At 47.5% G+C, this 57,671-nt stretch carries 54 protein-coding genes and 1 riboswitch (1 of these 55 running past the window's edge); of the genes, 35 read left to right on the forward strand and 19 right to left on the reverse strand.

Annotation, left to right across the window (positions count from 1 at the left end):
* Nucleotides 1-264 precede the first annotated feature (264 nt).
* From hemG to C9I89_RS19810, 3 genes are read right to left on the reverse strand one after another with little or no spacing between them, the layout of a single operon-like run.
* Nucleotides 265-789: a menaquinone-dependent protoporphyrinogen IX dehydrogenase gene (hemG, locus tag C9I89_RS19800; protein WP_107285050.1), complete on the reverse strand. Its 525-nt coding sequence runs from the start codon at nucleotides 787-789 to the stop codon at nucleotides 265-267.
* Nucleotides 790-798: 9 nt separating this feature from the next.
* A complete protein-coding gene (locus C9I89_RS19805) occupies nucleotides 799-2,256 on the reverse strand; it encodes a TrkH family potassium uptake protein (RefSeq protein WP_107285051.1) in 1,458 nt (485 codons plus the stop codon).
* 43 nt (nucleotides 2,257-2,299) lie between these two features.
* Nucleotides 2,300-2,923 carry a YigZ family protein gene (locus C9I89_RS19810; RefSeq protein ID WP_211315282.1) on the reverse strand — a complete coding sequence of 208 codons (624 nt, stop codon included), beginning with the start codon at nucleotides 2,921-2,923 and terminating at the stop codon, nucleotides 2,300-2,302.
* A gap of 646 nt (nucleotides 2,924-3,569) precedes the next feature.
* On the opposite strand from C9I89_RS19810, the gene fadB reads away from it, so the two are divergent.
* The 3 genes from fadB (at nucleotide 3,570) to acuI (ending at nucleotide 8,087) form a co-directional block, all read left to right on the forward strand.
* Nucleotides 3,570-5,744, forward strand: a complete 2,175-nt coding sequence (gene fadB, locus C9I89_RS19815; protein ID WP_107285053.1) for a fatty acid oxidation complex subunit alpha FadB — start codon at nucleotides 3,570-3,572, stop codon at nucleotides 5,742-5,744.
* A gap of 16 nt (nucleotides 5,745-5,760) precedes the next feature.
* Nucleotides 5,761-6,927, forward strand: coding sequence for an acetyl-CoA C-acyltransferase FadA (gene fadA / locus C9I89_RS19820; protein WP_107285054.1), 1,167 nt, complete (start codon nucleotides 5,761-5,763; stop codon nucleotides 6,925-6,927).
* A 179-nt stretch (nucleotides 6,928-7,106) separates the two neighbouring features.
* Complete coding sequence (acuI, locus tag C9I89_RS19825; RefSeq protein ID WP_107285055.1) at nucleotides 7,107-8,087, forward strand: acrylyl-CoA reductase (NADPH); 981 nt, start codon at nucleotides 7,107-7,109, stop codon at nucleotides 8,085-8,087.
* Between the two features lie 104 nt (nucleotides 8,088-8,191).
* Here the strand turns inward: acuI and C9I89_RS19830 are convergent, their stop codons facing one another.
* Nucleotides 8,192-9,133, reverse strand: a complete 942-nt coding sequence (locus C9I89_RS19830) for a LysR family transcriptional regulator (RefSeq protein WP_107285120.1) — start codon at nucleotides 9,131-9,133, stop codon at nucleotides 8,192-8,194.
* Nucleotides 9,134-9,284: 151 nt separating this feature from the next.
* Nucleotides 9,285-9,467, reverse strand: a complete 183-nt coding sequence (locus tag C9I89_RS19835; RefSeq protein ID WP_107285056.1) for a hypothetical protein — start codon at nucleotides 9,465-9,467, stop codon at nucleotides 9,285-9,287.
* 140 nt (nucleotides 9,468-9,607) lie between these two features.
* Between C9I89_RS19835 and tusA the strand changes: the two genes are divergently transcribed.
* Entirely contained in the window at nucleotides 9,608-9,859 is a 252-nt protein-coding gene (gene tusA / locus C9I89_RS19840) for a sulfurtransferase TusA (protein WP_107285057.1), read from the forward strand.
* 72 nt (nucleotides 9,860-9,931) lie between these two features.
* Here tusA and C9I89_RS19845 read toward each other — a convergent pair whose 3' ends face one another.
* The 3 genes from C9I89_RS19845 to C9I89_RS19855 all read right to left on the reverse strand — a co-directional run bounded on the left by C9I89_RS19845 (nucleotide 9,932) and on the right by C9I89_RS19855 (nucleotide 11,935).
* Nucleotides 9,932-10,183 (reverse strand): hypothetical protein, encoded by a 252-nt coding sequence (locus C9I89_RS19845; RefSeq protein ID WP_107285058.1) that lies wholly within the window; start codon nucleotides 10,181-10,183, stop codon nucleotides 9,932-9,934.
* Between the two features lie 201 nt (nucleotides 10,184-10,384).
* Nucleotides 10,385-10,942 (reverse strand): TMEM165/GDT1 family protein, encoded by a 558-nt coding sequence (locus C9I89_RS19850; protein ID WP_170107747.1) that lies wholly within the window; start codon nucleotides 10,940-10,942, stop codon nucleotides 10,385-10,387.
* Between the two features lie 92 nt (nucleotides 10,943-11,034).
* Nucleotides 11,035-11,143, reverse strand: a riboswitch (yybP-ykoY riboswitch).
* Nucleotides 11,144-11,242: 99 nt separating this feature from the next.
* A complete protein-coding gene (locus C9I89_RS19855; protein WP_170107746.1) occupies nucleotides 11,243-11,935 on the reverse strand; it encodes a YiaD family glycine zipper/OmpA-like lipoprotein in 693 nt (230 codons plus the stop codon).
* A 300-nt stretch (nucleotides 11,936-12,235) separates the two neighbouring features.
* Here C9I89_RS19855 and glyQ point away from each other — a divergent pair, with 300 nt between their 5' ends.
* From glyQ to C9I89_RS19870, 3 genes are all read left to right on the forward strand, one after another.
* Entirely contained in the window at nucleotides 12,236-13,147 is a 912-nt protein-coding gene (gene glyQ / locus C9I89_RS19860) for a glycine--tRNA ligase subunit alpha (protein WP_107285061.1), read from the forward strand.
* 9 nt (nucleotides 13,148-13,156) lie between these two features.
* Nucleotides 13,157-15,229, forward strand: coding sequence for a glycine--tRNA ligase subunit beta (gene glyS / locus C9I89_RS19865; protein ID WP_107285062.1), 2,073 nt, complete (start codon nucleotides 13,157-13,159; stop codon nucleotides 15,227-15,229).
* A gap of 344 nt (nucleotides 15,230-15,573) precedes the next feature.
* Nucleotides 15,574-16,824 carry a valine--pyruvate transaminase gene (locus C9I89_RS19870; RefSeq protein WP_107285063.1) on the forward strand — a complete coding sequence of 417 codons (1,251 nt, stop codon included), beginning with the start codon at nucleotides 15,574-15,576 and terminating at the stop codon, nucleotides 16,822-16,824.
* A 265-nt stretch (nucleotides 16,825-17,089) separates the two neighbouring features.
* Here C9I89_RS19870 and ibpA read toward each other — a convergent pair whose 3' ends face one another.
* The 5 genes from ibpA to dnaA all read right to left on the reverse strand — a co-directional run bounded on the left by ibpA (nucleotide 17,090) and on the right by dnaA (nucleotide 23,802).
* The gene (ibpA, locus tag C9I89_RS19875; RefSeq protein WP_107285064.1) at nucleotides 17,090-17,530 is read right to left on the reverse strand and encodes a small heat shock chaperone IbpA; all 441 of its coding nucleotides are present in this window, start codon (nucleotides 17,528-17,530) and stop codon (nucleotides 17,090-17,092) included.
* A gap of 249 nt (nucleotides 17,531-17,779) precedes the next feature.
* Nucleotides 17,780-20,197 carry a DNA topoisomerase (ATP-hydrolyzing) subunit B gene (gene gyrB / locus C9I89_RS19880; RefSeq protein ID WP_107285065.1) on the reverse strand — a complete coding sequence of 806 codons (2,418 nt, stop codon included), beginning with the start codon at nucleotides 20,195-20,197 and terminating at the stop codon, nucleotides 17,780-17,782.
* Between the two features lie 19 nt (nucleotides 20,198-20,216).
* Complete coding sequence (gene recF / locus C9I89_RS19885) at nucleotides 20,217-21,296, reverse strand: DNA replication/repair protein RecF (RefSeq protein WP_107285066.1); 1,080 nt, start codon at nucleotides 21,294-21,296, stop codon at nucleotides 20,217-20,219.
* Between the two features lie 3 nt (nucleotides 21,297-21,299).
* A complete protein-coding gene (dnaN, locus tag C9I89_RS19890) occupies nucleotides 21,300-22,400 on the reverse strand; it encodes a DNA polymerase III subunit beta (protein ID WP_107285067.1) in 1,101 nt (366 codons plus the stop codon).
* Between the two features lies 1 nt (nucleotide 22,401).
* The gene (gene dnaA, locus C9I89_RS19895; RefSeq protein ID WP_107285068.1) at nucleotides 22,402-23,802 is read right to left on the reverse strand and encodes a chromosomal replication initiator protein DnaA; all 1,401 of its coding nucleotides are present in this window, start codon (nucleotides 23,800-23,802) and stop codon (nucleotides 22,402-22,404) included.
* A gap of 510 nt (nucleotides 23,803-24,312) precedes the next feature.
* Between dnaA and C9I89_RS19900 the strand changes: the two genes are divergently transcribed.
* The 27 genes from C9I89_RS19900 (at nucleotide 24,313) to C9I89_RS20030 (ending at nucleotide 48,895) form a co-directional block, all read left to right on the forward strand.
* Entirely contained in the window at nucleotides 24,313-25,068 is a 756-nt protein-coding gene (locus C9I89_RS19900) for an amino acid ABC transporter substrate-binding protein (protein ID WP_107285069.1), read from the forward strand.
* 121 nt (nucleotides 25,069-25,189) lie between these two features.
* Nucleotides 25,190-25,861 (forward strand): amino acid ABC transporter permease, encoded by a 672-nt coding sequence (locus C9I89_RS19905; RefSeq protein WP_107285070.1) that lies wholly within the window; start codon nucleotides 25,190-25,192, stop codon nucleotides 25,859-25,861.
* A complete protein-coding gene (locus C9I89_RS19910; RefSeq protein ID WP_107285071.1) occupies nucleotides 25,858-26,628 on the forward strand; it encodes an amino acid ABC transporter ATP-binding protein in 771 nt (256 codons plus the stop codon). The genes C9I89_RS19905 and C9I89_RS19910 overlap by 4 nt, the downstream gene beginning before the upstream one ends.
* Before the next feature lie 151 nt (nucleotides 26,629-26,779).
* Complete coding sequence (rpmH, locus tag C9I89_RS19915; RefSeq protein WP_045037224.1) at nucleotides 26,780-26,914, forward strand: 50S ribosomal protein L34; 135 nt, start codon at nucleotides 26,780-26,782, stop codon at nucleotides 26,912-26,914.
* Nucleotides 26,915-26,926: 12 nt separating this feature from the next.
* Complete coding sequence (gene rnpA / locus C9I89_RS19920; protein ID WP_107285072.1) at nucleotides 26,927-27,283, forward strand: ribonuclease P protein component; 357 nt, start codon at nucleotides 26,927-26,929, stop codon at nucleotides 27,281-27,283.
* Nucleotides 27,250-27,507 carry a membrane protein insertion efficiency factor YidD gene (yidD, locus tag C9I89_RS19925; protein WP_107285073.1) on the forward strand — a complete coding sequence of 86 codons (258 nt, stop codon included), beginning with the start codon at nucleotides 27,250-27,252 and terminating at the stop codon, nucleotides 27,505-27,507. Before rnpA ends, yidD begins: the two co-directional genes overlap by 34 nt.
* Before the next feature lie 2 nt (nucleotides 27,508-27,509).
* On the forward strand, nucleotides 27,510-29,126 hold the full coding sequence (gene yidC, locus C9I89_RS19930) for a membrane protein insertase YidC (RefSeq protein ID WP_107285074.1): 1,617 nt from the start codon (nucleotides 27,510-27,512) through the stop codon (nucleotides 29,124-29,126).
* Between the two features lie 244 nt (nucleotides 29,127-29,370).
* Nucleotides 29,371-30,738 carry a tRNA uridine-5-carboxymethylaminomethyl(34) synthesis GTPase MnmE gene (gene mnmE / locus C9I89_RS19935; RefSeq protein WP_107285075.1) on the forward strand — a complete coding sequence of 456 codons (1,368 nt, stop codon included), beginning with the start codon at nucleotides 29,371-29,373 and terminating at the stop codon, nucleotides 30,736-30,738.
* Between the two features lie 155 nt (nucleotides 30,739-30,893).
* Complete coding sequence (mioC, locus tag C9I89_RS19940; protein ID WP_107285076.1) at nucleotides 30,894-31,340, forward strand: FMN-binding protein MioC; 447 nt, start codon at nucleotides 30,894-30,896, stop codon at nucleotides 31,338-31,340.
* 427 nt (nucleotides 31,341-31,767) lie between these two features.
* Entirely contained in the window at nucleotides 31,768-33,657 is a 1,890-nt protein-coding gene (gene mnmG / locus C9I89_RS19945; protein ID WP_107285077.1) for a tRNA uridine-5-carboxymethylaminomethyl(34) synthesis enzyme MnmG, read from the forward strand.
* A 9-nt stretch (nucleotides 33,658-33,666) separates the two neighbouring features.
* Complete coding sequence (rsmG, locus tag C9I89_RS19950; protein ID WP_107285078.1) at nucleotides 33,667-34,287, forward strand: 16S rRNA (guanine(527)-N(7))-methyltransferase RsmG; 621 nt, start codon at nucleotides 33,667-33,669, stop codon at nucleotides 34,285-34,287.
* Nucleotides 34,288-34,303: 16 nt separating this feature from the next.
* Nucleotides 34,304-35,098 (forward strand): ParA family protein, encoded by a 795-nt coding sequence (locus tag C9I89_RS19955; RefSeq protein ID WP_107285079.1) that lies wholly within the window; start codon nucleotides 34,304-34,306, stop codon nucleotides 35,096-35,098.
* A gap of 15 nt (nucleotides 35,099-35,113) precedes the next feature.
* Nucleotides 35,114-36,001 carry a ParB/RepB/Spo0J family partition protein gene (locus C9I89_RS19960; RefSeq protein WP_211315283.1) on the forward strand — a complete coding sequence of 296 codons (888 nt, stop codon included), beginning with the start codon at nucleotides 35,114-35,116 and terminating at the stop codon, nucleotides 35,999-36,001.
* 178 nt (nucleotides 36,002-36,179) lie between these two features.
* A complete protein-coding gene (locus C9I89_RS19965; protein WP_107285081.1) occupies nucleotides 36,180-36,569 on the forward strand; it encodes a F0F1 ATP synthase subunit I in 390 nt (129 codons plus the stop codon).
* A gap of 8 nt (nucleotides 36,570-36,577) precedes the next feature.
* Nucleotides 36,578-37,366 (forward strand): F0F1 ATP synthase subunit A, encoded by a 789-nt coding sequence (atpB, locus tag C9I89_RS19970; RefSeq protein ID WP_107285082.1) that lies wholly within the window; start codon nucleotides 36,578-36,580, stop codon nucleotides 37,364-37,366.
* 88 nt (nucleotides 37,367-37,454) lie between these two features.
* Nucleotides 37,455-37,712, forward strand: coding sequence for a F0F1 ATP synthase subunit C (atpE, locus tag C9I89_RS19975; protein WP_107285083.1), 258 nt, complete (start codon nucleotides 37,455-37,457; stop codon nucleotides 37,710-37,712).
* 67 nt (nucleotides 37,713-37,779) lie between these two features.
* The gene (gene atpF / locus C9I89_RS19980) at nucleotides 37,780-38,250 is read left to right on the forward strand and encodes a F0F1 ATP synthase subunit B (protein WP_107285084.1); all 471 of its coding nucleotides are present in this window, start codon (nucleotides 37,780-37,782) and stop codon (nucleotides 38,248-38,250) included.
* Nucleotides 38,251-38,266: 16 nt separating this feature from the next.
* Nucleotides 38,267-38,800: a F0F1 ATP synthase subunit delta gene (gene atpH, locus C9I89_RS19985; RefSeq protein WP_107285085.1), complete on the forward strand. Its 534-nt coding sequence runs from the start codon at nucleotides 38,267-38,269 to the stop codon at nucleotides 38,798-38,800.
* Between the two features lie 16 nt (nucleotides 38,801-38,816).
* Nucleotides 38,817-40,358 carry a F0F1 ATP synthase subunit alpha gene (atpA, locus tag C9I89_RS19990; RefSeq protein ID WP_107285086.1) on the forward strand — a complete coding sequence of 514 codons (1,542 nt, stop codon included), beginning with the start codon at nucleotides 38,817-38,819 and terminating at the stop codon, nucleotides 40,356-40,358.
* Nucleotides 40,359-40,402: 44 nt separating this feature from the next.
* Nucleotides 40,403-41,269: a F0F1 ATP synthase subunit gamma gene (gene atpG / locus C9I89_RS19995; RefSeq protein ID WP_107285087.1), complete on the forward strand. Its 867-nt coding sequence runs from the start codon at nucleotides 40,403-40,405 to the stop codon at nucleotides 41,267-41,269.
* Nucleotides 41,270-41,301: 32 nt separating this feature from the next.
* On the forward strand, nucleotides 41,302-42,708 hold the full coding sequence (atpD, locus tag C9I89_RS20000; RefSeq protein ID WP_107285088.1) for a F0F1 ATP synthase subunit beta: 1,407 nt from the start codon (nucleotides 41,302-41,304) through the stop codon (nucleotides 42,706-42,708).
* Nucleotides 42,709-42,725: 17 nt separating this feature from the next.
* A complete protein-coding gene (locus C9I89_RS20005) occupies nucleotides 42,726-43,148 on the forward strand; it encodes a F0F1 ATP synthase subunit epsilon (RefSeq protein WP_107285089.1) in 423 nt (140 codons plus the stop codon).
* A 193-nt stretch (nucleotides 43,149-43,341) separates the two neighbouring features.
* Nucleotides 43,342-44,703: a bifunctional UDP-N-acetylglucosamine diphosphorylase/glucosamine-1-phosphate N-acetyltransferase GlmU gene (glmU, locus tag C9I89_RS20010; RefSeq protein WP_107285090.1), complete on the forward strand. Its 1,362-nt coding sequence runs from the start codon at nucleotides 43,342-43,344 to the stop codon at nucleotides 44,701-44,703.
* Nucleotides 44,704-44,972: 269 nt separating this feature from the next.
* A complete protein-coding gene (locus C9I89_RS20015; RefSeq protein WP_107285091.1) occupies nucleotides 44,973-45,743 on the forward strand; it encodes a DeoR/GlpR family DNA-binding transcription regulator in 771 nt (256 codons plus the stop codon).
* 17 nt (nucleotides 45,744-45,760) lie between these two features.
* Nucleotides 45,761-47,596, forward strand: coding sequence for a glutamine--fructose-6-phosphate transaminase (isomerizing) (glmS, locus tag C9I89_RS20020; RefSeq protein ID WP_107285092.1), 1,836 nt, complete (start codon nucleotides 45,761-45,763; stop codon nucleotides 47,594-47,596).
* Nucleotides 47,597-47,901: 305 nt separating this feature from the next.
* Nucleotides 47,902-48,279, forward strand: coding sequence for a helix-turn-helix transcriptional regulator (locus C9I89_RS20025; RefSeq protein ID WP_107285093.1), 378 nt, complete (start codon nucleotides 47,902-47,904; stop codon nucleotides 48,277-48,279).
* Between the two features lie 250 nt (nucleotides 48,280-48,529).
* Nucleotides 48,530-48,895 carry a helix-turn-helix domain-containing protein gene (locus tag C9I89_RS20030; protein WP_107285094.1) on the forward strand — a complete coding sequence of 122 codons (366 nt, stop codon included), beginning with the start codon at nucleotides 48,530-48,532 and terminating at the stop codon, nucleotides 48,893-48,895.
* A 45-nt stretch (nucleotides 48,896-48,940) separates the two neighbouring features.
* On the opposite strand, the gene ilvA is transcribed toward C9I89_RS20030, so the two are convergent.
* From ilvA to ilvG, 5 genes are read right to left on the reverse strand one after another with little or no spacing between them, the layout of a single operon-like run.
* Complete coding sequence (gene ilvA / locus C9I89_RS20035; protein ID WP_107285121.1) at nucleotides 48,941-50,494, reverse strand: threonine ammonia-lyase, biosynthetic; 1,554 nt, start codon at nucleotides 50,492-50,494, stop codon at nucleotides 48,941-48,943.
* A gap of 5 nt (nucleotides 50,495-50,499) precedes the next feature.
* Entirely contained in the window at nucleotides 50,500-52,341 is a 1,842-nt protein-coding gene (ilvD, locus tag C9I89_RS20040; protein WP_107285095.1) for a dihydroxy-acid dehydratase, read from the reverse strand.
* A gap of 11 nt (nucleotides 52,342-52,352) precedes the next feature.
* Nucleotides 52,353-53,300 (reverse strand): branched-chain-amino-acid transaminase, encoded by a 948-nt coding sequence (ilvE, locus tag C9I89_RS20045; protein WP_107285096.1) that lies wholly within the window; start codon nucleotides 53,298-53,300, stop codon nucleotides 52,353-52,355.
* A 21-nt stretch (nucleotides 53,301-53,321) separates the two neighbouring features.
* Nucleotides 53,322-53,570: an acetolactate synthase 2 small subunit gene (ilvM, locus tag C9I89_RS20050; protein WP_107285097.1), complete on the reverse strand. Its 249-nt coding sequence runs from the start codon at nucleotides 53,568-53,570 to the stop codon at nucleotides 53,322-53,324.
* On the reverse strand, nucleotides 53,570-55,216 hold the full coding sequence (ilvG, locus tag C9I89_RS20055; RefSeq protein ID WP_107285098.1) for an acetolactate synthase 2 catalytic subunit: 1,647 nt from the start codon (nucleotides 55,214-55,216) through the stop codon (nucleotides 53,570-53,572). Before ilvG ends, ilvM begins: the two co-directional genes overlap by 1 nt.
* 416 nt (nucleotides 55,217-55,632) lie before the next feature.
* Between ilvG and C9I89_RS20060 the strand changes: the two genes are divergently transcribed.
* Entirely contained in the window at nucleotides 55,633-57,165 is a 1,533-nt protein-coding gene (locus C9I89_RS20060; protein WP_107285099.1) for a YifB family Mg chelatase-like AAA ATPase, read from the forward strand.
* 46 nt (nucleotides 57,166-57,211) lie between these two features.
* Here the strand turns inward: C9I89_RS20060 and C9I89_RS20065 are convergent, their stop codons facing one another.
* Nucleotides 57,212-57,671: the 3' portion of a thiol:disulfide interchange protein DsbA/DsbL gene (locus C9I89_RS20065; RefSeq protein WP_211315284.1), read on the reverse strand. It continues 143 nt past the right edge of the window; the window shows 460 of its 603 coding nt (coding positions 144-603); its start codon lies off the right edge, out of view — the gene reads right to left on this strand; its stop codon occupies nucleotides 57,212-57,214.

Consider the following 57,671-nt stretch of genomic DNA (forward strand, 5'->3'; position numbering starts at 1 on the left):
CATTCCTCTGCAGGAACCATATCGTTCGGTCACTCAGTTCATTGATAAATCTTTTTGACTAATCATTTCACGAGTGCCCACACAGATTGCATGGTCAAATTGTTAAAGAACATACTGAGTGGTTACCGGCTTAAGTTGCCGTGCTCCGTGTCAGTGAGGTCGCATTATAGAGAGTTCGATCACATTGGCAAGGGGTGTTTTGAAATAAACTCAGGAAAACTGACAGTTCGAACAAAAAACACACTAAACAGTCGAAATGTACTCTTAGAACCGCTTAAACTGGGCTGCAAAGAGAGATACTTTGTCCCAATCTGTATATTCCACCTCTTTTGCTGTATCAGTCTCTCCTCCGGTCATCTTCATTATGAATCTAATCATGGTGCGATCAAACCAGTTATAACGTGGATAACGTAGTGCACCAGCAAACACAGCCAGTATTTTAGGTTGCCATAATGATTTCTGTAAAAACTTCCGCATATATACGCTAGTTTCAGGCGTATTCTTACCTTCTTTACGAGCAGTAAGATTCACACAGAAGAAACCTACTTTATGCAGCTCTAATTGTTGCTGATTTTGGGTAATAAACTGATACAATTTTTTGTTTAAATGACCATAACGAACGGATGCACCAATCAGCACACGATCGTATTGAGAAAAATCAACAGCAGGCAATGAGTGAAGGTCCTGCAATTCGCACTCACAACTATCACGTAATTCCTCCTTTATATAATGAAGAATTTTAATTGTTTGCCCTTCTGTACTTGAGTGAAGTAGTAAAACTTTTTCCACAACCTCTCCTTAATTACGCCAAAATGTCGGCGTAAACAAAACAAGTAAAGTAAATACTTCTAAACGGCCAAATAGCATTGAGATAATGAGTACCCACTTAGCTGATGAGTTAATTTCACCAAAATGCACCGCCACTTCCCCCAAACCAGGCCCCAGGTTATTTAAAGTCGCGGCAACAGCAGAGAATGCCGTAAGTTCATCCAGCCCTGTCGCAATTAATGCCAGCATACAAATAACAAATACGAGAGCATAAGCTGAGAAAAAGCCCCAGACCGCATCAACCACTCGCTGTGGCAAAGCTTTACTGCCAAGCTTGATGGTATACACCGCACGTGGGTGTACCAGACGTTTAAGCTCTCGAACACCTTGCAATAGCAGCAACAGCATCCGAATCACTTTCATACCGCCACCCGTTGAGCCCGCACAGCCACCAACAAAAGATGAAAACAATAAAAGTACAGGTAAGAACAACGGCCAATCTGAGAATCCAGTGGTAGTAAAACCCGCGGTCGTCGAGATTGAAACTGTCTGGAATAAAGCCTGATCAAACGCATCATAATAAGAATCGTATGAATGGTGCTGCAATAGCATACCAAAGCATATTAAGAACAGTATCAATTGAGCAGCCAAAAAGGCTCTGAATTCAGGATCTCGCCAGTAGGTACGAAGATGGATCCCACCATTAGCAAATGCGGCAAAGTGCAGTGAAAAGTTACAGCCGGATATAAGTAAGAAGACCACTGTAATAAGGTTAATAGTGGAGCTATTAAAGTACCCCATACTGGCATCGTGAGTTGAAAAGCCACCAATGGCGACAGTTGAAAAACTATGGGAGATAGCATCAAACATAGTCATGCCAGCCATCCAAAATGCACCAGCACAACTGACAGTCAACGCTAAGTAGATATACCAAAGTGCTTTCGCTGTTTCTGCGATCCGCGGTGTCATTTTACTGTCTTTGACCGGACCCGGAATTTCTGCCCGATATAACTGCATTCCACCGATCCCCAGCACCGGTAAAATAGCAACCGCCAATACAATGATCCCCATCCCACCGAACCATTGCAGTAACTGGCGATAAAACAGAACGGCCTTAGGTAAATAATCCAGCCCGACGATCACCGTAGCCCCTGTCGTCGTTAAGGCAGAAAAGGATTCAAAAAATGAATCGGTGAGGGACAAATCGGGGGTTTTAGCCAATATAAAAGGAACGGCACCGGCACTACCGATTACAGTCCAGAATAAAACAACAATTAAGAAACCATCTCGCGCTTTCAGCTCATGACGATGACGCCGGTTGGGAAGCCATAACAAAGCTCCACCAGCAAACAGTAGGAAGAACGTGACAACAAATGGAAAGCCAGCACCATCCCGGTAGATCAAGGCGACCAAAGCAGGTGCAAGCATGGTGACACTAAATAACGCGAGCAATAGCCCCACGATTCTGATGATAGATCGAAACTGCATGGCCTAGTCGGCTCTCATCCTTAAAAACGATTATAGAGTGCGATTAATTATCGGAACCGGTGGTTAGTATGATTCGGCCACCACTGCGATTAGTGAGTTTCGCTGAAAACTCTTTCACCAAACGGCTACCAAGTTCAATTGTCATGTCGACCTGGTTGCCATAATCAGCACGAAGCTGAATCCCTGCATATTCTGCCAGCAACGACTCGACCAATGAAACCTGATTATACTCACAGCTCAGGCTGAGTTCCGAAGTTATTACCTTTTCTTTGGTTTGCAGCACAGTTAAGGCTTGCTGGACGCCACCACCATAGGCTTTGACGAGCCCACCAGTTCCTAATTTAATCCCACCGGAATAACGGGTAACCACAGCAGTGATCTCGCCGACGCCGGACCCCGCTAACTGGGCAAGAATGGGTTTACCCGCCGTTCCAGATGGTTCACCATCATCACTGAACCCCCATTTCATCGAATCCGTTGGCCGTCCAGCTACAAAGGCCCAGCAGTGATGCCGAGCACCACTGTGCTTAACTTTGATACCTCTAACAAAAGCTTTCGCAGTATCGACTGTTGAAGTGTGCGCCAAATAGGTGATGAAACGACTTTTCTTTATTTCTTCTTCAAAGCTTGCTTCAGCCGCTGGCACTAAATAAGGTTCACATTCCATCATTGGGTGACTACCAGTAAAATCCAGATGAAAATAATCGCGCAGGATACCACAACACAAGCCGCAACAAATTCAATATGGTTGTAAAAAAATATACATAAAGAAAAACAATCAGCCAGATACAACAATTAGCCGGCTCGCTCACCAAGCCGTTTCCATTCCAATCAGCGTAATACACAAGAACAGCCGCTGGCTTACCTATAGTTATGACTAGGCGAATATAATATGTGCAGCAGGAAAATCACTGAAGTCAAACGGTAACCTGTACGCAAAATCGTCTTTTGAGCTTAAATTGATATTAACCGGACTGTCGACTTTATTCACACCCGCCTTCGCCATAAATAAATACACGCAACAAACGCTCGCACCCAAACACTTCGACTTCAGGATACGCAATAAAATTAACAGAAAGCCAACAGTTGCTCACTCTTTAACCAAGCTCAACATAAATATAAAGCATTTTATTTCAATCACATGCGTAGCTCAACAAGCCATACCAATTATCCCCAACACGAAAAGTTAAACAATTGTTTTAAATAAGTGTTGAAATAGTTGCGTGAGGGGTTCAAACTTATCTCTAATCTGGTTACAGGTCAAACCAGTAAAATCAAATCTGGCACAGAACCGGAAATCACGGAGATAGAACATGATTTACCAAGGTGAAACCCTATCCGTTCGCTATCTGGAAGATGGTATTGCGGAACTTAACCTCAACGCTCCAGGCTCGATTAACAAATTCGATCTAAAAACCCTGGAATGCTTTAACGAAGCCTTAAATGCCCTTTATCAGCAAACAGACCTTAAAGGCCTGCTGCTTACCTCAGATAAAGATGCATTTGTTGTAGGTGCTGATATCACAGAGTTTCTTGGCTTGTTTGCCAAACCTGCGGACGAGTTGTCCCAATGGCTGACCCGAGCCAATGACATCTTTAATAAATTAGAAGATCTACCCGTACCGACCCTTTCTGCCATAAACGGCCATGCACTTGGCGGCGGCTGTGAATGTGTTCTTGCCACGGATTTCCGCCTGGCTGATACCACTGCGCGTATTGGCTTGCCAGAAACCCGACTCGGAATCATGCCAGGCTTCGGCGGTACGGTACGTCTGCCACGCCTGATCGGGGCTGATCCCGCGATGGAAATCATTACCGCAGGTAAAGATAAAAAAGCCCAAGATGCCTTAAAGCTTGGTTTAGTTGATGCCGTTGTTGCACCACAAGCGCTGAAAGAAGCAGCAGTGACAATGATGAAAGATGTCATTGCCGGGAAATTGGACTGGCAAGGCCGTCGTGAGCAGAAAAAGGCCCCGCTAACACTCAACAAAATTGAAGCAACAATGTGCTTTACCATAGCCAAAGGTATGGTGACACAGGTTGCCGGCCCGCACTATCCGGCTCCGATGGCGGCCGTTGCTACCATTGAAGAAGCAGCCAGAATGCATCGTGACGAAGCATTAGCGGTTGAAAACAAGCACTTCGTAAAACTCGCGAAAACGGAGGTCGCCCAGGCTCTGGTTGGGATTTTCCTTAATGATCAATACATCAAAGGCAAAGCGAAGAAAGCCGCCAAAGAAGGCCAGCCAACAACCAAGGGAGTCGTTCTTGGTGCAGGGATTATGGGAGGAGGCATCGCCTATCAATCTGCGCTTAAAGGCGTACCGGTGCTGATGAAAGATATTGCCGTTTCTTCTCTTGAACTGGGAATGAACGAAGCCGCAAAATTGCTGAACAAACAACTGGAACGGGGCCGGATTGATGGTATCAAAATGGCCAAAGTACTGTCAGGTATCACTCCAAGCCTGCACTATGCAGACGCAGAAGATGCCGATATCGTTGTTGAAGCCGTCGTCGAGAACCCAAAAGTTAAAGCCGCAGTCTTAGCGGAAGTCGAAGATAAAGTAACAGACAACACAGTGATCACCTCTAATACATCAACAATTCCAATTAACTTACTGGCGAAGTCTCTCAAGCGTCCTGAAAACTTCTGCGGTATGCACTTCTTCAATCCCGTTCACAGGATGCCATTAGTGGAAATCATTCGAGGTGAACACACGTCAGAAGAAACCATTTCACGTGTTGTCGCCTATGCGGCAAAGATGGGTAAATCTCCTATCGTCGTAAATGACGGCCCGGGGTTCTTCGTCAACCGTGTACTGTTTCCTTATTTTGCGGGCTTTAGTCTGCTGCTGCGTGACGGTGCTGACTTCACGGCCGTCGACAAAATCATGGAGAAACAATTCGGCTGGCCAATGGGTCCTGCTTATCTGTTAGATGTGGTTGGTATTGATACCGCTCACCATGCTCACGCGGTTATGGCGGAAGGTTTCCCGACCCGCATGAGCAAAGATTACAGAGATGCTGTTGACGTGATGTTTGAAGCACAACGCTTTGGACAGAAGAATGGTAAAGGTTTCTTCGCCTATTCTGTCGATCGCCGCGGTAAGCCGAAGATGAGCATTGATCCAGACGTGGCTGACCTGCTCGCACCAGTTTCGGGCCCAGCAACAACGTTCACCAGTGACGATATTATTGCCCGTATGATGATCCCGATGATTAACGAAGTCGTTCGTTGTCTGGAAGAAGGTATTATTGCAACCCCGGCCGAAGCCGATATGGCGCTGGTGTATGGCATAGGTTTCCCTCCTTTCCGCGGCGGGGTATTCCGCTACATCGATACTCTGGGTCTGGCTGAATATGTCGCCATGACAGATAAGTTTGCGCATCTCGGTGCCGTTTATGAAGTACCGGCCGGTCTGCGTGATAAAGCAGCCAAAGGTGAAAGCTACTATTCGATGCAAGATACAGCACAAGCAAACGCTTAAGGATGAGGGATAAAAAATGAATAACGTAGTAATTGTTGATTGCATCCGTACGCCGATGGGGCGATCTAAAGCTGGTGCCTTTCGAAATGTACGTGCTGAAGATCTGTCTGCGCACCTGATGAAAGGATTAATCAGCCGTAACCCCCAACTGGATCCGAATTCCATTGAAGATATTTACTGGGGTTGTGTACAGCAGACGCTAGAACAAGGCTTCAACGTAGCACGTAATGCATCGCTTTTAGCCGGCATTCCACACACTGTTGGTGCAACAACGGTAAACCGCCTGTGTGGATCTTCCATGCAGGCACTGCATGATGCAACCCGTGCCATTATGGTTGGCGATGCAGACACTTGCATCATTGGCGGTGTTGAGCACATGGGTCATGTACCAATGAGCCACGGTGTCGATTTCCATCCGGGCATATCAAAGTCCGTCGCAAAAGCTGCTGGCATGATGGGCTTAACGGCTGAAATGCTCGGCCGCATGCATGGGATCAGTCGTGAAATGCAAGATCAATTCGCCGCACGTTCTCACCGGCGCGCTCATGCGGCAACGATTGAAGGACGGTTTAAAAATGAAATCCTGCCAATTGAAGGTCATGACGAAAACGGTGTACTAAAGCTATATGACTACGATGAAGTCATTCGCCCGGAAACCACCGTAGAAGGCTTATCTGCACTACGCCCGGTATTTGATCCGGTTAACGGTACAGTAACAGCCGGCTCGTCATCTGCGTTGTCAGATGGTGCTTCAGCCATGCTGGTAATGAGTGAAAGCCGCGCGAAGGAGCTGGGGCTCACTATTCGTGCCCGCGTGAAATCAATGGCCATTGCAGGCTGTGATCCTTCGATCATGGGGTATGGCCCGGTTCCTGCTGCACAGAAAGCGTTGAAACGTGCCGGTCTAGGCATGGATGATATTGGCATGGTGGAACTAAATGAAGCCTTTGCCGCTCAGTCTTTACCATGTGCGAAAGATCTTGGCTTGCTTGATAAAGTCGATGAGAAAGTGAACCTTAATGGCGGCGCGATTGCATTGGGTCATCCGCTCGGTTGCTCGGGTTCTCGTATATCAACCACGCTAATCAACCAGATGGAGCACCACGATGTTCAGTTTGGTCTTGCCACCATGTGCATTGGCTTAGGTCAGGGCATCGCCACTATCTTCGAACGCGTTGAATAGCCAGTAACAAATACTTAGCCCGCATTTTGCGGGCTTTTTTTGTGATCCCCCCATTTGTTCAAACTACACATGCATTTCATGCATAGATGAAATGATGAAGTTTCATTTTATTCATGGCCTTATCACGACTACACTCTGTCCATATTTACGGCCCTTTGATTTATACCCGGAGCACATCTATGTTTAAGGCACTCGTTCTTGATCAGGAAGAGAAACAAACCATTGCTGATATCCGTCAAATTGACGAATCTCAGCTGCCTGAAGGTGAAGTATTAGTCAGTGTTGATTACTCTTCTCTTAACTACAAAGATGGTTTAGCCATCACAGGTAAAGGCCGTATTGTGCGCCAGTTCCCGATGGTGCCGGGTATCGACTTAACCGGTCGCGTACTGGAATCAAGTGATGACCGCTACCAGGCTGGCGATCAGGTTGTACTGACTGGCTGGGGCGTCGGCGAAGGCCACTGGGGCGGTATGGCAGAAAAAGCGCGCCTGAAAGCTGACTGGTTAGTTCCCTTACCTGCGAATTTAGATGGCAAGCAAGCCATGATGATTGGTACAGCCGGTCTAACCGCCATGCTTTGTGTACAAGCATTGGTCGATGCGGGTGTTACACCTGATGCCGGTGAAGTACTGGTTACTGGCGCAAGTGGTGGTGTGGGCTCGGTTGCCGTCACTCTACTGGCTCAACTCGGCTATCAAGTTGCAGCCGTCACTGGCCGATCGGCTGAAAATGGCCCGTTACTCAAAGAACTGGGCGCTGCCCGTATCATCGAACGTGGTGAATTTGAAGAGCCGGCCCGCCCATTAGAAAAACAAGTATGGGCAAGTGCCGTTGATACTGTCGGGAGTAAAGTACTGGCAAAAGTCCTGGCGCAAATGGATTACAACGGCGCTGTTGCCGCTTGCGGTCTGGCGGGTGGTTTTGATTTACCCACCACGGTTATGCCTTTCATTCTTCGAAATGTAAGACTACAGGGTGTCGATTCGGTCTCGTGCCCATTCGAAAGGCGCCAGCAGGCATGGCAACGTTTAACAGAATTACTACCGGCCAGTTACTACCAACAAGCTTGCCGAGAAGTGGAATTAGAACAAGTTGCTGAATGTGCCGAAGCTATTACTAATGGTCAGATCACTGGCCGTGTCGTGATCAAGCTATAAAGAAGACAATGACTACCCAGGCCAGCTATTGCTGGCCTTTTTTGTACCTACCCATTCAGTACCGGTTTTCCCAGCCCCACAATAGCGGCATATGTTCAGAACGTCTAAGCCAGTCCCATATCATGGATCCGCTTATCAATCAGGCGTCCACACTCTTCTTTGATCAGATTACGCAACCAAATCTGTGAGGCTGAATGTTCACAGCGCTGGTGCCAAATCAGCGAGTAGTCAAACGGCTTGAATTCAAACGGCAAAGACTTAATCACCAAATTATGCTTTTCCGCCACTAAATACGCCAAATCCGCCGGCACCGTAATAATGAGCGGCATTTTATCCACGATAGCCAATGCAGCTTCCAAATGATAAGCCCGCAGTACCATCTTGCGCTGGCGATAGCCTCGCAAAGATTCATCAATCAGGGATTTAACCCCGTCACTGATCGCAATCATCGCATGGGGAAACGTTAAATAATCATCCAGGGTCAGGAGCTGATCGGCCATCGGATGATTTTTTGACAGCAGGCAAAATACACTCACCAGACCAAGGTTATCACGGCACAAGGGATCAACAGGGCCGGTTGGACGGCAAATTGCCATATCACAGCCATCGGTGGTTAACTGGCTCAGTAAATGATCATGCTGTAAAGGTTCGAATTTCAACGATATATTAGGAGCTTCCTCATAAATTCGAGGCAAAGCAAACGGCAAGATTGTCTGCATTGCGTAATCGGTAGTGGCGATAACAAAACGCTGATCGCATAATTCCGGACGGAAATCACTGGGAGTGAGAAGAATACGTAATGCTTCCAGCGGATCATTAAGTGATTCATTGAGCTCCAATGCCCTTTGGGTAGGGATAAGATGCTGCCCTTGTCGGGTAAAAAGCGGATCACCCAGTAAATCCCGTAACCGCCCCAATACCCGACTCATCGCTGACTGGCTGAGACTGAGCCTGACCGCAGCCCGACTGACACTGCATTCTTCAAGCAGAACTTTTAACGCCACCAGTAAATTCAAATCACGGCGGTAGACTTCTTCAAGCTCCATATCAAACGTCACTCGCTTAGCAATAACCACTTCATTATCAGGATCCCGGTAATTATGAAGGCCCAGATAAAAAAAATCCCGCAAAAAAGCGGGTAAGCCCAAGAAACAGGGGAGAGTGTAGTAGATGTGTAGTATTCGGTGGTCAAAAAAGTTAAGTTTCTTCCTCTTCGAGATCCGGTGAATTGGTTAATTCAAACCAAAGTCCCAGCGCAGCAGCAATCAACCCTCCCAGCGCGAAAATGCTCAGATTATTTGGGCTGCGTAAAACGAGAGAGCAAAAAGTAATAAAGCACAGCACGCAATAAATTGTCAGGCGATCAATTTGAGTCAACATAAGAACCTCCTAATCCTTCAGAAGACAAACGTTAATACCCTGTTAAATAAGTTACACAATTCACTTTGATTTGCCAACCCTTATTGATTAATTCTTATCCATAAGTATGATCGAAGGCTCCAAAACAGAATGTGTATGTTATGAAAGCAATTTTTAAAAACCCAACTCATAACCTGGAAGCACAAGGATTGCGTTGTCCAGAGCCAGTAATGATGGTGCGCAAGACCGTAAGAAAAATGGCAGAAGGGGACACCTTGCTGGTACTGGCTGATGATCCCTCAACAACCCGAGATATCCCTAGTTTTTGTCGTTTTATGGATCACACCCTGATAGCGGCAGACACGGATAATATTCCTTATCGTTTTCTGATCCGTAAAGGAACTGAGAATTAAAAAAGGCAGCTCCCAGAGCTGCCTTTTTGCTATTCAACGTTTCGCCATGTGATACCGCTCGATAACCCTTCTTTACTGGCAGCTATCACGAACCTCTTTGCGTGCCTGTTCTAACTCATGGCGTAACTCGCGAATTTCTTTTTTCATCGGAATAACGTAACGTAATCGCACCCAGGCATCGACGGATAAATAGGTCGTTATAATCGCTCCGACCACCATCGGCAACCACATATCGGTCAGCATCATACCCAATATGTTGAGTGCTAAGGCAATATTAAATAGCCAGCATTGGCTTTGCGGTGAAATAGCGATAAATCGGGTCATATCCCCTCCTGCGATTAAACTCTGTAACGATCACCACCATATCATGGCGATATTTTGTGCACCACGGCTAATATCACAGTTCAGTTGCTCGTTATAATAACTTGATAGTTAACGAGTATATTATGCCGGTTGTGGTATTAAGTGTTCCACGTGAAACGCCTCGCTCTATTCAAATATCAGCGCCAATGACTGGTAATGCGTTTACAAACCAAATACCGCGGTGACCGCAAGACCAGCAAACAGTGTCGCCGTTACCTTACGGATCAACCCCAGCGGCATACGATCTGCAGACAGCTTGCCAATCAAGACGACGGGAACATTCGCCAGCAACATTCCGATCGTCGTCCCCATGACAACAAGCAATAGCGCATCACTATACTTAGCCCCTAACATCGTTGTGGCAACCTGGGTTTTATCACCTATCTCGGCAATAAAAAACGCAATAAAACTGGCCACAAAAGGGCCTCGATTCGATATGTTTTCATCATCATCGAGCTTATCCGGGATCAGGATCCAACCGGCCATTAAGACAAAACTGATCACAAGCACCCATTTTAACGCATCCGGAGTCAGGTAATCAGCCACCACAACACCCAACCAGGCAGCCAACGCATGGTTGGCAATCGTGGCGAGAAAAATGGCTAAAATAATCGGTACAGGTTTACGGTAGCGACTGGCTAACAGCAGAGATAATAATTGGGTTTTGTCACCAATCTCAGCTAAAGCAACAGTAGTAATAGATACGGCTAACACACTCACGACATGCTCTTTGGGGCGAGGATATTTATTAGAACCACAGGTAAATACACACGCCCCACCCCGGTTCATGCGGATTTACCAATGGTCTCGCCAAACTCACCAGCAGGATGAATGTGAGTCATAATCGCCATGAAGATTTTGCTTCAAGTATGTTGACGATTATCTCGATAGATCGAGAGGCTACTCCCCAAAGGAGAGTGGATAATAACCAGATAGTAACTAAGGATCAAGTCAGAGATGAAAGCAGTAGTGGGAAGACGTTGCCAGCCAATATCACCGGCTGACAACAAAAAGAGCAAATTAGCCTGCCGTTGGACTCAATACAATTTCGACACGACGGTTTTCTGCACGCCCCTGCGTTGTCTTATTGGAGGCGATAGGATGAGCTTCACCCATCCCCTTTGATACAACCCGGTTTGCAGTTACGCCATCTCGGATCAGGTAATTGCTCACTTCACCTGCTCGCACCTGAGAAAGACGCAAATTGTAAGATTCAGAACCGGTGCTATCTGTAAAGCCATAAACATTGAGCATGGTCTTATCGTATTCTTTTGCTACCAACGCCACATTGTGCAATGCATTCATCGCTCGGGAGCTTAAGTCTGACTTATCAACCCCGAAGGTAATTTCATTTGGCATATTCAGTACAATGTTATCACCGTCTCGGGTAACACTAATGCCCGTTGATTCTAACTGCTGACGCAGTTTCGTCTCCTGGACATCCATGTAATAACCAATACCACCGCCTAATGCCGCGCCGGAGGCCGCACCAATCAGTGCACCTTTACCGCGATCACTCTTACTGGAAGAAGCCACACCAATAGCCGCGCCCGCAACAGCACCAATCAGTGCGCCACTGGTTGATTTGGCTGTTTGATCTTCACGGGTATAAGGATTAACGGTTGTACACCCCGTAGCGACAACAGATGTTGCCACTGCAAAAATAGCAGAGCGCACCCATTTATTAGATGCCACAGAAAAAATCATAGTCATTCTCTTGTCCCTGTTCTCGATTTACGATCGATGTGATTGTTACTAACATTAATAATGTACGGCATATAACTCCGTGCAGAAACCCGTATCATTCTAAAGAATTGAAGAATTCAATACATCAGAACAATGTCAATTATTCATCGGCCAGATAGTAAAGCCCGTTAATACGCCAAAATATTTAGGCAAATCCACTAAAGATGGATAAAAAACATGCACTGGCCCTACTCGGAAAATGCCATGCAATGTATACTCGATTGTTACACAAATTACTTTTAATCCACTAATTTCGCGAAGCTGACAATGCAGAAATATGATATTAAAACCTTTCAGGGCATGATCCTCGCGCTGCAGGATTACTGGGGCCAGCAGGGTTGTACCATTGTACAACCTTTAGACATGGAAGTAGGTGCAGGTACCTCTCACCCAATGACATGTCTTCGAGCTCTGGGTCCAGAACCTATTGCAGCAGCGTATGTTCAACCATCTCGCCGCCCAACTGACGGCCGTTACGGTGAAAACCCTAACCGTCTACAGCACTATTACCAGTTCCAGGTAATGTTAAAGCCATCACCGGACAACATTCAGGAACTCTACCTAGGCTCACTTGAAGTATTAGGTATCGACACTCAAGTGCACGACATCCGTTTTGTAGAAGACAACTGGGAAAACCCGACATTGGGCGCCTGGGGTCTTGGCTGGGAAGTTTGGCTTAACGGCATGGAAGTAACACAGTTTACTTACTTCCAGCAGGTTGGTGGTCTTGAGTGTAAACCTGTAACCGGTGAAATCACTTACGGTATTGAACGTTTGGCGATGTACATCCAGAACGTTGATTCAGTCTACGATCTGGTATGGACTGATGGCCCATTAGGTAAAGTGACCTATGGCGATATCTTTCACCAAAATGAAGTCGAGCAATCAACATATAACTTTGAGCACGCAGACGTAGACTTCCTGTTCTCTTTCTTCGACCAGTGCGAAAAAGAGTGTAAGGAACTATTGGAGCTTGAAAACCCACTTTCACTTCCAGCCTACGAGCGTATTCTAAAAGCAGGTCACGCGTTCAACCTTCTTGATGCACGTAAAGCGATCTCGGTTACCGAGCGTCAGCGTTACATCCTGCGTATTCGCAACCTGACTAAACAAGTTGCTGAAGCTTACTACGCATCCCGTGAAGCCCTTGGCTTCCCTATGTGCAAAAAAGAGAAGTAAGGACGTAGCATGACCGAGAAAAATTTCCTTATTGAATTAGGTACCGAAGAGCTTCCTCCCAAAGCCCTGCGTACCCTTGCCGAAGCATTTGCGGCAAACTTTGAAGCAGAGCTAAAAGCTGCCGACCTTGCTCACCAGGGCATTAAATGGTTTGCGGCTCCTCGTCGTCTGGCACTAAAAGTCACTGCACTGGCAGCCGGCCAAGCAGATAAAGTCGTAGAGAAACGTGGTCCGGCTATTGCTGCAGCCTTTGATGCAGAAGGTAATCCGACTAAAGCTGCGCAAGGCTGGGCTCGCGGTAATGGTATTACTGTTGACCAGGCTGAGCGTCTGAAAACAGATAAAGGCGAATGGCTACTGTACAAGCAGGAAGTGAAAGGTAAGCCTGCACAAGAGCTGCTTTCAGACCTCGCTGCCGCAGCACTTGCTAAACTGCCTATCCCTAAACCAATGCGTTGGGGTGACAAAGAAACACAATTTATCCGCCCGGTTAAAACCCTAACGATGTTGTTAGGTGACGAACTGATCACCGGTCACATTCTTGGTGTTGATTCAGCGCGTACTATTCGTGGTCACCGCTTCATGGGTGAAGCTGAGTTCACTCTCGACAATGCTGATCAATATCCGGCGGTTCTTGAAGAACGCGGCAAAGTCATAGCTGATTACGATGCGCGCAAAGCAATCATCCTTGAAGGTGCGAAGAAAGCAGCGCTTGAAGTCGGTGGTATTGCCGATCTTGAAGACGAGTTAGTTGAAGAAGTAACCTCTTTGGTTGAATGGCCTGTTGTATTAACAGCTTCATTTGAAGAAGACTTCTTAAACGTGCCTTCTGAAGCATTGGTTTACACCATGAAAGGTGACCAGAAATACTTCCCGGTATACGACGCTGAAGGCAACCTTGTACCTAAGTTTATTTTCGTTTCTAACATCGTGTCGAAAGATCCGCGTCAAATCATCGAAGGTAACGAGAAAGTTGTTCGCCCTCGTCTTGCTGATGCTGAGTTCTTCTTCAAGACTGATCGCAAGCGTGCACTGGTTGAACGACTTCCTGAGCTGGAAACCGTTCTGTTCCAGAAGCAGCTGGGTACCCTGCGTGATAAAACTGACCGCATCACGGCAATGTCAGGATTTATTGCTCATCTGATCGGTGCAAATGCAGAGCACGCCGAGCGTGCCGGCCTGTTGTCTAAATGCGACCTGATGACTTCAATGGTATTTGAGTTCACAGATACTCAAGGTGTAATGGGCATGCACTATGCTCGCCTTGATGGTGAGCACGAAGACGTTGCGGTTGCGCTGAACGAGCAGTACATGCCTCGTTTCGCGGGTGATGACCTACCGAAATCGGATGTGGCCGCTACGGTAGCACTCGCGGATAAGATTGACACGCTAGTGGGGATCTTCGGTATCGGTCTGCATCCTAAAGGTGCAAACGACCCATTCGCACTGCGTCGAGCAGCGCTGGGTGCGCTTCGCATCATTGTTGAGAAAGGCTACAAACTGGATTTAGTTGTCCTGATCACTAAAGCTAAAGAGCTATTCGGAGACAAGCTAACAAACCACAACGTTGAAGCTGATGTTATCGACTTCATGCTGGGCCGTTTCCGCGCCTGGTATCAAGACGAAGGCCATAGCGTTGATGTTATTCAGTCAGTACTGGCTCGTCGACCAACTCAACCAGCTGATTTTGATAAGCGTGTAAAAGCGGTGACTCACTTCCGTTCTTTAGAAGCTGCAGAATCATTAGCAGCCGCAAATAAGCGTGTCGGTAACATCTTGGCGAAATTCGATGGTGAATTACCTGCCGCTATCGATAGCACACTGCTGATCGAAGATGCCGAAAAGGCACTAGCAGAAAAAGTGGATGCTGTGATAGCAACCCTGGCACCAATCTTTGCCGAAGGTGATTACCAGCAAGCGCTATCTGAGCTTGCAACTCTACGCGAATCCGTGGATGCCTTCTTTGATAATGTCATGGTAATGGCTGATGACGAGAAACTAAAAGTTAACCGTCTGACAATGCTAAACCTGCTTCGTAATGAATTCCTGAAAGTCGCTGATATTTCACTCCTGCAGAAATAATCACGGATAACAGACTCAAACCCCATACACCGGTATGGGGTTTTTGTTTGTGTTCCATTCACTAATGCATACGTCACTCACCGCTAAACATAACCTCACGGTTCCACGTGAAACACCGCTTTAATCATACCTCATTGTAGAGTTTCAACATCGGCTACACCCAAAATATATTTGTGCAACCTCCATTTTATGACTGTTTCACATGAAACAATTAGCGAACATACTTGGTGAGTTCTTATTCTTTCCCTCTGCGGTACAATCATGTATGTTGACAACTGAATGCAATCTATACAGACATTTAACAAGTAAATGATAAGAACAAGATACTGAGGTCGGAAGTGCACATGGAGTTTTCTACATTCGGAGACAAGTTTGCTCGTTATTCAGGTATTACCCAGCTAATGGATGATCTCAATGACGGTTTAAGAAATCCTGACGCAATCATGCTTGGTGGTGGCAACCCAGCCCAAATACCAGCCATGGTGGATTATTTTAATGGTGTTGCCAAAGAAATGCTCGACACCGGTGAGCTTACGGCGGCAATGACTAATTACGATGGACCACAAGGTAAAAATACCTTTCTTAATGCCCTCGCCGATTTGCTCAGAGAAACATATGATTGGGATATCACAGCAAAAAATATAGCTCTGACTAATGGCAGCCAAAGTGCTTTTTTTAACTTATTCAATCTGCTTGCCGGTGATTTTCCAGATGGCAGCCGGAAGAAAATTTTATTACCTCTGGCTCCGGAGTATATTGGCTATGGCGACTCTGGCCTGAGTGATGACATGTTTATCTCTTACCGCCCGGAGATATGCTTACTCGACAATGGTCAGTTCAAATACCACATCAATTTTAACGAACTCATCGTTGATAACAGCATCGGTGCTATTTGTGCTTCTCGGCCAACCAACCCGACCGGTAATGTACTCACCGACGAAGAGATCCATCATTTGGATGAACTGGCCCGGCTGCATGATATTCCCCTGATCATTGATAATGCCTATGGCATACCGTTCCCAGATATTATCTTTGCCGATGTCACCCCTTTCTGGAATGACAACACTATTCTTTGCATGAGTTTATCTAAGCTCGGTTTACCGGGTGTTCGCTGCGGCATTGTCATTGCGAGTGAAGAAATCACCACAGCTATTACAAACATGAATGGTGTGCTCAGCCTGGCGCCTGGCGGTATTGGTCCTGCAATCGTCAATAAGATGATTGAAAAGCAGGATTTATTAGCACTCAGCGAACAGGTAATTAAACCGTTCTATCAACGTAAATCACAGCATGCTGTCGAGTTATTACAAACCGCCATTAATGATGAACGCTTTCGCATCCATAAACCGGAAGGTGCGATGTTCCTGTGGTTATGGTTTAAGGAATTACCCATTACGACGATGGAGCTCTATCGCCGGCTTAAAGCCCGCGGGGTGTTAATTGTTCCTGGTGAGTATTTCTTTATTGGTTTAGACGCTGATTGGCAACATGGCCATGAATGCCTGCGGATGAACTATGTCCAGAATGATGCTGATATGAAAAAAGGCATTGCAATCATTGCTGAAGAAGTCGCGACAGCCTACGCTGAAGCATGATTTTTTGTGACAGGCGGTATGACAACACTGCCTTTCCACGACAATTACCACTCCCTGATTATGTTTAAGCTTGTATGAGAAGCAAGGCTGGCTGTCAGTGTTCCACGTGAAACAGCTGATCTTCATCCCCCCCCCCCGCTTGTAACACTCAGCATAGAGCTATAGATAAAGTAACTACCGATTATTCATGAGCCCGGTAAAGATCAAAAAGGCCAGCATATGCTGACCTTCAACTACTCTAAACGAAGTGACTCACACTAATGTGCTATTCACCTTCAATCAGGTTTCTGCCGTTAATAGCAATTTTTCTCGGCTTCTGCTCTTCAGGGATTTCACGCTCGAGATCAATATGAAGTAAACCATTGACCATCTTAGCACCGATTACTTTGACGTAATCCGCTAATTGGAATTTACGCTCAAAGTCGCGTTCAGCAATACCCTGGTAGAGATAATGGCGCTCTTCTTTGCTTTCAGTTTCACGAACACCACGTACAATCAGCTTATTTTGCTGCTGGGTAATATCCAGCTGCTCATCAGCAAAACCGGCAACGGCCATAGTGATGCGGTAGTGATTCTCGTCTTGTTGCTCAATGTTATATGGAGGGTAACCGGCATTCGGGTTACTGACATTTTGTTCCATTTGATTGAACAGACGATCAAAGCCAATTGCAGAACGGTAAAGAGGAGTGAAATCTAGGTTGCGCATAATAACTATCCTTCTAATGAAGCAATAAATAATACATTTATGTGGTGAAGTGGTTTTCCGCTATTGGACAAACCTGTCGCATGACCCTGAATCAGGCGTCTTGCTCTTCATAACTAGATATAGGGATGGTCTTCGCGTTTTCCAAGAGTAAATATAAAAATAATTGTCTCTCGTTTCTTAGGATCATTCCCATAAAAAAACGCCGCTAGAAAGCGGCGTTTTTATCACTAATCAACTGAACGTCATAATCTATACGTCTAGATTCGCCACTTTCAGTGCGTTCTCTTCAATGAAGTGACGGCGAGGTTCAACCTGATCACCCATCAAAGTCGTGAACAGTTCATCAGCAGCGACTGCATCGTTGATAGTAACTTGCAGCATGCGGCGTGATTCAGGATCCATCGTTGTTTCCCAAAGCTGTTCAGGGTTCATCTCACCCAAACCTTTATAGCGCTGAAGTGACAGACCACGGCGTGATTCTTTAATCAACCAATCTAAGCCTTCCTTGAAGCTAGCTATCGGTTGCTTACGCTCACCGCGTTGAACATAAGCACTCTCTTCAAGCAGGCCATGCAATGCTTCAGAAAGATCTGCAAGCTTGCCGTACTCTTTTGAATTCAATAAGTCGTAGCTCAACGCATAGTCATATTCCACACCATGAGTGCGAACAATCACTTTCGGTAAGAATACATTGTTCTCTTCATCGCGAATAACCTCGAAGCTGTACTGGCTTTCACCCGATTGCTTGTCATTCAATGCAGCAACTAACGGCTTGGTCCATGCCTCAACCGTCGCTTCATCAGCCAGCATATCAACAGCAAGACGCGGTTGATAAACAAACTCATTTAGCATCAATAATGGATAGCGACGGCTCATACGATCCACCAGCTTCATTCCAGCATTGTATTGTTTCACCAACTCTTCCAACGCAAGGCCAGCAATAGCAGGTGCGCCTTCAGTGGCAAACAGAGATGCATTATCCAGCGCCAGAGAAACCTGATACTGGTTCATATCATCATCATCTTTGATGTACTGCTCTTGCTTCCCTTTCTTCACTTTGTAAAGCGGTGGCTGGGCAATATAGATGTGACCACGTTCGATCAACTCTGGCATCTGACGATAGAAGAAGGTCAACAGTAGCGTACGGATGTGCGAACCATCGACATCGGCATCGGTCATGATGATGATATTGTGGTAGCGCAGTTTATCCGGGTTATATTCGTCACGGCCAATACCACAGCCCATCGCTGTAATTAAGGTTGCTACTTCTTGCGATGAAAGCATCTTATCGAAACGCGCTTTCTCTACGTTAAGAATTTTACCTTTCAGCGGCAAAATAGCCTGATTTTTACGATTGCGCCCCTGCTTGGCTGAACCGCCAGCAGAGTCCCCTTCCACTATGTATAGTTCAGAAAGAGCCGGATCTTTTTCCTGACAATCAGCAAGCTTACCTGGCAGGCCTGCGAGATCGAGGGCACCTTTACGGCGCGTCATTTCACGCGCTTTACGTGCCGCTTCACGCGCACGTGATGCATCAATAATTTTTGAACAAACGATTTTTGCATCAGACGGGTTTTCAAGTAAGAATTCACTTAGCTTCTCACCCATTGCAGATTCAACCGCTGGTTTCACTTCACTCGAAACCAGCTTGTCTTTAGTCTGACTAGAGAACTTTGGATCAGGTACTTTTACCGAAACAACCGCCGTCAGACCTTCACGCGCATCATCACCAGAGGTCGCGGTTTTCGCCTTCTTCGAATAACCTTCTTTATCCATAAAGGTATTCAACGTACGAGTCAGTGCGCCACGGAAACCGGCTAAGTGGCTACCGCCATCACGCTGTGGAATATTGTTGGTAAAGCAGTAAATGTTTTCCTGAAAACCATCGTTCCACTGCATTGCGACTTCAACCGCAATACCATCTTCACGTTCAAAATCGAAGTGGAAAACTTTTGAATGAATCGGTGTTTTGTTACGATTCAGGTGTTCAACGAACGCTCTGATACCACCTTCATACATGAAATGGTCTTGTTTACCTTCCTCACGCTCATCAATCAATCTGATGGATACGCCAGAGTTCAGGAACGACAATTCACGCAGACGCTTCGCTAAAATCTCATAGTGGAAGACGACATTGGTAAACGTATCTTCACTTGGCCAGAAACGAATTCGTGTACCGGTCTTGTCCGTTTCACCAATAACAGCAAGAGGGGCATCAGGCACACCGTGATGATAAATTTGATGGTGAATATAGCCGTGACGATTAATCGTCAGTTCTACTTTTTCAGACAGGGCGTTAACAACCGAAACACCGACCCCGTGAAGACCACCCGATACTTTATATGAGTTATCATCAAACTTACCGCCGGCATGCAGTACTGTCATGATAACTTCAGCGGCAGACACACCTTCTTCTTCGTGAAGGTCGGTAGGAATACCACGGCCATCATCGCTCACAGAAACAGAATTATCTTCATGAATCGTGATAATAATATCTTCACAGTGACCAGCAAGAGCTTCATCGATAGAGTTATCGACGACCTCAAACACCATATGGTGCAAGCCAGTACCGTCATCTGTATCGCCAATATACATCCCTGGGCGCTTACGTACAGCATCAAGGCCTTTAAGCACCTTGATGCTTGATGAATCGTAATTGTTGGACATTGAGTTACTCTCGCTTAAATTATCCTGCGGTTATTTTACCGTGTTCCACATGAAACATCTTGCCATTTTCATCATGCATTTCCGCGATTTGCTCATCGCTGATCGCACTAATGAAAACCTGGGCGCTGGTTTCTTTTAACCGTTGCGCTAACAGCGCACGCCGATGGCTATCCAGCTCGGAAGCAAAATCATCAATAAGGTAAATACACTGCTTGCCGGTCGCTTCTGTTAAATGGAGCCCCTGCGCTAAACGTAGCGCACACACCATTAATTTCAGCTGCCCTCGGGACAACACATCTTCAACAGGCGTACCAGCAACCTTCATTCGCAAATCAGCTTTATGGGGGCCGCTTGCGGTATAGCCGAGCTGACAATCACGTTCAAAATTACGCTTTAACAGCTCAGCATAGGGTGTTTCTTTTTCCCAGCCACGATAATAAGTCAGCTGGATATCATATTCAGGCAAAAAGCCCTGACATATTTCAGCCGCTTTCTGTTTTACTGCCTTTAAATAGCAGTTACGCCATACACTGATCTCTTCGGCCAATGTCGCCAGCTCTTGATCCCAGTAACTGAGTTCACGGTAACTACGGGCCGTTTTTAACAGCGCATTGCGCTGCTTGGTCAGGCGTTTTATCCGGCTCCAGGCATTATAAAACTGAGGTTCAACATGAAAAACGCCCCAATCAATAAATGCACGGCGATATTTCGGACCGCCGATCAACAATTCAAACCCTTCAGGAGTGATCAATTGCAGCGGTAATACTTGTGCCAGCTGTGCCAGTTTCTGGCCGCTTTCACCGGCGACTTTGACTTCCGTGGTACCGTCTCGTTTTTTATTGATACCAAGCGGAAGTTCTAAATTATTGTCGGTCTGAACCCGGCCATGGATAAACAATTCATGTTGGTCATGGCGGATCACACGACTGGTAAGATGGCTGCGAAACGAACGCCCGTGGCCCAGATAATGAATGGCTTCCAATACACTGGTTTTTCCGCTGCCATTTGCTCCAACCAAAAAATTAAAGCTTGCAGACAGGGTTAAGTCACAAGCTTCAATATTTCGAAAATCTTTGACGATTAAACGGGTAAGTGCCATGCCTTATAATCTGATTGGCATCACAACGTACATGGCTTCATCGTGAGCACAGTCTTCTACCAAGGCACTGGCATTCGCATCCGTTAACGAGAGACGAACTTGCTCACACTTCAACGTATTAAGCACGTCTAATACGTAGCTAACATTAAAGCCAATCTCCAAATCATCACCCTGATAATTTACATCAACAAACTCTTCCGCTTCTTCCTGCTCGGGGTTATTGGCGGTAATGCGCATTTCACCGTTAGATATATTTACCCGCACACCGCGAAATTTCTCATTCGACAAAATCGCCGCCCGGGAAAATGCTTTACGCAATTCATCGCAGCTAGCTTCAACAAATTTATTACTGTTCTGCGGCAAGACCCGGCGGTAATCAGGAAAACGACCATCGACCAGTTTAGAAGTGAAGACAAAGTTATTCACTGTGGCACGAATATTCGAGCCACCAATCTGAATATCAACCATCGCCTCGGCATTATCCAATAAGCGAACCAGCTCCAGGACCCCTTTTCGCGGCACGATAATTTGCTTAGAGGTCAGCTCTTGCGCTACATCAATCGCGCACACCGCCATACGGTGGCCATCGGTAGCCACTGAACGTAAGTGCGTACCTTCCGTTTCAAATAACATACCGTTCAGGTAGTAACGTACATCCTGATGGGCCATCGAAAATTGAGTACTGTCGATCAGCTGGCGCATACGGCCCTGAGCTAAGGTAAATTCAACCTCGCTCTGCCAGTCATCGATATTTGGGAAGTCTGTTGCCGGTAACGTCGATAACGAATAGCGGCTACGACCGGAACGGATAAGAACGCGGTCACCTTCCAGCGACACCGCAATGTTAGCGCCGTCAGGCAGGCCACGACAGATATCAAGAAATTTACGCGATGGGACTGTCACCGCCCCCGGCTCGAAGTCAGCTTCAAGAGCCAGCTTCGCAATCAGCTCTACTTCCAGATCGGTTCCTGTCATCGACAGGCAACCAGATTCTACCTGAAGCAGAATATTTCCCAGGATCGGCAGAGAAGGCCGGCCGCCCAGTGCACCAGAAACCTGCTGCAGGGGCTTTAATAAATGTTCGCGTTCAACGGTAAATTTCATATCAAGACGACAATGTTCTTATTAGGTTTGAATAATCTTCTTTTATATCGTGGCTTTCTTCTCGCAACTGTACGATTTTACGACAGGCATGTAAGACAGTGGTATGGTCTCTACCACCAAAAGCATCACCGATTTCCGGAAGACTGTGGTTGGTTAATTCTTTTGCCAGGGCCATCGCCATCTGACGCGGACGTGCCACTGAGCGGGAACGACGCTTCGACAGCATATCTGCCATCTTTATTTTATAGTATTCGGCAACGGTCTTCTGAATATTATCAATCGTTACCAGTTTTTCCTGCAGGGCTAACAAGTCACGCAATGCTTCTCGCACGAAATCAATCGTAATAGCCCGTCCGGTGAAGTTCGCATTGGCGATAACGCGGTTTAATGCCCCTTCAAGCTCACGGACATTAGAGCGAAGACGTTTGGCAATAAAGAACGCCACTTCATCAGGCAGGCGGATATTATGATCTTCCGCTTTCTTCATCAGAATTGCGACTCGGGTTTCCAGCTCCGGCGGTTCAATCGCGACGGTTAACCCCCAACCGAAACGTGATTTCAAACGATCTTCTACCCCGTTGATTTCACGCGGGTAGCGGTCGGAAGTCAGAATGATCTGCTGATTGCCTTCAAGCAACGCATTGAAGGTATGGAAAAATTCTTCTTGCGAACGCTCTTTATTTGCAAAGAATTGAATATCATCAATCAATAATGCATCAACACTGCGGTAATAACGCTTAAATTCTTCAATCGCATTGTTTTGCAGCGCTTTAACCATATCTTGCACAAAACGTTCAGAGTGCATATAAACCACGCGAGCATTCGGCTTGCGATCGGCTATAGCATTACCAACGGCATGCAATAAATGTGTTTTGCCCAACCCCGTTCCGCCATAGAGGAACAATGGGTTATAGGCTGCCCCTGGGTTACCGGAAACCTGTCGACAAGCGGCCAAACCAAGCTGATTCGATTTGCCTTCGACAAAATTATTAAAATTATGCTTTGGATTTACATTCGAACGGTAACCCGATTTCGATTCCGGCTGTACCGGAGAAGGTGCCGGCTCCCATGATCGCGAAGGTGGCTCATCATGCACGGTCGGTGCTGGTGATACCGCAGCGGGGGCGGCAACGGGCATAGGCGGCGGCGCGACGACCCGGCGACTGCCAACTTCAAAACGTAAAATCGGCATATCATTACCACAAAACTCATTGAGCAGGCGGTTGATATTATTAAGGTACTTATCCCGTACCCAATCAAGCACAAAACGGTTAGGCGCAAACAGGGTCAACGAATTATCGTTCAACTCTGCCTGTAGGGGTCGAATCCACATGCTGAATTCTGTTGCAGGGAGTTCTTCCTGAAGGCGTTGAAGGCACTGCAACCAAAGCGAAGATGACAAATTCGACTCCACACTGAATAACAAAATACAAAAAGGGAACTAATTTTATACCTGCTGGCGCAGGATCGCCAGCAAAGAGATCGAAGATCCAGTGAATAAGATCAGACTTATTCACATAGATCGCACAGGCACCCCCAAGATCAGCACAATTTTACCAGCCCTTACCCACAATTCTATTAACAATGGCTCCGACCTTCATCCAGGTTCCACAAGATAATACGGACAATTTACCCGCTCCTACCGGTAACGGTTTCACTCACGACGATGTTGCTAAGGAACAACAGTGGCCGACATTGATAGCAAGCCCGGTATACCCGGCCAAAACCAAAAGACATGATCCTCGATTTTGAGCTGGGTTGAATATTACCGTTACATGAAAGCGCAAGAAGGAGAATACTGATAAAACTATTTGTTATGTCAAATAACTCCAAGTTATTTAAAAAAAACATATATAACCAAGTAGGATAACGTAAATAGAGAATCATCACCGTCAGCCACGGAGTAGACCGAATGAAAAGCTGGATAAAGACAACATTCACCGCTGTAGCATTAACGATTACAGCCAGCCAAACGGCCATGGCTGCGACAGACGTGAAAGTCGGGATGTCCGGGCGCTATTTCCCTTTCACATTTGTAGAACAAGATGAACTGCAAGGCTTTGAAGTTGATCTGTGGAATGAAATCGGCAAACGTAACGACTATAACGTTGAATTCGTAACAGCCAGCTTCTCTGGTTTGTTTGGTCTGCTAGAAACCGGTCGTATCGATACCATTTCAAACCAAATAACAATCACACCTGAGCGTCAGGCTAAATACCTATTTGCACAGCCTTATGTTATTGACGGTGCCCAGCTGGTGGTACGCAAAGGTAATACTGGTATCAGCAGCACTGCCGATCTGGCAGGCAAAACGGTCGGCGTGAACTTAGGCTCAAACTATGAACAACTGCTACATGAACTGGATAAAGACGGCAAAATTAGCATCAAAACCTACGATACAGGTATCGAGCATGATGTTGCACTAGGCCGTACTGATGCCTTTGTCATGGATCGCCTTTCTTCAGTTGCGCTAATCAAAAAAGCGAACCTGCCTCTGCAACTTGCAGGCGAACCGTTTGAGACCATCGAAAACGCCTGGCCTTTCGTAAAAGGTGAGAAAGGTGAAACACTTCGTAATGAAGTGAACAAAGCCCTAACCGCAATGCGTGAAGACGGTACGCTGACAGATATCTCAATCAAATGGTTTGATGCGGATATCACCAAGTAACGGATAGCATTAAGTAAAGGCTCGCACGTTAGTAAGCATTTACCTATATTGACAAAGACTCACCATTTGGTGAGTCTTTGTGTCTCTGCAACGACAATAACGAACGGAATAAGCATCCATTATGGGTTTCGATTTTAACTACATGCTATCCCTGGTGCCGATCTTACTGAAATATCTTGGTACCACGCTCGCCATGGCGGCATGGGGATTAGTCTTTGCACTGGTGCTCGCCGTCGCACTGGCTCTGATCCGGGTTTATAAAATACCGGTACTCGATCAGCTCAGTCAGCTTTACATCAGTTTCTTTCGCGGTACACCGTTGCTGGTTCAGCTTTTTTTGCTGTATTACGGCCTGCCACAGGTCTTTCCGGTATTTGTTGGCCTCGATGCCTTCAGTGCAGCCGTGATCGGCCTGAGCCTGCATTTTGCGGCTTATAAAGCGGAAAGTATTCGCGCGGCTATTACTGGTGTCGAACGCAGCCAGATGGAAGCCAGCTTATCGATCGGCATGACGGAAATGCAGGCGATGCGACGGATAATTTTGCCTCAGGCAACCCGGATCGCCTTACCGTCACTGATGAACTATTTCATCGACATGATTAAATCGACCTCGCTGGCTTTCACCTTAGGCGTAACCGAAATTATGGCCAGGGCACAAATGGAAGCCTCTTCCAGCTTTAAATTCTTTGAGGCTTTCCTGGCCGTTGCTCTGATTTACTGGATGATGGTCGTGATATTAACCCGCGTCCAGTACTGGGCAGAAGCCAAACTCAACAAGGCGTATGTGCGATGATCAAAATAAACAACCTCACCAAACGTTTTGGTGAAACCACCATCTTCTCCAACCTGGATTTAGAGATCAATAAAGGTGAAATTGTGGTGGTGATCGGCCCGTCAGGCACCGGAAAATCCACCCTGCTTCGCTGCATTAATTTTCTTGAAACCGCCGATTTGGGACACATCAAGATTGATGATGTCGCCGTCAATAGCCCACAGGCAACAAAAGCTGACATTTTAGCATTGCGCCGTAAAACCGGCTTTGTGTTCCAGAACTATGCGCTGTTTGCCCACCTGACCGCCCGGCAGAATATCGCGGAAGGGCTGATCACGGTGAAAGGCTGGAAAAAAGAAGAGGCTTATGCCCGATCCCAGCAAATTCTCGACGACATTGGCTTAGGCGATAGAGGCGATGCCTACCCGTCCGCCCTCTCGGGCGGTCAACAGCAGCGGGTCGGTATTGGCCGGGCCATGGCCTTAGAAGCCGAACTGTTACTGTTTGATGAGCCGACATCGGCTTTAGATCCGGAATGGGTCGGCGAAGTGCTAACGTTAATGCAGAAGCTCGCTACCCGCCATCAGACCATGCTGGTAGTCACTCATGAGATGCAATTTGCCCGTGAAGTCGCCGATCGGGTGATCTTTATGGCCGATGGCGAGTTTGTCGAGCAAGGGAAACCGGAGCAGATCTTCACTAACCCACACGATCCTCGATTAAAAAAATTCCTGAATCAAGTCGGGATCAGCGAAGGATCCTTGCGCTCTGGCTCACAAAACGTATAATTCACCGCCCATGTCACGATATGGGCATAATTATTGACTCTTTAACGGTCAGTGATTACAATTCCGCCTCTTTGTTTGAGGTAGAGGGTGTTTTTACATCCGACACTAAGTAACAAACTTAAAAACTGATCAGTTAATTTAAGGTAAAACCATGAAACGCACTTTTCAACCTTCTGTTCTGAAGCGCAAGCGTAACCACGGCTTCCGTGCTCGCATGGCAACTAAGAACGGTCGCGCAACAATCAATGCACGTCGTGCAAAAGGCCGTAAGCGTCTTTCTAAGTAATCTCTGATTATTTTGAATAAGCTAGCCTTCTCTCGGGAGTTACGTTTGTTAACTCCCGAACATTATAAAAAAGTCTTCCAGCAAGCTCACCGTGCTGGCTCTCCTCATTTAACTATTCTTGCTCGTCCAAACGATCTCAATCACCCTCGCCTCGGTCTGGCTGTTCCCAAGAAACAGATCAAAACTGCTGTCGGCAGAAACCAATTCAAACGCATTGTGCGCGAAAGTTTCCGTCTTAAGCAACATGATCTGCCAGCCAAAGATTTTGTGGTGATAGCCAAGAAAAGTGCCAGTGAGCTGAGCAACGAAGAGCTATTTAAGCTGTTAGATAAATTATGGCATCGCCTGTCTCGCCCTTCGCGTGGCTAGTCATACGACTGGTCCGCCTTTACCAACTGACAATAAGTCCACTCATTGGACCACGCTGTCGATTTACCCCTACATGTTCTCAGTACGCAATTGAAGCAATAAAAGCGCATGGAGCGATAAAAGGGTGTTGGTTCGCGGCGAAACGTCTATTAAGATGTCATCCTTTAAACAACGGTGGTTACGACCCCGTTCCGCCAACCAAGCATAACGACAGAGATCATTAACGATGGATTCCCAACGCAATATTCTGTTAATTGCCCTACTGTTTGTCTCGTTCCTGCTGTTCCAACAGTGGAATATGGACAACAGCCCACAGCCACAAGGCCAGGGTGTAGAGCAACAAGTTAACAATAGTGGTGATGTCCCTTCACACTCAGGTGATGGCCAGCCAATTCCGGAGCAAAGCAGCTCCAACGACCTAATCACTATCAATACAGATGTACTGGCTCTTACTGTCGATACCCTTGGTGGTGATGTCATCGAAGCAAAGCTACTGGCTTACGCTGACGAACTTGATTCTGACCAGCCTTTCGTGCTGCTGCAAAACGAGCTAGGTCACAGTTATATTGCCCAATCAGGCCTGATCGGTGCCAATGGCATTGATACCACAGCGGGTCGTGCTCAGCTGACGGTCGAAGCAAAAGAATTCAACCTGGCTGATGGCCAGGACGAACTTCGTGTACCAATGACATTTGTTAAAAATGGCATTACCTACACCAAAACATTCGTGCTTACGCGTAACAACTACGCTGTCGACGTTGAATACACCATCAATAACCAGTCAGACGCCGCAGCAAGTGTCCAGATGTACGCTCAGCTGAAGCAAAACCTGATGGATGACGGTGGTAGCCTGACCATGCCTACCTACCGCGGTGGTGCCTATTCAACAGACGATACCAACTACAAAAAATACAGCTTCGATGACATGCAGGATAAAAACCTGAACATGACAACGGCTAATGGCTGGGCAGCAATGCTGCAACACTACTTTGTATCGGCGTGGATCCCACGTTCAGAAGAAGCATCGAACCTGTTCACCCGCACCAGCAATGGCCAGGGCTATATCGGTGTCCGTCTGCCAACAACGACGATTGCTGCCGGCAGTGAGCAAACAGTGAAATCAACACTCTGGGTTGGTCCGAAACTGCAAAAAGAAATGGAAGCGACAGCTGCTAACCTGAACCTGACCGTAGATTATGGCTGGTTATGGTTTATCGCAAGCCCGCTACATAAACTGTTGTCCTTCATTCAAGGTATTGTCGGTAACTGGGGCATCGCGATCATGACCCTTACGTTTATCGTTCGTGGTGCGATGTACCCGCTGACCAAAGCACAGTACACCTCGATGGCAAAAATGCGCATGCTTCAGCCTAAGCTGGCAGCAATGCGAGAGCGTTTAGGCGATGACCGCCAGCGTATGAGCCAAGAGATGATGGAGCTGTACAAGAAAGAGAAAGTCAACCCATTGGGTGGCTGTCTGCCGATTGTTCTGCAGATGCCAATTTTCATCGCCTTGTACTGGTCACTGATGGAATCGGTTGAACTGCGTCATTCACCGTTCTTCGGTTGGATCCATGATCTGTCGGCACAAGACCCATACTATATCTTGCCGATCCTGATGGGTGCGTCGATGTTCATGATCCAGAAGATGAGCCCGTCGACAGTCACCGATCCAATGCAGCAGAAGATCATGACGTTCATGCCTGTCATGTTTACGTTCTTCTTCCTGTTCTTCCCGTCCGGTCTGGTCCTTTACTGGCTGGTATCGAACGTGGTTACCCTGATCCAGCAAACGCTGATTTATCGTTCACTGGAAAAGAAAGGTCTGCACAGTAAGTCATAGTCAGCCCTGTGACTCACTCTGTTACCCAAAGGCGGCCTTATGGCCGCCTTTTTAATGCCCGTTTTCGTCAAAAATTGCAATTGAAGCGCCTTCCCTTCTACTCTCAATTTACATTATCTAACTAGCCCCCCTATTCACTCCAATGGCAGCCTTGCCTAAAAACCACTGAATTCTCGCTGAACTCTGCATATTGGCCTAGTTTGGGTATACAATTGCAACGAATTTTTAAAGCTAAGCCAAAGTTATGATCGAACAGACTGATACCATTGTTGCTCAAGCCACACCGCCAGGCCGTGGTGGTGTAGGCATTATTCGCGTCTCGGGCCCGAAAGCGAAAGACGTCGCACTCGCGGTTGCCGGCCGTGAACTCAAAACCCGTTATGCAGAGTATCTCCCTTTTAAAAATGAAGATGGCAGCGCACTGGATCAGGGCATTGCTTTATTCTTTAAAGGGCCAAATTCCTTTACCGGTGAAGATGTTCTGGAACTGCAAGGACATGGTGGACCGGTACTGATGGATATGATGATCCGCCGTATCCTCAAGCTGGACGGTATTCGTCCGGCTCGTCCGGGAGAATTCTCTGAGCGGGCATTCATGAACGATAAGCTCGATCTCGCTCAAGCAGAGGCGATTGCCGATCTGATTGATGCCAGTTCAGAGGAAGCGGCAAAAAGCGCCTTTAAATCGCTTCAGGGCGCGTTCTCGACCAAGGTCAACGAGCTGGTGGAAGCACTAATCCACCTGCGTATTTTCGTTGAAGCGGCGATTGATTTTCCCGAAGAAGAGATCGACTTCTTATCAGACGGTAAGGTCAGTAATGACTTGAATGGCATTATGGCCTCTCTTGAAGCCGTACGCCGCGAAGCTAACCAGGGATCAATCATTCGTGAAGGAATGAAAGTCGTCATCGCCGGCCGCCCGAATGCCGGTAAATCCAGCCTGCTGAATGCACTGTCCGGCAAAGAATCCGCCATTGTGACCGATATCGCCGGAACCACCCGCGACGTGCTGCGCGAACATATTCACATCGATGGTATGCCACTGCACATCATCGATACCGCCGGCCTGCGTGAAGCGTCGGATGAAGTGGAACGGATCGGAATTGAACGGGCCTGGGAAGAGATCCAGCAAGCAGACCGCGTCCTGTTCATGGTTGACGGCACCACCACCGATGCAACCGACCCTAAAGAGATCTGGCCTGACTTTATTGAACGTCTGCCAGACAGTATGGGATTAACCGTGATCCGCAACAAAGTGGAGCTCACCGGTGAAGACGCTGGAATTTGCCATGTCAACAATCCCACCCTGGTTCGCCTGTCGGCCCGTACGGGCGAGGGCATCGATGACTTGCGTGAACACTTGAAAGAGTGCATGGGCTTCGCTGGCACCACTGAGGGTGGCTTTATGGCCCGTCGCCGTCATCTAGAAGCCCTGGAACAAGCCGCGCAGCATCTCGAAATAGGGAAGAGTCAGCTAGAAGGCTTTATGGCAGGTGAGATCCTGGCAGAAGAGCTTCGTCTGGCTCAGCAGCATTTAAGTGAGATCACCGGTGAGTTTTCATCGGATGATCTTCTTGGCAGGATCTTTACTTCGTTCTGTATCGGCAAATAAAACGATCCGAATGCGATCCCGTCCACAGGGCATTTCTTGTCCTGTGGATTTTTCTATCCTCCTTTTCCTTCTCTATGATTCCTTCTATTTAGTTACTTTTATCTCCTTCATGAAGCAGTACAATCAAGGTAATTCTTTCTGATACTGAGGACAGTATGAGCAACATTACCTTAATCACAGGCAGCACCTTAGGCGGTGCAGAATACGTTGCCGATCACTTGGCTGAACTGCTGGAGCAGGATGGCCACGGCACCGAAATCATCAATCAGCCCGATTTCGCGGATCTCACCACCGACACTATCTGGCTAATTGTCTGCTCAACCCATGGCGCCGGCGATTTTCCTGATAATATCCAGCCGTTTATCAAGCAACTAAACGAGCAACAACCTGATTTATCATCGTTGCGGTACGGGGTTATTAGCTTAGGTGATAGCAGCTACGATACGTTCTGCGCGGCAGGTAAAGCCATCGATGAACAGCTTCAATCACTCGGTGCAACCCGGTTAGGTGAGCGTTTAGATATCGATGTTTCACTGCACTCTGTACCGGAAGACCCGGCTGAAAGTTGGTTGTTAAGCTGGAAAAAACACATTTGTGGATAAAATTAATCCCTTAATTACCCCATTTTAAGGCCAAATTTAAACTTTTTTCTGTGGATAACTATAGATCTAAACAGTGATCAAAGGATAGTTATCCATTGAATAACTTATTAGCCTCCCCCACCCTGTTGATAAGTGCCCTTTTTGATCCCAGCTAATCCTCACGATGATCCAAGCCGCTCCACAGCTAATGATCCTCCATAACATCATGATCATTAGGATCATTTGTGGCTTATCCACAAGATCGTGCGATCCTAATAATAGATCTAACAGAAGATCTCTCTAAAAGATCTTATATATATTTAAAGACCAACTTTGAGCTGATCAAATGATCTTCACTAAAGATTCTCTCTTCATCAGAAAAAGGATAGAATGATCGGCCTTTGCTCGTAGATAATTCACTGGCTGTTTGAATACCTGAGGTAGTTTCATGTTTTACCAGGAAAATTTTGATGTCATCGTGGTCGGTGGTGGTCATGCCGGTACTGAAGCCGCATTAGCCGCTGCACGAATGGGACAAAAAACCTTACTTTTGACACATAACATCGATACATTGGGTCAAATGTCTTGCAACCCTGCTATTGGCGGGATCGGGAAAGGACACCTGGTGAAAGAAGTCGATGCCCTCGGCGGTTTGATGGCCAAAGCGATCGACAAAGGCGGGATCCAGTTCAGAACCCTGAACTCATCAAAGGGCCCAGCTGTTCGTGCCACCCGTGCCCAGGCAGATCGTGCGCTGTACAAAGCTGCAGTTCGTGATACGTTAGAAAATCAGCCAAATTTAATGCTGTTTCAGCAAGCGGTTATCGACTTGATCGTCGAACATGATCGTGCCGTTGGCGTTGTAACGGAAATGGGACTGAAATTCCGAGCGAAAGCTGTCGTGCTTACAGTCGGTACCTTCCTGGGTGGCAAGATCCACATCGGCCTGGAAAATTACAATGGCGGCCGTGCCGGGGATCCACCGTCGATCGCGTTGGCAAACCGTCTGCGCGAATTACCTTTCCGGATTGATCGTCTGAAAACAGGTACACCACCGCGCATTGACGCCCGTACCGTCGATTTCAGCCAGCTGCAGACTCAGCATGGGGATAATCCAACCCCGACATTCTCATTCATGGGTAAATCCTCGGATCATCCACGTCAGATCCCGTGCTTTATCACCCACACCAATGAAAAAACCCATGACGTGATCCGTAATAACCTCGATCGCAGTCCGATGTATTCCGGAGTGATTGAGGGGATCGGTCCGCGCTACTGCCCGTCGATTGAAGACAAGGTAATGCGTTTTGCGGATAAAAACAGCCATCAGATTTTCATTGAGCCAGAAGGCCTGACGACGCATGAACTGTATCCAAATGGTATTTCTACCAGCTTACCGTTCGATGTCCAGATGCAGATTGTCCGTTCTATGCAAGGATTTGAGAATGCCCATATCGTCCGTCCGGGTTATGCGATTGAATATGATTTCTTTGATCCGCGCGATTTGAAACAGACATTTGAAACCAAATTTATCCAAGGGTTATTCTTTGCCGGTCAGATCAACGGTACTACCGGCTATGAAGAAGCGGCGGCTCAAGGTTTACTGGCGGGGATGAACGCGGCCCTACTGGTACAAGAAAAAGAGGGCTGGAGCCCTCGTCGCGATCAGGCATATATGGGCGTATTGATTGATGATCTGTCCACCATGGGAACCAAAGAACCGTACAGGATGTTTACTTCCCGTGCTGAATACCGCTTGTTGCTACGTGAAGATAATGCCGATATACGCCTAACCGAAGTGGGCCGTGAATTTGGTCTGGTTGATGATGCGCGTTGGGCTCGTTTCAATCAGAAGATTGAAAATATGGAGCAAGAACGTCAGCGCCTGAAAGAGATTTGGATCAACCCGACATCGGATCAAGCAGAATCGCTGAATAAGATCCTTAAAACGCCGATCGTACGTGAAGCCAGTGGTGAGGATCTTCTGCGTCGGCCGGAAGTGACCTATGAGCAATTGGTCACGATCGAAACATTTGCTCCGGCTCATGAAGACCGCGAGGCCAGTGAACAAGTTGAAATTCAGGTAAAATATCAGGGTTACATCGATCGCCAGAAAGATGAGGTTGAGAAATCCCTGCGCCATGAGAAGACTAAGCTACCCTTTGAGCTGGATTACGGCGTGGTGAAAGGCCTGTCAAATGAAGTGATTTCAAAACTCAATGATGCGAAACCAGAAACCATTGGTATGGCTTCCCGTATCTCTGGTATTACCCCGGCAGCCATTTCAATACTGCTGGTCTATCTGAAAAAACAAGGCATGCTGAAAAAAGGCGAATAGGAGTCACCAGTGAAACAACGTTTGGAACAACTAATCGCGCAAACTGAATTGCAAGTCACAGAACAACAAATTCAGCAACTTGTGGGTTATGTTGAACTGCTTCATAAATGGAATAAGGCGTATAATCTAACGTCTGTTCGTGATCCTCGCGATATGCTAGTGAAACATATCATGGATAGTATCGTCGTGAGTGCTTACCTTAAGGGGGGGAATTTCATCGATGTCGGCACGGGACCGGGACTGCCAGGTATACCTCTGGCAATTATGTGTCCGGATAAAACGTTTACCCTGCTTGATAGTTTAGGCAAGCGTATCCGATTTATTCGCCAGGTGATCCATGAGCTGAAGATTGCCAATGTTACCCCCGTACAAAGCCGGGTTGAGGATTTTCAGCCGGAGCTGGGGTTTGACGGGGTGATCAGCCGGGCATTTGCTTCGATGAACGATATGGTGTCATGGTGCCGCCATCTGCCTGCTGCAGATGGACATTTTTTGGCCTTGAAGGGTCAGTTCAGTCAACAGGAAGTGGCAGAATTACCAGAATGGTGTTCTGTGACTGAGGTCCAATCTTTGCAAGTCCCTGAGTTAGAAGGGGTGCGTCATTTAGTAACCTTGACGGCAAAGGATTAATTGATGAGGTTTTTTCGTGGGAAAAGTCATAGCTGTAGCCAATCAGAAAGGAGGCGTGGGTAAAACCACCACTTGCGTCAATTTAGCCGCATCGCTGGCAGCGACGCAGAGAAAAGTCTTAGTAATAGACTTAGATCCGCAAGGTAACGCCACTATGGCCAGTGGTGTCGATAAATATCAGGTGGATGCTACGGCATATGAACTTCTGGTCGAAGAAACCCCGTTTAACGACGTCGTGATCACAGACACCACAGGCGGCTACCACCTTATTGCCGCCAATGGTGATGTTACTGCTGCTGAAATTAAGCTGATGGAAGTGTTTGCCCGCGAGGTCCGCTTACGCAATGCGTTAGAGCTGGTTCGTGATAACTATGATTTCATCTTTATCGATTGTCCTCCGGCCTTAAATCTACTTACAATTAACGCCATGACAGCAGCAAATTCTGTGCTTGTCCCTATGCAGTGCGAATATTTTGCGCTGGAAGGCTTAACGGCATTGATGGATACCATCAGCAAGCTAACCGCCGTTGTGAATGCCGACCTCAAAATTGAAGGTCTGCTTCGTACGATGTTTGATCCTCGTAACCGACTGGCGAATGAAGTCTCTCAGCAGCTTAAAAAGCACTTTGGTGAAAAAGTATATCGCACCGTGATCCCTCGTAATGTCCGTTTGGCCGAGGCGCCAAGTCATGGCCGTCCTGCCATGTACTATGATAAATATTCGAGTGGCGCTAAGGCTTACCTTGCTTTGGCCGGTGAAATGATCCGTCGTGACGAAATGGAACGTGACGCCGACACCGTGAATGCATAAGGGTTGAACATGAACATAAGTAAACGAGGCCTGGGTAAGGGCCTTGATGCGCTGCTGGCAACCAGTTCGGTTGCACAGGCTAAACAACAAAGTGCCGAAAAAGCACAATCTCTGTCAGCAGATGGCATGCTTAAGGATTTGCCAATCCACCTGCTCCAGCCTGGTCAGTATCAGCCTCGAAAAGATATGTCTGATGAAGCACTTTCGGAGTTAAGTGATTCGATCCGCGCGCAAGGTGTTATTCAGCCGATTGTGGTGCGTGAAGTCGCGCAACAACAGTATGAAATTATTGCCGGTGAGCGTCGCTGGCGAGCTTCTCGTCAAGCTGGCCTTCAGAAAGTCCCTTGTATTATTAAGGTTGTCGACGATCGTGCTGCGGTGGCGATTGCATTAATTGAGAATATTCAGCGTGAAGATCTCAATGCGATTGAGGAAGCACAGGCCCTGGAGCGGCTGCAAAATGAATTTTCACTAACGCACCAGCAAGTTGCTGAAGCTGTTGGTAAATCCCGTACGACCGTGTCGAATTTACTCCGTCTTAATCAGCTAGAAGCTGCGGTTAAGCGAATGGTGGAAAAGCGTCAGTTGGAAATGGGACACGCTCGTGCTTTGCTCGCGTTGGACGCGACCCTACAGGTAGAAACGGCCCAAGTGGTTGCCAATAAGTTGCTGACCGTTCGTGATACCGAAAAGTTGGTAAAAAAAATGCTGGCACCTGCGGCTGAACCTAAAGTCGCAATGATCGACCCTAAGGTCGAGGCATTAGAAAATAGCCTTAGTGAGCAGTTAGGCACTCAGGTGGCGATTAATCAACAGAAAAATGGTAAAGGAAAGATTATCATCAACTTTGACCAATCGCACAAGTTACAGCAAATCCTTGCAATGTTCGGTCAGGAAATGTGACCTTAAACGTGCGGATTTTGTTGCAAAATTTACAGCCACGTGATCAGGTTATAGTGTTGTAAAATCCAACACATTTATTTGCTGCGATTAGATTGCATTCAATCTAATGAGCCGTATAATTTTCGCAGTTTTCCCAGCACAACAATCGTGTAGTGGAATGGACTCGAGGAACGAATACATGGTATCGGCGCTAGTAAGACCGGGACGCCAATTGGCAAAGCGGTTGCTGTTACTACAATCTGGCGTCGTTTTAACAACGGCATTAATGGCAGTGTTTGCTGTCAGTGTTGACTGGGGAATCTCGGCATTAATCGGTGGCGGCATCTTTGTGATAGCCAATGCTGTCTTTGCCATGTGTGCTTTTCTCTTCAGTGGTGCCCGCAAGGCGCGGCTGGTGATGGCATCATTTTATGGTGGAGAGGTGCTGAAAATCCTCATAACAGTCATCCTATTTGTCATTGTTTACCTGTATATAGAGGTGGAACTTGTTCCCCTCAAACTGACCTATTTGCTGGCTCTCGGTATTAATATCTTTGGGCCGGTTTTATTCATTAACAACAACAAATAGGATGAGTTATGAGTGCGCCAGGTGAAGCGCTAACGCCGTCAAGCTACATTACTCACCACCTGACTAATTTGACAGTGGGTGATGGTGGTTTCTGGACGGTACATATCGATAGCTTGTTTTTCTCTGTGATGACTGGGCTTGCCTTTTTATGGGTATTCCATTCCGTAGCGAAAAAGGCGACATCAGGAGTTCCAGGGAAACTACAGTGTTTTGTGGAAATAATGGTCGAATTCGTTGATAACAGCGTAAAAGAGACTTTTCATGGCCGCAACAAACTGATAGCTCCTTTGGCATTAACCATTTTCTGTTGGATTATGCTGATGAACATCATGGATTTAATTCCAATTGATTTTCTTCCGTATCCGGCACAACACTGGTTTGGTATCCCTTATCTTAAGGTGGTAGCAACAGCTGATGTAAACATCCCTATGGCAATGTCACTGGGTGTATTTGCATTGATGATCTATTACAGCATCAAAGTGAAAGGCCTTGGTGGTTTTGCTAAAGAACTGGCTTTGCATCCGTTCAATCACCCGATCATGATCCCGTTTAACCTACTTCTTGAAGTGGTATCGCTACTTGCGAAGCCTATTTCACTTGGTATGCGTCTGTTCGGTAACATGTTTGCTGGTGAGGTGGTGTTTATTCTAATCGCGGCACTCATGCCGTGGTGGGCACAATGGCTCGGTTCAGTACCGTGGGCAATCTTCCACATTCTGATCATTACGATTCAAGCATTTGTGTTTATGATGTTGACTATTGTGTACCTGTCTCAGGCGCATGAAGACAATCATTAGCGATTATTCGTACATTAACGATTATTCGTAAAATATTTTTTCAATTTTTACTGGCACTTTAGCCGACAACTATAAACTGGAGATAGTGATGGAAACTTTACTAAGCTTTTCTGCAATTGCCGTGGGCATCATTGTAGGTCTTGCTTCCCTTGGTACAGCGATCGGCTTCGCACTTCTTGGTGGTAAATTCCTTGAATCTGCTGCTCGCCAGCCTGAAATGGCACCAATGCTGCAAGTTAAGATGTTCATCATTGCTGGTCTGCTTGATGCGGTTCCAATGATCGGTATCGTAATCGCACTACTATTCACATTTGCAAACCCATTTGTTGGTCAACTAGCTGGTTAATCCCCCTAGCTGCTTTAATAAACAATAGCAAATGGACCCATAGCAACCCTTTTTAAGGAGATGCGTTGTGAATATGAATGCAACTTTGCTGGGTCAGGCAATCGCTTTTTTCCTATTTGTCGTGTTCTGCATGAAATATGTATGGCCACCATTGATGGAAGCGATTGAAGAACGTCAGGCTAAAATTGCCGACGGTTTGGCAGCTGCAGATCGCGCTGCTAAAGACCTGAACCTAGCTCAAGCTAATGCTTCTGATCAACTGAAAGAAGCAAAACACGCTGCGAACGAGCTCATTGAGCAAGCGAACAAGCGTAAAGCTCAGATCGTCGATGAAGCAAAAGCGGAAGCTCAGGCTGAACGTGAGAAAATTCTTGCGCAAGGTCTTGCGGAAATTGAATCAGAGCGCAATCGTGCTCGTGATGAGTTAAGAAAACAAGTTGCAACTCTAGCTGTGATTGGTGCTGAGAAAATCCTTGAGCGTACGATTGATAAAGACGCTCATGCAGATCTTCTTAACAAAGTCACTGCAGAACTGTAATTAAAGGGGCAAGCACATGTCGGATATGACTACCATCGCACGCCCCTACGCTAAAGCAGCATTTGATTTTGCGGTTGAGAATGGTGAGCTAGCCCAATGGGCGGAAATGCTGACCTTTGCAAGTGAAGTAGTGAAAAATGAAACTATGCAAGAGGTCTTGCACAGTGGTTTTTCTGCTGACAAGCTCACTGAAATTATTGTTTCAGTATGCGGCGAGCAACTCAACGAGTTCGGCCTGAACTTATTGAAAGTGATGGCTGAAAATGGACGCCTTGCAGCGCTCCCTGATGTCAGTGACGAGTTCTTGTTCCTGAAAAACGAACATGAAAAAACTATCGAAGCCAGCGTGATTTCTGCGGTGACTTTAGATGATAGTCAACTTGCCGCGATCAGAGAGAAGCTAGAGTTGCGTCTTGAACGTAAAGTTAAGCTGAATTGCAGTGTAGACGAGACCCTGATTGCTGGGGTTGTAATTAGAGCTGGAGACCTGGTAATCGATAACTCAGTACGCGGTAAATTAACCCGCCTGAGCGATACTTTGCAGTCTTGATTTGGGGAATTGGAGCATGCAACTTAATTCCACGGAAATTAGCGCACTGATCAAACAACGCATTGAAAAATTCAACGTTGTAAGTGAAGCACGCAATGAAGGTACTATCGTTTCTGTAAGCGACGGTATTATTCGTATCCATGGCCTTGCTGACGTAATGCAAGGTGAAATGATTGAGCTACCTGGTGGCTGTTATGCACTGGCACTTAACCTTGAGCGTGACTCGGTTGGTGCGGTTGTAATGGGCCCTTATGCTAACCTTCAGGAAGGCATGAAAGTTACAGGTACTGGTCGTATTCTTGAAGTACCAGTAGGCCCTGCGTTACTTGGCCGTGTTGTTAACACGCTAGGTGAGCCTATTGATGGTAAAGGTCCAATTGAAACAGAGACATCGTCTCCTGTTGAAGTGATTGCACCGGGCGTTATCGATCGTAAATCAGTTGATCAGCCGGTTCAGACTGGCTACAAATCGGTTGACGCAATGATCCCAATCGGCCGTGGCCAGCGTGAGCTGATCATCGGTGACCGCCAGACTGGTAAAACAGCAATGGCGATCGATGCGATCATCAACCAGAAAAATTCTGGTATTTACTCTGTTTATGTTGCTATCGGTCAGAAAGCGTCGACTATCGCTAACGTAGTTCGTAAGCTGGAAGAGCACGGTGCACTGGAAAACACCATTGTTGTTGTGGCATCCGCTTCTGAAGCGGCGGCACTGCAATACCTTGCGCCATACTCTGGTTGTGCAATGGGTGAATATTTCCGTGACCGCGGTGAAGACGCGCTGATCATCTATGATGACCTGTCTAAGCAAGCAGTTGCTTACCGCCAGATCTCGCTATTGCTTAAGCGTCCGCCAGGCCGTGAAGCATTCCCTGGTGATGTTTTCTACTTGCACTCTCGCCTGCTAGAGCGTGCCTCTCGTGTAAGCGAGCGCTACGTAGAAAAATTCACTAACGGTGAAGTAAAAGGTAAGACCGGCTCTCTGACTGCGCTTCCAATTATCGAAACGCAGGCCGGTGACGTATCGGCATTCGTACCGACTAACGTAATCTCCATCACTGATGGTCAGATCTTCCTGCAGACAGAACTATTCAACGCCGGTATTCGTCCAGCTGTTGACCCAGGTATTTCTGTATCGCGTGTTGGTGGTGCTGCTCAAACCAAGATCATCAAGAAACTGTCTGGTGGTATTCGTACCGCACTTGCACAGTACCGTGAGCTAGCGGCTTTCGCACAGTTCTCGTCAGACCTTGATGAAGCAACCAAGAAACAGCTTGATCACGGTCAGAAAGTGACAGAACTGATGAAGCAGAAGCAGTATGCGCCAATGTCTGTCTTTGAGCAGGCGGTGGTGATTTTTGCTGCTGAAAGAGGCTATTTGATTGACATTGAGCTATCGAAGCTTGCTGATTTCGAAGCATCGTTGCTTTCATATGCCAAAGGTCAATTTGCTGAGCTAGTATCTCAGGTTGATGAAACGGGTGCGTGGAACGATGAAATTGAAGCTCAGTTTGTAAAACTGGTTGACGATTTCAAAGCTACCCAGACTTGGTAATTGGTTGGTGATCGCTTGCGATCACCTACTAACGGAGAGTAACGATGGCCAGCGCAAAAGAGATTCGTAACAAGATCGGTAGTGTGCAAAACACACAGAAGATCACAAAAGCGATGGAAATGGTTGCCGCATCGAAAATGCGTAAAACGCAAGATGCGATGGAATCATCTCGTCCATATGCACAAACTATGCGTAAGGTGATCGGTCATATCGCCCTTGGTAACCTCGAGTATAAGCATCCTTATCTTGAGGTACGTGAAGCCAAGCGTGTAGGTTACATCATTGTTTCTTCTGACCGTGGTTTGTGTGGCGGTTTGAACATTAACTTGTTTAAACAAGCGATGACAGACATCCAAGGTTGGTCAGAACAAGGTGCAGAAGTTGATATGGCGCTAATTGGCGCTAAAGCAACAGCATTCTTTAACACCTACGGCGGCAACGTGGTTGCTCAGGCTTCTGGTTTGGGTGATACCCCAACCGTTAACGAGCTAATCGGTACCGTCGGCGTGATGCTGAAGAAATATGATGAAGGCCTATTGGATCGCCTTTACCTGGTTTACAACAAGTTTGTAAACACCATGGTTCAGGAACCAGTGATTGATCAATTGCTACCTTTGCCTAAATCAGAAGACGAAGCAATGCAGCGTAACCACTCTTGGGACTATATTTACGAGCCCGAGCCAAAGCCCCTGCTTGATACCTTGCTGGTTCGCTATGCCGAATCCCAGGTTTATCAGGGCGTGGTCGAGAACCTTGCCAGTGAGCAAGCGGCTCGAATGGTTGCGATGAAAGCGGCAACAGATAACGCTGGAGATTTAATAAACGATCTACAGCTGGTGTATAACAAAGCCCGTCAGGCTGCGATTACCCAAGAATTGTCAGAAATCGTTTCTGGTGCGTCTGCTGTTTAAGGCGAAGAATTAATAAGTTTAGAGGATTAACGATGGCTACAGGTAAGATCGTACAGATCATCGGTGCGGTAGTCGACGTAGAGTTTCCGCAGGACTCTGTGCCAAAAGTATACGATGCCCTACATGTTGATGCGAAAGAGAACGGTACATTAGTACTGGAAGTTCAGCAGCAGCTAGGTGGCGGTGTTGTTCGTGGTATCGCAATGGGTACTTCTGATGGCTTACGTCGTGGTTTGTCTGTTGAAAATACAGGCCGCCCAATTGAAGTTCCAGTTGGTACTGCAACACTAGGACGTATCATGAACGTTCTGGGCCAGCCAATTGATGAGTGTGGTGACATCGGTGAAGAAGAGCGTTATGCGATTCACCGTGCAGCCCCAAGCTATGAAGAACAGTCGAATGTGACTGAGCTGCTAGAAACCGGCGTAAAAGTTATTGACCTGATTTGTCCATTCGCTAAGGGTGGTAAAATCGGTCTGTTCGGTGGTGCGGGTGTGGGTAAAACCGTCAACATGATGGAACTCATCAACAACATCGCCCTTCAGCACTCAGGTCTGTCGGTATTTGCAGGTGTTGGTGAGCGTACTCGTGAAGGTAACGATTTCTACTTCGAAATGCAGGAAGCCGGTGTTGTTAACATCGAAAAACCTGAAGAATCAAAAGTAGCAATGGTTTACGGCCAGATGAACGAGCCACCAGGAAACCGTCTGCGTGTTGCCCTGACTGGTTTGACAATGGCTGAGCGTTTCCGTGACGAAGGCCGTGACGTACTGCTGTTCATCGATAACATCTACCGTTACACCCTAGCGGGTACCGAGGTTTCGGCTCTACTGGGTCGTATGCCATCAGCGGTAGGTTACCAGCCAACACTGGCTGAAGAGATGGGTGTGCTTCAGGAACGTATCACGTCAACGAAGAGCGGTTCTATCACCTCGGTTCAGGCGGTATACGTACCAGCCGATGACTTGACGGATCCATCACCAGCAACGACGTTCGCTCACTTGGATGCGACAGTGGTACTTTCTCGTCAAATTGCTTCACTGGGTCTGTACCCGGCGATCGACCCGTTGGATTCTACATCTCGTATGCTGGATCCACTGGTTGTTGGTCAGGAGCATTATGATATTGCTCGTGGCGTTCAGAGCCTTCTGCAGCGTTATAAAGAGCTGAAAGACATCATTGCAATCCTGGGTATGGACGAGCTGTCTGAAGAAGATAAGCAAGCCGTATCCCGTGCACGTAAGATTGAGCGTTTCCTAACTCAGCCTTACCACGTTGCCGAAGTCTTTACCGGCTCACCAGGTATCTATGTATCACTGAAAGATACGCTACGTAGCTTCAGTGGTATCCTTGCGGGTGAATACGACGATATCCCAGAGCAGGCATTTATGTACTGCGGTGCGATTGAAGACGTGTTGGAAAACGCGAAGAAGCTTTAAGCTGAGTAGGAGGCGACATGGCAGCGATAACCTTCCATCTGGACGTGGTAAGCGCAGAGAAGAAACTGTTCTCTGGCCGAGCTGAAAGTATTCAGGTGACCGGTAGCGAAGGTGAACTGGGTATTTTCGCAGGACATGCACCGCTGCTGACCGCTATTACACCGGGTATGGTCCGAATCACCAAGCAACACGGCGGGGAAGAGGTTATCTATCTTTCTGGCGGTATGCTTGAAGTTCAGCCAAGTGCAGTCACTGTACTGGCTGATACCGCGATCCGTGGTGAAGATTTGGATGCAGCGAAGGCAGCAGAAGCGAAACGTCAGGCTGAGGAACATATCCAGAATCAGCATGACGATATCAACTTTGCTCAAGCGGCCAGTGATCTGGCTAAAGCGATCGCTCAGCTACGTGTTATCGAGCTGACGAAAAAATCGCGTTAATCAGACGCATGACGCAAAAAGCGACCTCAGGGTCGCTTTTTTTATCTCTGAAAAGTCTCCCGAGAAATAAATTATTGCCAATTGAGAGTTAATACTTGGCAAAAATTAATAGATTGCCCTTAAACCCGGCGGGATGAGCAGATACAATGCAGGCAGATAAATTTTCGATTATGCATCAAGAAGGATATTAGTCATGAGTTTCAGCGCTGTGATTCTGGCCGCGGGAAAAGGCACCCGTATGTACTCAAACTTACCGAAGGTATTGCATACCCTGGCCGGTAAACCAATGGTGAAGCATGTCATTGATACCTGTAGTGATCTGGGCGCGAACAACATCCATTTGGTTTATGGCCATGGTGGCGAGCATATGCAGCAGGTGCTCGCTGACGAGCCGGTAAACTGGGTATTGCAGGCAGAGCAGCTAGGTACTGGCCATGCGGTTAATCAGGCATCGCCAGCTTTGGCTGACAGTGAAAAAGTCTTAATTCTGTACGGTGATGTGCCGTTGATCAGTGCTGATACCCTGACTAACTTACTTGATGCGCAGCCGGATGGCGGTATTGCCTTGCTTACCGTGGTTCTTGATGATCCGATGGGTTACGGCCGTATTGTGCGTCGCAATGGCCCGGTTGTAGCGATTGTTGAGCAGAAAGATGCGAGCGAAGAGCAGAAGCAGATCAAAGAAATCAATACCGGAGTGATGGTTGCCAACGGTGGCGACTTGAAACGCTGGTTAGGTCAGCTGAAAAATGAAAACGCCCAGGGCGAATACTACCTGACAGATATTATCGCCATTGCCCATAACGAAGGCCGGGCGGTAGAAGCGGTACACCCGGTTAATCCGATTGAAGTGGAAGGGGTGAATAACCGTGTTCAACTCGCGAGACTGGAGCGTGCATTTCAGGCGATGCAGGCCGAACGTCTGTTGGAGCAAGGGGTGATGCTGCGCGATCCGGCGCGTTTTGATCTGCGTGGCAAGCTGCAATGCGGCACGGATGTGGAAATTGACGTCAACGTGATCATCGAAGGCAGCGTATCGCTGGGTAACAACGTCATCATTGGCGCGGGCTCTGTGCTCAAAGACTGTGAGATCGACGATAACACCCTTATTCGCCCTTATAGCGTGATTGAAGGCGCAACAATAGGCGAAGACTGTACCGTGGGTCCGTTTACCCGTCTGCGTCCGGGAGCCGAGCTGGTGGGTGATTCGCATGTTGGTAACTTTGTCGAAATGAAGAAAGCCCGCTTAGGTCGCGGTTCTAAAGCCAACCACCTTACTTATCTTGGTGATGCAGAAATCGGCGAGCGGGTAAATATCGGTGCGGGTACGATCACCTGTAACTATGATGGTGCCAATAAGTTCAAGACTGAAATTGCAGACGACGTATTTATCGGCTCAGATACTCAGCTGATCGCGCCGGTTAAAATTGCCAAAGGCGCCACTATTGGTGCCGGTGCGACCATTAACCGTGATGTCGGTGAAGGTGAGTTAGTGATCACTCGCGTCGCAGCTCGTACTATCAAAGGCTGGAAACGCCCGGTCAAGCAAAAGTAGCTATTTGCGAAATAAAACGACTGAGTAAAGGCAGGGTCTTCCCTGCCTTTTTGTTATCTGCGATATGCTTTTCTAGTTTCTAGTTTCTAGTTTCTAGTTTCTAGTTTCTAGTTTCTAGTTTCTAGTTTCTAGTTTCTCTGTCGGTCTTATTTATTCTTCGCTTCAATGCATTTTATGCGCTTATAAAATAATCGTTGTTGATCTGGTTTGTTTTGATTTGCTATCATTAAGTTTCAGTTCGAAACTTAGTGCTAATGAATCAAAACATAATGTCTAAACGTAATACCCAGCAACGTCGTCATACTATTGTGGCGATGGTCAATGAACAAGGTGAAGTGAGCGTTGACCAACTCGCAACTTACTTTAGCACCTCAGAAGTTACCGTCCGGAAAGATCTCGCCGCTTTAGAAAAAAATGGTTTATTACTTCGCCGTTATGGTGGTGCGATTGCTATGCCATCAGAAATAGTGGCAACAGATGCCGAAGATACTATTTCGGTTCGTAAGTTAGCCATTGCGCAGGCGGCGGCGGCGCGTATTCGTGATCATAACCGCATCATCATCGACAGCGGCAGTACAACAGCCAGCCTGATCAGTTTACTCAATGACAAGCAGGGCTTAGTGGTGATGACGAACTCGCTGAATGTGGCGAGCGCGTTGAATGAGTTGGAAAACGAACCCACCCTATTAATGACCGGCGGTACCTGGGATCCGCATTCTGAATCGTTTCAGGGCCAGGTTGCGGAATCGGTTCTGCGGTCGTATGACTTTGATCAGCTGTTTATTGGCGCTGACGGTATCGATATCAGTCGTGGAACCACCACCTTTAATGAATTGATTGGTCTAAGCCGGGTGATGGCGGAAGTATCCCGTGAAGTGGTGGTGATGGTGGAATCAGACAAAGTCGGCCGCAAGATCCCCAATATGGAATTGCCGTGGAATAACATCAGTACCTTGGTCACTGATGACGGCTTAAGCGCTGAAGCAAAAGAACAAATAGAACATCAAGGTGTGCAGGTTATCTGCGCATCGGTTGAATAAAATTAGGAGTTAATACTATGTGCGGGATTGTCGGTGCTGTTGCCCAGCGTGATGTGGCAGAAATTTTAGTTGAAGGTCTGCGCCGTCTGGAATACCGGGGTTACGACTCTGCCGGTGTGGCAATTGTTGATAGTGAAAACAACCTTAAACGCGTACGTCGTTTAGGTAAAGTTCAGGAGCTGGCCAATGCTGTCGACAGCTCGCCGCTGAGTGGCGGTACCGGTATCGCCCATACCCGTTGGGCGACGCACGGTGAGCCGTCTGAAATTAATGCCCACCCGCACATATCTGGCGACAATATTGCCCTGGTACACAATGGCATTATTGAAAACCATGAAGAGCTGCGTGCATTGCTGACCGAGCGCGGTTATACATTTGTTTCGCAGACCGATACCGAAGTGATTGCTCACCTGGTCGAGTGGGAACTGCGCACGGCGTCTACTCTGCTGGAAGCGGTACAGAAAACGGCAACGCAGCTGGAAGGCGCCTACGGTACCGTAGTGATGGATCGCCGTGATCCTGAGCGTGTGGTTGTCGCGCGTTCTGGTAGCCCGCTGGTGATCGGTTTAGGCGTTGGCGAAAACTTCCTGGCTTCTGATCAGCTGGCACTGCTGAATGTTACCCGCCGCTTCATGTTCCTTGAAGAAGGCGATGTGGCTGAAATCACCCGCCGTGAAGTCAATATCTTTGATATTGACGGCCAACCAGTTGAGCGTGAAGTCCATGAATCAAACCTGCAGCAAGATGCGGCAGACAAAGGCCAGTACCGTCACTACATGCAAAAAGAGATTTATGAGCAGCCTAGCGCGTTGATCAATACCATGGAAGGCCGTATCAATAGCGAGTCTGTGATTGTTGAGAGCATCGGTAATGGTGCTACCGATATTCTGGAAAACGTTGAACACGTGCAAATTGTTGCCTGTGGTACATCTTATAATGCCGGTATGGTCGCCCGTTACTGGTTTGAAGCGATGGCCGGTGTGAGCTGCGATGTCGAAATCGCCTCTGAATTCCGTTACCGGAAGTTTGTGACCCGCCCTAACAGCCTGTTGATCACCTTGTCCCAGTCAGGTGAAACTGCAGATACACTGGCAGCCCTGCGCTTGGCGAAAGAGAAAGGCTACATGTCAGCGATGACTATCTGTAATGTCGCGGGCTCTTCTCTGGTACGTGAATCAGATCTGGCCTTTATGACCCGTGCCGGTACTGAGATCGGTGTTGCATCGACCAAAGCGTTCACTACTCAGCTGGTAACCCTGTTAATGTTTGTCACTGCGCTGGGCAAAGAAAAAGGGCTGATTGATACAGCTAAAGAGAAAGAAATTGTCGATTCTCTCCATCAGCTACCGACACAAATTGAAAAAGCCTTGGCGTTTGATAAGCCAATTGAACAGTTGGCTGAAGATTTTGCCGACAAGCATCACGCATTATTCTTGGGGCGTGGCGAGTTCTATCCAATCGCGATGGAAGCGTCATTGAAGCTGAAAGAGATCTCTTATATTCATGCTGAAGCTTATGCGGCGGGTGAACTTAAGCATGGTCCGTTGGCTCTGATTGATGCTGATATGCCGGTTATCGTGGTAGCACCAACCAATGATCTGTTAGAGAAGCTGAAGTCGAACATCGAAGAGGTCCGTGCCCGTGGTGGCTTGCTGTATGTCTTTGCCGATAGCGAAGCGGGTTTTGAAGCGTGTGAAGGGATGAAGATTATCACTATGCCACGAGTGGATGATATTATAGCGCCAATCTTCTATACCGTACCGATGCAGTTACTGTCTTACCATGTCGCCTTGATTAAGGGGACAGATGTGGATCAACCTCGAAACCTGGCTAAAGCAGTAACGGTTGAATAATTTTCTTCCTCGTCAAATGTCTTAAAGTTGAGAAAAAGGCGCCAATTGTGGCGCCTTTTGTTGTTTTAGCCTGCAGCCAAAAAGTGAACGTCTATTCTTTAGTACATCACTGACTAATTTATTGCGAAATAATAAAAGTTTGATGGCTTTTAATATTCTGCAACTCAAAATAAAAAAAGTGATAAAAGTTACGCTTAAGTGCTTTATTTTATTTGTTTTAATTCTAATTCAGAGTTGGCTTATGTTGTGAAAGCTTGGTTATAAAAGCTAGGTAGTCTTCATTTTATCTGTATTGGAGGTTAGACATGACAGATTCAAAAGCCCAAATTGCCGCACGTATTAAAGAAGCACGTGAATGGAAGGGACTGACCCAGGTGCACATGGCACAGCAGTTACGAGTTGCCCGTCAGACTTATCTTGACTTGGAAACCGGCAAAACAGAGCCTAAAGTCAGATTGTTATCTGAGATCTCGGAAATTACCGAACGTCCTCTTACTTGGTTTGTCTATGGCGATGAAGGCATTTCTATTTTAGAAGGCGAATATAAAGATGAGATAGATCGCTTGTTAAAATCCTTCAGCTGTTTACCTCACTCGGCGAGAAATGTCATTTTACAGCAAAGTATTAACCTGGCTGGTTTTATGGCAGAGTACACCAAAGCATTAACGCATAAAGAAAAATAACCTCCGTTTGTGCTGGCTGGTATTCATGACGACGCACATGCAGTGTATGCCATGGTGGGCATAATTGTTTTTATTTGCCTATTTGGGTTTACATCACAGCTTTCACTTCACATTTTCACTTTTCGTGTCGTGAAGTTATGTTTATCATCGGCATAATTCGCTTTTAATAACAACAGATTATGCGACAACCATTCTACTTTGATGGTGTTAATTGTGTTGTAGGTAGTGATATTGAACAGATGGTGTGTGAATGGAAAACTCAAAATCACGGATCGCCGCTAAAATTCGGGAAGCCAGAGAGTGGAAAAAAATCACTCAAGTTGGCATGGCCAGGCAATTAGATATTGCGCGTCAGACGTATTTGGATCTGGAGTCAGGTAAAACCGAGCCGAGAGTGTCAACCCTAGTCACTATTGCCGAAATCACCGGGCGGCCATTATCCTGGTTTGTTTCTGAAGGTGAAGGGCCGGTATCTCACGATGAGCAAGAAGATATCCAGCAATTACTTACAATCTTTGCTCAGGTGCCCCGCTCAATGAGAACCCGGTTGATAGAACATAATATTAATTTTGTTTCTTGCTGGGTGGATTATGTCGCCGCCATCAAGCGGCAATAAAAAAGCAGCCGGATGGCTGCTTTTTTGTTAAAGCATGGCTATTTATTACTGGGCGAGGAAAAATTGGTAAGCAGGATTCTCCGTTTCATCTTTCCACTGATAGCCAAGTTCACGTAAATGGCTGGTAAAAGACAGCAAATCTTTATCTCCCAGTTCAAATCCACACAACACCCGACCGTAATCGGCGCCGTGATTACGATAATTGAACAGACTGATATTCCAGTGCGATCCTAAAGTAGTCAGAAACTTCAGTAGCGCGCCGGGATATTCAGGGAATTCAAAACTGTACAGTCTCTCCTGTAATGGTTTTGATGGCCGGCCGCCAATCATATAGCGAACATGCACCTTGGCCATTTCATCGTCAGATAGATCGACCACGGGGTAGCCGCCTTTACGCAGATCTTGGATGATGCCATCAAGCTCTTCTTGCCCCCGCATTAAACGGATCCCCACAAAGACGTTCGCCAGCGTGTCATCGTTATAACGATAATTAAATTCGGTTACCGCCCGGCCGCCTAAGATATGGCAGAAGTCGAGAAAGGCGCCCTGCCGCTCAGGAATGGTGACGGCCAGCAGACCTTCTCGTTTCTCACCCAACTCGCAACGTTCCGAAACATAACGTAAACCATGGAAATTAAGATTGGCACCTGACAAAATGGCTGCCAGCTGCTTATCCTGTATTCCATGTACTTCGGTATACTTTTTTAAACCTGCCAGAGACAGCGCTCCAGACGGTTCGGCGATGGCACGGGTATCTTCAAAAATATCTTTTACTGCCGAGCAGATTTCATCGCTGCTGACGGTGATCACATCATCAAGGTACTGTTGGCATAAGCGGAACGTTTCCTCGCCGATACGCTTGACTGCGACACCGTCAGCAAACATGCCCACCTGATCTAGCGTCACAGGCTCCCCGGCATCCAAAGCCGCCTTTAAACAGGCGGAATCTTCTGCTTCAACCCCGATCACTTTGATCTCCGGCAGCAGTTGTTTGAGCAGTACCGATACCCCGGCAGCCAAACCACCACCGCCTACAGGAACAAAAACATAGTCGAGATGGCCATTTTGCTGAACCAGCTCCATACCGATGGTGCCCTGACCCGCAATGACCGATGGGTGATCGAATGGCGGGATAAAGGTATAGCCGTGTTGTCGAGCCAGGCTTTCTGCGTGGCTTTTTGCTTCGTCAAAGTTACTGCCATGCAGTATTACATTGCCGCCGAAACTTTTGACCGCTTCGACTTTAATGTCGGGTGTGGTAAGCGGCATAACAATGGTTGCCTGTACATTCAGCTTATGGCCTGACAGTGCTAAACCCTGAGCATGGTTGCCCGCAGAAGCGGCGATGACACCAGCTTGTCGCTGAGCCTGAGTTAGCTGTGACATCATGTTATAGGCACCACGTAATTTGAACGAGTGGACCGGCTGGCGGTCTTCTCGTTTTAGTTGCACGTCATTACCTATTCTGGCTGATAGCCGAGCCATGCTTTGCAGCGGGGTGACTTGCGCCACCTCGTAGACCGGCGCTCGAAGAATATCGCGAAGGTAATCGGCTCCGCTTAGTAGCTCTGTCCCTCCGGCCTGTTTCACTTCGCTCATCATCATTATCCTTCGAGTTTGGATTTATCGCGGACAGCCCCTTTATCGGCGCTGGTGGCAAGAAGCGCATACGCACGCAGCGCATAAGAAACCTCACGTTGGCGATCGGCGGGCTTCCAGCCGCGTTGATTGGTTGCTTCGCGGCGTTGTGCCAATTCGTGCTCATCGACGCGTAGTTCAATGCTGCGATTGGGTATATCGATATCGACAATATCACCATCGCTGATCAAACCTATGGTGCCACCGCTGGCGGCTTCCGGTGAAACGTGACCAATTGACAGGCCGCTGGTACCGCCAGAGAAGCGGCCATCGGTGATCAGGGCGCACTCTTTGCCCAGGCCCATCGACTTCAGGTAAGTGGTCGGATAGAGCATTTCCTGCATCCCCGGGCCGCCTTTCGGGCCTTCATAGCGAATAACAACCACATCACCGGCTTTCACTTTGCCGCCAAGGATTCCTTCAACCGCGCTATCCTGACTTTCAAATACTACGGCCGGGCCGCTGAAGGTTAAGCAGCTTTCATCAACCCCGGCAGTTTTAACGATGCAGCCATCAAGTGCCATATTGCCCGATAGCACCGCAAGGCCACCATCTTGGCTAAAGGCGTGGGCTTTATTGCGAATACAACCATTTTCACGGTCGTCATCAACGCTGTCCCAGCGACAATCTTGCGAGAAGGCTTTGGTAGTACGAATACCCGCAGGGCCTGCACGGAAGAAATCTTTTACTTCTTGGGAGTTTGTCACGGCAATATCGAATTGCGCTAAAGATTCTGCAAAAGTTTGTCCTAGTACGTTATGACAATCGCTATGGAACAAGCCTGCGCGGTTGAGTTCGCCTAAAATACCGTATACACCCCCCGCACGGTGGACATCTTCCATATGGTATTGCTGAGTAGACGGTGCGACTTTACATAAGTGAGGAACACGGCGAGACATCCGATCGATATCTTCCATGGTGAAATCAATCTCACCTTCTTGCGCCGAGGCAAGCAGGTGCAATACGGTGTTGGTTGAGCCGCCCATCGCAATATCCAGCGCCATGGCATTTTCAAAGGCTTTTTTGCTGGCGATATTGCGTGGCAGTGCTGTTTCATCATCCTGTTCGTAGTAGCGCTTAGTCAGTTCAACGATGCGTTTACCGGCATTAAGAAACAGTTGTTCACGATCGGCATGGGTGGCCAGCATTGAACCATTACCCGGCTGACTTAAACCGAGCGCTTCGGTTAGGCAGTTCATTGAGTTGGCGGTGAACATACCAGAACACGACCCGCAGGTCGGACAGGCAGAGCGTTCGATTTGCTCGCTTTGCTCATCAGAGACGGTCGGATCGGCACCTTGGATCATCGCATCAACCAGATCCAGTTTCAGGATCTGATCAGATAATTTGGTTTTACCGGCTTCCATCGGGCCACCCGAGACAAAGATCACCGGGATGTTGATCCGCAGTGCTGCCATCAGCATCCCTGGAGTGATTTTGTCACAGTTGGAAATACACACCATCGCATCAGCACAGTGGGCATTGACCATATATTCGACAGAATCGGCAATCAGTTCGCGTGATGGCAGTGAATACAACATGCCGCCGTGACCCATGGCGATACCATCATCAACGGCAATGGTATTAAATTCTTTGGCGATACCGCCGGCTTTCTCGATTTCCCCTGCAACCAACTGCCCCATGTCTTTGAGGTGGACGTGGCCGGGTACAAACTGGGTAAATGAATTCACCACGGCGATGATGGGTTTACCGAAATCTTCATCTTTAACGCCGGTCGCTCGCCATAAAGCGCGCGCACCTGCCATATTTCGTCCATGAGTTGTCGTTGCACTACGATATTGAGGCATTGTTGAGTCCTTCATTTAGCAGATGGTGCGGTTTCTGAATATACGTAATCTAACCAGCCCCACTTATCTTCCGTGGTGCCGTTAAACAGGCCGAAGTAAGCTGTTTGGATGTCTTTAGTGACTGGGCCGCGCTTGCCCTCGCCCACGGTGATTTGGTCTACGCTGCGAACAGGAACAATCTCTGCTGCCGTTCCCGTCATGAAAACTTCATCAGCGAGGTATAGCGCTTCGCGGGCAATATTTTCTTCACGCACTTCGTAGCCCATCTCTTTCGCCAGCACCATGATTGAATCGCGCGTGATGCCCGGAAGGATGGCGCTGGTCGCTGGAGGTGTGAGTAACACACCATTTTTGATCACAAAAATGTTTTCACCCGCCCCCTCAGAAAGATAACCGTCAACGCTGAGAGCGATCCCTTCGGCATAACCGTGACGACGCGCTTCGCTGCCAACCAACAGAGATGAAAGGTAGTTCCCCCCCGCTTTCGCTGCGGTAGGGATGGTGTTTGGCGCGGCGCGGTTCCAGCTGGAAATCATCGCATCGACACCATTTTCGAGGGCATCTTCACCAAGGTACGAACCCCAAGGAAAAGCCGCAACGATCAGATCCATTTCCGTGTCTACCGGCGGGCAGACCCCAAGGCCAACATTGCCGACATAACCCAGTGGACGAATGTAAGCCGATTCTAGTTTGTTGGCGCGAATCGTCTCGCGGCAAATTTCCATTAACTCTTCTGACGTGTATGGAATTGGAAAACGATAAATTTTTGCCGAGTTTTTCAGGCGATCCATGTGTTCCTTATGGCGGAAAACAATCGGGCCTTTTGGTGTGTTGTAGCAGCGAATCCCTTCAAAAACCGATGTGCCGTAGTGCATAGCATGGGTTAGGACGTGAACGTTCGCCTCTGCCCAAGGAACCATTTCACCATTAAACCAAATATAATCTGCTGTTTTTGCCATGTTGTGTTCCTTCCTTATGCACTAATCTCGGTTTTCCAATATTGTTGTTTCGACGGTGCGAATATCCCAAAGCTTTTCGATTTGATTGATAAGCGTACTGATGGGACGATCACTGTCGACGATAATTTCTACACTGGCTATCTTACTTTCGTGATTTTGTGTTGCGATGACTTGTTTAATAATAAATCCACGGTGACGAATAACGCGTAGCACACGTTCTAGTAATACTGGTTTATCATCCGCTTTGATGTCTAGTAAATATCTTTCCATTAGGTATTCTCCAGCATATCTTGGTTGGCAGCACCGGGCGGAACTAACGGCCACACATTTTCTTCTTCAGAGATAAGAACGTGAAGTAAGTACGCTGTTTTACTGGCTAGCATCTCTTTTAAAGCGGGTTCAACGTCTTCTTTCTTGGTGATGGTTTTTCCCGGAATACCAAAAGCACTCGCCAGTACGATAAAATCAGGGTTGTCATCTAAGATGGTTTCGCTGTGGCGGCCATCAAAGAACAGCGATTGCCACTGTCTTACCATGCCCAGGCGCTGGTTATTGATCAGTACCATCTTCACCGGAATTTGCTTACGCTTTAGCGTACCCAGTTCTTGCACATTCATCATGAATGAGCCATCACCTGAGATCAGGATCGATTCATCATCGGGCCTGGCGACTTTCGCCCCCATCGCCGCGGGCAAACCAAATCCCATCGTGCCCAAGCCGGCAGAAGTAATATAATTTTGCGGCTGGCGAGGCTGGGTATGCTGCGCTGCCCACATTTGGTGCTGGCCGACATCGGTTGAGATCATTGCGCTGTCAGGCATCATATCTGAGAGTTGCTTCAGCAACAGTGGCGCATAAATAAGATCGCCCGGATGGTTATAGCGCCATTTGAAATCAGAACGCAAACTTTCACTGTGCTGGACCCAAGGCGAGATGTCTTGTGCTAGCTCTAACTGTGGCAAAATTACATTAACATCGCCGCGTAGCGGTGCATGAGCATGACGTAGCTTACCGAATTCTGAGGCATCAATATCTAAGTGAATCACTTTGGCATGCGGGGCAAAGGTATCCAGTTTTCCTGTCACCCGATCATCAAAACGGGCACCTACAACAATCAGTAAATCCGATTCTTGTACCACTAAGTTAGCAGCTTTGGTGCCGTGCATACCGAGCATCCCCAGGTAGTGCGGGTCATGACGTTCCACGGTACCCAGCCCTTTAAGCGTACTCACGGAAGGCATGGGGTTTAGGCGTAGAAACGAACGGACAGTCTCGGTTGCCTTGGCCAGTTGCACCCCTCCGCCGACATAGAGCACCGGGCGCTGACTTTCAGACAAAATACGCTGTGCTGCAGCGATCGACTCTGCTGTTGCCGCGGGAATGGCGGGTGGCTCAACAAATGGCAGTACATCAACGGGTGCTTGGGCAAGTTGAACATCTTTGGCGATATCAACAATAACCGGACCAGGTCGGCCTGCTTTGGCAACGATGAATGCCTCCGCTAACGTTGGGGCAAGGTCGTTGATATCCGTGACGAGGTAGCTGTGTTTGGTACAGGATAATGACATGCCTATCACATCCATTTCCTGGAAGGCATCGGTACCGATATGCGAACTGGCTACCTGTCCGGTTATTGCCACCAGCGGAACCGAGTCAAGAAACGCATCGGCTAAACCGGTGACGAGATTGGTGGCCCCGGGGCCTGATGTTGCCATGCAGACTGCGACATCTTGAGTTGCCCGAGCCATACCAATAGCAGCCATCGCTGCCCCTTGTTCATGGCGGCAAAGAATGTGCTCGACACCACCATCATATAGCGCGTCATAGATTGGCATGATCGCGCCGCCCGGATAACCAAAAACCGTGGATATCCCCTGTTGCTGCAGCGCTGTAACAACTAACTCTGCCCCTGTCATCGCTGCTCCCCTTTTCCTTGCTTGCGAGTTGCTGAAATACGTATCGCTAATTCTTTCAGCATATTTACATCCTGTGTTTAAAAAAAAGCCCCCGAACCGGTTTGGTGCGGGGGCTTTCTGCGTTTGTTGTGTTTGGTGTTACCTTACGCCTGCCAGCCCCTCTCGCGGTGAAATAATCACCACGATGACGTTAATAATGAGTGCAATGGCTTTGGCGTTAAATGGCATCTACTGTCTGTCCGGTTTTTATTGTTTATTTGTTGCTCTTCCTAATAGGTAACACAGACATGGCTCGCATGACAAGGAAAAACTTAAGATTTATTTGCAAATGATCTGCATAAATAGGCTATTTGTGAAACGAAGTTGATGACGTTCATTAACGTATTTGTGTGCCATATCATCAGGATGATTAAAAAATGCCTCTTGCCATTGTTCATAGCAGAGCTTGTGTTGGTGTTGATGCACCGGCCGTCACGGTTGAAGTGCATCTGAGTAACGGAATGCCAGCTTTCAATCTAGTCGGCTTGCCAGAGACAACGGTCAAAGAAGCCCGTGATCGGGTCAGAAGTGCCATTGTGAATACCAATTTTGAATTCCCATCCCGGCGGATCACCGTTAATTTGGCGCCCGCAGATTTACCCAAAGAAGGGGGACGGTTTGACCTGCCTATTGCCTTGGGGATCCTTGCCGCATCAGGTCAAATTCCAGCAAATAAGCTGCAAGATTATGAGTTTTTAGGCGAATTGGCGTTGTCCGGTGAATTGCGAAAGGTCAAAGGTGCGCTGCCTGCCGCTTTGGCAGCGATGAAAGCCCGGCGCTGTTTGGTCGTTCCTGATGATAATGGTGATCAGGTGGCCCTGGTGGGTAAAGAACAGCATAAATCGGCAGCGGGTTTATTAACGGTTTGCGCCCATTTGTGTGGTCAGCAACAGTTGCAGTTACATTATCGGAGTGAAGCTGAAATCGGGCTGGAAGAGCCGGACTTCAGCCGTGATATGCAAGATATTATTGGCCAGCAACAAGGTAAGCGGGCATTGGAAATTGCGGCTGCCGGCAGTCATAATTTGCTTTTTCTGGGGCCGCCCGGCACGGGGAAAACCATGCTGGCATCACGGCTGTGTGATTTGTTGCCCGAGATGGATCATGAGGAGGCGCTGGAAACCGCAGCGGTTGCTTCGCTAACGCAACAAACCCTGCACGAAGGGAATTGGTTAAAACGGCCTTTTCGTACACCGCATCATTCCAGCTCAATGGCAGCGCTCGTGGGGGGCGGTTCTGTACCGAAACCGGGGGAAATCTCGCTGGCCCATAACGGTATTTTGTTTCTCGATGAGATGCCGGAATTTGACCGAAAAGCCCTTGATTCGCTACGAGAGCCTTTAGAATCAGGTGAGATCGTGATTTCACGCGCTACCAGCAAAACGTGTTTTCCAGCCCGCTTTCAATTAATTGGCGCACTGAATCCAAGTCCGACAGGTTATTATGAAGGTAATCAAACCCGGACCAACCCGCAAGCCATACTGCGGTATTTAGGCCGCCTTTCCGGGCCGCTTCTTGATCGGTTTGATATGTCGATTGAAATTCCCGCCCTGCCCCGTGGTACATTGGCCGAAGGCGGTGATCGTGGTGAGCCCAGTGAGGTGATAAAGCGGCGGGTTTTTCAGGCCCGGCAAGTGATGTTGGCGCGAGGTGGGAAAGTGAACGCCCTGTTATCGACCCGAGAGCTGGATAGGTATTGCGCATTAGCGAAAGCGGATGCCCAATTTTTGGAAACGGCGTTGCACCAGCTGGGGTTGTCGGTTCGCGCCTATCACCGGATCATCAAGGTAGCCAGAACTATCGCAGATCTGGCGGGTAAAGAGCAAATTGAGCGAGGGCATTTAGCGGAAGCGCTTGGTTACCGCTCTATGGATCGGTTATTAAAAAGGCTGACGGCACAGGTGATTTAACCGATAAAAAAGGGCCCTCGGGCCCTTTATGATCCAAATCGGAAACTTACTTTTTCAATAGGAAGTTAACCAGTTCAACATACTCTTCAGTCGATTTAATCTTACCACCCGCTTGTACCAGGTACTTGTTGTTCACAATAACTGCTGGAACACCGGTTAAGCCGCTGTCTGTAAATAATTTATTGGCGCGATTTACCATAGAGTTAACGGCAAAGCTGTTGTAGGCTCCATCAAAATCTTCTGCACTCATGCCTTCATCGATAAAGATCTGGCGGAGTTCCTGATCGTTGCGAGGGGGCTTTTTCATGGTGTGAACGCGGTTAAACAGCACCGGGATCATCTTGTCATCCACCCCCATCACCACTGCCGTCGAATAGGCTTTACTCATGGAGTTGCCCATCGGACCGCCCATGAAAGAAACGTGGTTTTTCTGTAGTTTAGCGTTGTCGGGCAAGTTTTTTTTCAGCGCCTGAATTATGGGTTCAAATCTACTGCAGTGCGGGCAG

The organism is Photobacterium lipolyticum (assembly GCF_003026475.1).
Classification (GTDB): Bacteria; Pseudomonadota; Gammaproteobacteria; order Enterobacterales; family Vibrionaceae; genus Photobacterium; species Photobacterium lipolyticum.

What these genes read in the sequence shown, in the direction of transcription:
- tusA (WP_107285057.1), top strand. Translation starts at nt 9,608, where the DNA reads ATGAAAGCAATTTTTAAAAACCCAACTCATAACCTGGAAGCACAAGGA.
- atpH (WP_107285085.1), top strand. Translation starts at nt 38,267, where the DNA reads ATGTCGGATATGACTACCATCGCACGCCCCTACGCTAAAGCAGCATTT.
- C9I89_RS20005 (WP_107285089.1), top strand. Translation starts at nt 42,726, where the DNA reads ATGGCAGCGATAACCTTCCATCTGGACGTGGTAAGCGCAGAGAAGAAA.
- atpD (WP_107285088.1), top strand. Translation starts at nt 41,302, where the DNA reads ATGGCTACAGGTAAGATCGTACAGATCATCGGTGCGGTAGTCGACGTA.
- atpB (WP_107285082.1), top strand. Translation starts at nt 36,578, where the DNA reads ATGAGTGCGCCAGGTGAAGCGCTAACGCCGTCAAGCTACATTACTCAC.
- C9I89_RS19905 (WP_107285070.1), top strand. Translation starts at nt 25,190, where the DNA reads ATGGGTTTCGATTTTAACTACATGCTATCCCTGGTGCCGATCTTACTG.
- acuI (WP_107285055.1), top strand. Translation starts at nt 7,107, where the DNA reads ATGTTTAAGGCACTCGTTCTTGATCAGGAAGAGAAACAAACCATTGCT.
- ilvE (WP_107285096.1), bottom strand. Translation starts at nt 53,300, where the DNA reads ATGGCAAAAACAGCAGATTATATTTGGTTTAATGGTGAAATGGTTCCT.
- atpG (WP_107285087.1), top strand. Translation starts at nt 40,403, where the DNA reads ATGGCCAGCGCAAAAGAGATTCGTAACAAGATCGGTAGTGTGCAAAAC.
- C9I89_RS19965 (WP_107285081.1), top strand. Translation starts at nt 36,180, where the DNA reads ATGGTATCGGCGCTAGTAAGACCGGGACGCCAATTGGCAAAGCGGTTG.
- C9I89_RS19870 (WP_107285063.1), top strand. Translation starts at nt 15,574, where the DNA reads ATGGAGTTTTCTACATTCGGAGACAAGTTTGCTCGTTATTCAGGTATT.
- ilvG (WP_107285098.1), bottom strand. Translation starts at nt 55,216, where the DNA reads ATGACAGGGGCAGAGTTAGTTGTTACAGCGCTGCAGCAACAGGGGATA.
- fadA (WP_107285054.1), top strand. Translation starts at nt 5,761, where the DNA reads ATGAATAACGTAGTAATTGTTGATTGCATCCGTACGCCGATGGGGCGA.
- fadB (WP_107285053.1), top strand. Translation starts at nt 3,570, where the DNA reads ATGATTTACCAAGGTGAAACCCTATCCGTTCGCTATCTGGAAGATGGT.
- yidD (WP_107285073.1), top strand. Translation starts at nt 27,250, where the DNA reads ATGGCATCGCCTGTCTCGCCCTTCGCGTGGCTAGTCATACGACTGGTC.
- glmU (WP_107285090.1), top strand. Translation starts at nt 43,342, where the DNA reads ATGAGTTTCAGCGCTGTGATTCTGGCCGCGGGAAAAGGCACCCGTATG.
- C9I89_RS19855 (WP_170107746.1), bottom strand. Translation starts at nt 11,935, where the DNA reads ATGACTATGATTTTTTCTGTGGCATCTAATAAATGGGTGCGCTCTGCT.
- ilvA (WP_107285121.1), bottom strand. Translation starts at nt 50,494, where the DNA reads ATGAGCGAAGTGAAACAGGCCGGAGGGACAGAGCTACTAAGCGGAGCC.
- glyS (WP_107285062.1), top strand. Translation starts at nt 13,157, where the DNA reads ATGACCGAGAAAAATTTCCTTATTGAATTAGGTACCGAAGAGCTTCCT.
- C9I89_RS19845 (WP_107285058.1), bottom strand. Translation starts at nt 10,183, where the DNA reads ATGACCCGATTTATCGCTATTTCACCGCAAAGCCAATGCTGGCTATTT.
- ibpA (WP_107285064.1), bottom strand. Translation starts at nt 17,530, where the DNA reads ATGCGCAACCTAGATTTCACTCCTCTTTACCGTTCTGCAATTGGCTTT.
- ilvM (WP_107285097.1), bottom strand. Translation starts at nt 53,570, where the DNA reads ATGGAAAGATATTTACTAGACATCAAAGCGGATGATAAACCAGTATTA.
- gyrB (WP_107285065.1), bottom strand. Translation starts at nt 20,197, where the DNA reads ATGTCCAACAATTACGATTCATCAAGCATCAAGGTGCTTAAAGGCCTT.
- mioC (WP_107285076.1), top strand. Translation starts at nt 30,894, where the DNA reads ATGAGCAACATTACCTTAATCACAGGCAGCACCTTAGGCGGTGCAGAA.
- dnaN (WP_107285067.1), bottom strand. Translation starts at nt 22,400, where the DNA reads ATGAAATTTACCGTTGAACGCGAACATTTATTAAAGCCCCTGCAGCAG.
- C9I89_RS19805 (WP_107285051.1), bottom strand. Translation starts at nt 2,256, where the DNA reads ATGCAGTTTCGATCTATCATCAGAATCGTGGGGCTATTGCTCGCGTTA.
- recF (WP_107285066.1), bottom strand. Translation starts at nt 21,296, where the DNA reads ATGGCACTTACCCGTTTAATCGTCAAAGATTTTCGAAATATTGAAGCT.
- glmS (WP_107285092.1), top strand. Translation starts at nt 45,761, where the DNA reads ATGTGCGGGATTGTCGGTGCTGTTGCCCAGCGTGATGTGGCAGAAATT.
- C9I89_RS20030 (WP_107285094.1), top strand. Translation starts at nt 48,530, where the DNA reads ATGGAAAACTCAAAATCACGGATCGCCGCTAAAATTCGGGAAGCCAGA.
- C9I89_RS20060 (WP_107285099.1), top strand. Translation starts at nt 55,633, where the DNA reads ATGCCTCTTGCCATTGTTCATAGCAGAGCTTGTGTTGGTGTTGATGCA.
- C9I89_RS19900 (WP_107285069.1), top strand. Translation starts at nt 24,313, where the DNA reads ATGAAAAGCTGGATAAAGACAACATTCACCGCTGTAGCATTAACGATT.
- C9I89_RS19810 (WP_211315282.1), bottom strand. Translation starts at nt 2,923, where the DNA reads ATGGAATGTGAACCTTATTTAGTGCCAGCGGCTGAAGCAAGCTTTGAA.
- mnmE (WP_107285075.1), top strand. Translation starts at nt 29,371, where the DNA reads ATGATCGAACAGACTGATACCATTGTTGCTCAAGCCACACCGCCAGGC.
- yidC (WP_107285074.1), top strand. Translation starts at nt 27,510, where the DNA reads ATGGATTCCCAACGCAATATTCTGTTAATTGCCCTACTGTTTGTCTCG.
- C9I89_RS19830 (WP_107285120.1), bottom strand. Translation starts at nt 9,133, where the DNA reads ATGGAGCTTGAAGAAGTCTACCGCCGTGATTTGAATTTACTGGTGGCG.
- C9I89_RS19835 (WP_107285056.1), bottom strand. Translation starts at nt 9,467, where the DNA reads ATGTTGACTCAAATTGATCGCCTGACAATTTATTGCGTGCTGTGCTTT.
- glyQ (WP_107285061.1), top strand. Translation starts at nt 12,236, where the DNA reads ATGCAGAAATATGATATTAAAACCTTTCAGGGCATGATCCTCGCGCTG.
- C9I89_RS19910 (WP_107285071.1), top strand. Translation starts at nt 25,858, where the DNA reads ATGATCAAAATAAACAACCTCACCAAACGTTTTGGTGAAACCACCATC.
- rpmH (WP_045037224.1), top strand. Translation starts at nt 26,780, where the DNA reads ATGAAACGCACTTTTCAACCTTCTGTTCTGAAGCGCAAGCGTAACCAC.
- C9I89_RS20015 (WP_107285091.1), top strand. Translation starts at nt 44,973, where the DNA reads ATGTCTAAACGTAATACCCAGCAACGTCGTCATACTATTGTGGCGATG.
- mnmG (WP_107285077.1), top strand. Translation starts at nt 31,768, where the DNA reads ATGTTTTACCAGGAAAATTTTGATGTCATCGTGGTCGGTGGTGGTCAT.
- C9I89_RS20025 (WP_107285093.1), top strand. Translation starts at nt 47,902, where the DNA reads ATGACAGATTCAAAAGCCCAAATTGCCGCACGTATTAAAGAAGCACGT.
- atpE (WP_107285083.1), top strand. Translation starts at nt 37,455, where the DNA reads ATGGAAACTTTACTAAGCTTTTCTGCAATTGCCGTGGGCATCATTGTA.
- atpA (WP_107285086.1), top strand. Translation starts at nt 38,817, where the DNA reads ATGCAACTTAATTCCACGGAAATTAGCGCACTGATCAAACAACGCATT.
- ilvD (WP_107285095.1), bottom strand. Translation starts at nt 52,341, where the DNA reads ATGCCTCAATATCGTAGTGCAACGACAACTCATGGACGAAATATGGCA.